The sequence below is a fragment of the Pseudomonas sp. LB3P31 genome, assembly GCF_054897945.1.
In genome coordinates this window covers 1,311,489-1,368,789 of record NZ_CM142710.1, presented here as the reverse complement: position 1 = coordinate 1,368,789, position 57,301 = coordinate 1,311,489, and the positions used below count along the sequence as shown (strand labels likewise).

51 protein-coding genes (1 of these 51 running past the window's edge) are annotated in these 57,301 nt (G+C 57.0%); 25 read left to right on the top strand and 26 right to left on the bottom strand.

All coding sequences use genetic code 11. The features are described from left to right. The first annotated feature begins 83 nt into the window (after positions 1-83). Positions 84-1,478, top strand: coding sequence for a Si-specific NAD(P)(+) transhydrogenase (sthA, locus tag ACYZTK_RS06180; RefSeq protein ID WP_431761164.1), 1,395 nt, complete (start codon positions 84-86; stop codon positions 1,476-1,478). A gap of 42 nt (positions 1,479-1,520) precedes the next feature. On the opposite strand, the gene ACYZTK_RS06175 is transcribed toward sthA, so the two are convergent. Continuing rightward, positions 1,521-2,243, bottom strand: coding sequence for a glycerophosphodiester phosphodiesterase (locus ACYZTK_RS06175; RefSeq protein WP_462013634.1), 723 nt, complete (start codon positions 2,241-2,243; stop codon positions 1,521-1,523). Positions 2,244-2,252: 9 nt separating this feature from the next. Then, complete coding sequence (locus tag ACYZTK_RS06170) at positions 2,253-2,840, bottom strand: PilZ domain-containing protein (RefSeq protein ID WP_462013633.1); 588 nt, start codon at positions 2,838-2,840, stop codon at positions 2,253-2,255. A 94-nt stretch (positions 2,841-2,934) separates the two neighbouring features. Here ACYZTK_RS06170 and ACYZTK_RS06165 point away from each other — a divergent pair, with 94 nt between their 5' ends. The 3 genes from ACYZTK_RS06165 (at position 2,935) to ACYZTK_RS06155 (ending at position 6,183) form a co-directional block, all read left to right on the top strand. Beyond that, positions 2,935-4,185: a lipoprotein-releasing ABC transporter permease subunit gene (locus ACYZTK_RS06165; RefSeq protein ID WP_462013632.1), complete on the top strand. Its 1,251-nt coding sequence runs from the start codon at positions 2,935-2,937 to the stop codon at positions 4,183-4,185. A 7-nt stretch (positions 4,186-4,192) separates the two neighbouring features. Then, on the top strand, positions 4,193-4,876 hold the full coding sequence (gene lolD / locus ACYZTK_RS06160) for a lipoprotein-releasing ABC transporter ATP-binding protein LolD (protein ID WP_462013631.1): 684 nt from the start codon (positions 4,193-4,195) through the stop codon (positions 4,874-4,876). 62 nt (positions 4,877-4,938) lie between these two features. Then, positions 4,939-6,183, top strand: coding sequence for a lipoprotein-releasing ABC transporter permease subunit (locus tag ACYZTK_RS06155; RefSeq protein WP_462013630.1), 1,245 nt, complete (start codon positions 4,939-4,941; stop codon positions 6,181-6,183). A gap of 127 nt (positions 6,184-6,310) precedes the next feature. Here ACYZTK_RS06155 and ACYZTK_RS06150 read toward each other — a convergent pair whose 3' ends face one another. Continuing rightward, on the bottom strand, positions 6,311-7,660 hold the full coding sequence (locus tag ACYZTK_RS06150) for a heavy metal sensor histidine kinase (protein WP_462013629.1): 1,350 nt from the start codon (positions 7,658-7,660) through the stop codon (positions 6,311-6,313). Continuing rightward, positions 7,660-8,340 carry a heavy metal response regulator transcription factor gene (locus ACYZTK_RS06145; RefSeq protein WP_462013628.1) on the bottom strand — a complete coding sequence of 227 codons (681 nt, stop codon included), beginning with the start codon at positions 8,338-8,340 and terminating at the stop codon, positions 7,660-7,662. Before ACYZTK_RS06145 ends, ACYZTK_RS06150 begins: the two co-directional genes overlap by 1 nt. Positions 8,341-8,496: 156 nt before the next feature. Between ACYZTK_RS06145 and copI the strand changes: the two genes are divergently transcribed. Then, entirely contained in the window at positions 8,497-9,012 is a 516-nt protein-coding gene (gene copI, locus ACYZTK_RS06140; protein WP_462013627.1) for a copper-resistant cuproprotein CopI, read from the top strand. A 155-nt stretch (positions 9,013-9,167) separates the two neighbouring features. Then, entirely contained in the window at positions 9,168-9,998 is an 831-nt protein-coding gene (gene queF / locus ACYZTK_RS06135; protein ID WP_462013626.1) for an NADPH-dependent 7-cyano-7-deazaguanine reductase QueF, read from the top strand. Positions 9,999-10,196: 198 nt separating this feature from the next. Here queF and ACYZTK_RS06130 read toward each other — a convergent pair whose 3' ends face one another. Then, the gene (locus tag ACYZTK_RS06130) at positions 10,197-10,460 is read right to left on the bottom strand and encodes a DUF4404 family protein (protein ID WP_150711610.1); all 264 of its coding nucleotides are present in this window, start codon (positions 10,458-10,460) and stop codon (positions 10,197-10,199) included. 125 nt (positions 10,461-10,585) lie between these two features. Beyond that, a complete protein-coding gene (locus ACYZTK_RS06125) occupies positions 10,586-11,206 on the bottom strand; it encodes an HAD family phosphatase (RefSeq protein ID WP_462013625.1) in 621 nt (206 codons plus the stop codon). A gap of 199 nt (positions 11,207-11,405) precedes the next feature. Here ACYZTK_RS06125 and ACYZTK_RS06120 point away from each other — a divergent pair, with 199 nt between their 5' ends. From ACYZTK_RS06120 to rssC, 3 genes are all read left to right on the top strand, one after another. Then, complete coding sequence (locus tag ACYZTK_RS06120; protein WP_462013624.1) at positions 11,406-12,095, top strand: MlaA family lipoprotein; 690 nt, start codon at positions 11,406-11,408, stop codon at positions 12,093-12,095. Between the two features lie 380 nt (positions 12,096-12,475). Continuing rightward, a complete protein-coding gene (rssB, locus tag ACYZTK_RS06115; RefSeq protein ID WP_462013623.1) occupies positions 12,476-13,660 on the top strand; it encodes a two-component system response regulator RssB in 1,185 nt (394 codons plus the stop codon). Beyond that, positions 13,657-14,139, top strand: a complete 483-nt coding sequence (rssC, locus tag ACYZTK_RS06110; protein ID WP_007935262.1) for an anti-sigma factor antagonist RssC — start codon at positions 13,657-13,659, stop codon at positions 14,137-14,139. The genes rssB and rssC overlap by 4 nt, the downstream gene beginning before the upstream one ends. 177 nt (positions 14,140-14,316) lie before the next feature. Here rssC and tal read toward each other — a convergent pair whose 3' ends face one another. The 7 genes from tal to ACYZTK_RS06075 form a co-directional block, all read right to left on the bottom strand. Beyond that, positions 14,317-15,243, bottom strand: a complete 927-nt coding sequence (gene tal / locus ACYZTK_RS06105) for a transaldolase (protein WP_462013622.1) — start codon at positions 15,241-15,243, stop codon at positions 14,317-14,319. 280 nt (positions 15,244-15,523) lie between these two features. Continuing rightward, positions 15,524-16,519 (bottom strand): tRNA dihydrouridine(20/20a) synthase DusA, encoded by a 996-nt coding sequence (dusA, locus tag ACYZTK_RS06100; protein WP_462013621.1) that lies wholly within the window; start codon positions 16,517-16,519, stop codon positions 15,524-15,526. Positions 16,520-16,652: 133 nt separating this feature from the next. Next, positions 16,653-16,943 carry a type II toxin-antitoxin system RelE/ParE family toxin gene (locus ACYZTK_RS06095; protein WP_462013620.1) on the bottom strand — a complete coding sequence of 97 codons (291 nt, stop codon included), beginning with the start codon at positions 16,941-16,943 and terminating at the stop codon, positions 16,653-16,655. Beyond that, positions 16,912-17,169, bottom strand: coding sequence for a CopG family ribbon-helix-helix protein (locus ACYZTK_RS06090; RefSeq protein WP_462013619.1), 258 nt, complete (start codon positions 17,167-17,169; stop codon positions 16,912-16,914). Before ACYZTK_RS06090 ends, ACYZTK_RS06095 begins: the two co-directional genes overlap by 32 nt. Positions 17,170-17,309: 140 nt before the next feature. Further along, a complete protein-coding gene (locus tag ACYZTK_RS06085) occupies positions 17,310-18,479 on the bottom strand; it encodes a PAS domain-containing sensor histidine kinase (RefSeq protein WP_462013618.1) in 1,170 nt (389 codons plus the stop codon). Continuing rightward, entirely contained in the window at positions 18,472-19,284 is an 813-nt protein-coding gene (locus tag ACYZTK_RS06080) for an alpha/beta fold hydrolase (protein ID WP_462013617.1), read from the bottom strand. The genes ACYZTK_RS06085 and ACYZTK_RS06080 overlap by 8 nt, the downstream gene beginning before the upstream one ends. An 80-nt stretch (positions 19,285-19,364) precedes the next feature. Next, positions 19,365-20,069, bottom strand: a complete 705-nt coding sequence (locus ACYZTK_RS06075) for a murein L,D-transpeptidase catalytic domain family protein (protein ID WP_462013616.1) — start codon at positions 20,067-20,069, stop codon at positions 19,365-19,367. Between the two features lie 81 nt (positions 20,070-20,150). Between ACYZTK_RS06075 and ACYZTK_RS06070 the strand changes: the two genes are divergently transcribed. Both ACYZTK_RS06070 and ACYZTK_RS06065 read left to right on the top strand, forming a co-directional pair. Further along, positions 20,151-21,896 carry a L,D-transpeptidase family protein gene (locus ACYZTK_RS06070; RefSeq protein ID WP_462013615.1) on the top strand — a complete coding sequence of 582 codons (1,746 nt, stop codon included), beginning with the start codon at positions 20,151-20,153 and terminating at the stop codon, positions 21,894-21,896. A 14-nt stretch (positions 21,897-21,910) separates the two neighbouring features. After that, complete coding sequence (locus ACYZTK_RS06065; protein ID WP_462013614.1) at positions 21,911-22,708, top strand: lipopolysaccharide biosynthesis protein; 798 nt, start codon at positions 21,911-21,913, stop codon at positions 22,706-22,708. Positions 22,709-22,753: 45 nt separating this feature from the next. On the opposite strand, the gene ACYZTK_RS06060 is transcribed toward ACYZTK_RS06065, so the two are convergent. Continuing rightward, entirely contained in the window at positions 22,754-23,089 is a 336-nt protein-coding gene (locus ACYZTK_RS06060; RefSeq protein ID WP_462013613.1) for a hypothetical protein, read from the bottom strand. 207 nt (positions 23,090-23,296) lie between these two features. Here ACYZTK_RS06060 and xth point away from each other — a divergent pair, with 207 nt between their 5' ends. Together xth and ACYZTK_RS06050 are read left to right on the top strand one after the other, a co-directional pair. Beyond that, positions 23,297-24,088, top strand: a complete 792-nt coding sequence (gene xth / locus ACYZTK_RS06055) for an exodeoxyribonuclease III (protein ID WP_462013612.1) — start codon at positions 23,297-23,299, stop codon at positions 24,086-24,088. A 110-nt stretch (positions 24,089-24,198) separates the two neighbouring features. Then, complete coding sequence (locus ACYZTK_RS06050) at positions 24,199-25,026, top strand: arylamine N-acetyltransferase family protein (protein ID WP_462013611.1); 828 nt, start codon at positions 24,199-24,201, stop codon at positions 25,024-25,026. 36 nt (positions 25,027-25,062) lie between these two features. On the opposite strand, the gene ACYZTK_RS06045 is transcribed toward ACYZTK_RS06050, so the two are convergent. Together ACYZTK_RS06045 and ACYZTK_RS06040 are read right to left on the bottom strand one after the other, a co-directional pair. Continuing rightward, positions 25,063-25,395: a BrnA antitoxin family protein gene (locus tag ACYZTK_RS06045; protein ID WP_462013610.1), complete on the bottom strand. Its 333-nt coding sequence runs from the start codon at positions 25,393-25,395 to the stop codon at positions 25,063-25,065. A gap of 3 nt (positions 25,396-25,398) precedes the next feature. Next, positions 25,399-25,680: a BrnT family toxin gene (locus ACYZTK_RS06040; protein WP_462013609.1), complete on the bottom strand. Its 282-nt coding sequence runs from the start codon at positions 25,678-25,680 to the stop codon at positions 25,399-25,401. A gap of 253 nt (positions 25,681-25,933) precedes the next feature. Here ACYZTK_RS06040 and ACYZTK_RS06035 point away from each other — a divergent pair, with 253 nt between their 5' ends. The 8 genes from ACYZTK_RS06035 (at position 25,934) to ACYZTK_RS06000 (ending at position 36,117) form a co-directional block, all read left to right on the top strand. Then, positions 25,934-27,451, top strand: coding sequence for a nucleobase:cation symporter-2 family protein (locus ACYZTK_RS06035; protein ID WP_462013608.1), 1,518 nt, complete (start codon positions 25,934-25,936; stop codon positions 27,449-27,451). A 297-nt stretch (positions 27,452-27,748) separates the two neighbouring features. After that, complete coding sequence (locus tag ACYZTK_RS06030; RefSeq protein WP_462013607.1) at positions 27,749-29,206, top strand: site-specific integrase; 1,458 nt, start codon at positions 27,749-27,751, stop codon at positions 29,204-29,206. Positions 29,207-30,278: 1,072 nt separating this feature from the next. Then, entirely contained in the window at positions 30,279-30,581 is a 303-nt protein-coding gene (locus ACYZTK_RS06025; RefSeq protein WP_462013606.1) for a hypothetical protein, read from the top strand. Positions 30,582-30,698: 117 nt separating this feature from the next. Next, positions 30,699-31,109 carry a hypothetical protein gene (locus tag ACYZTK_RS06020; protein ID WP_462013605.1) on the top strand — a complete coding sequence of 137 codons (411 nt, stop codon included), beginning with the start codon at positions 30,699-30,701 and terminating at the stop codon, positions 31,107-31,109. Positions 31,110-31,282: 173 nt separating this feature from the next. Then, complete coding sequence (locus tag ACYZTK_RS06015) at positions 31,283-31,468, top strand: helix-turn-helix transcriptional regulator (RefSeq protein ID WP_462013604.1); 186 nt, start codon at positions 31,283-31,285, stop codon at positions 31,466-31,468. Further along, the gene (locus ACYZTK_RS06010) at positions 31,453-31,971 is read left to right on the top strand and encodes a hypothetical protein (RefSeq protein ID WP_462013603.1); all 519 of its coding nucleotides are present in this window, start codon (positions 31,453-31,455) and stop codon (positions 31,969-31,971) included. Before ACYZTK_RS06015 ends, ACYZTK_RS06010 begins: the two co-directional genes overlap by 16 nt. Continuing rightward, positions 31,968-34,889 carry a toprim domain-containing protein gene (locus tag ACYZTK_RS06005; protein ID WP_462013602.1) on the top strand — a complete coding sequence of 974 codons (2,922 nt, stop codon included), beginning with the start codon at positions 31,968-31,970 and terminating at the stop codon, positions 34,887-34,889. Before ACYZTK_RS06010 ends, ACYZTK_RS06005 begins: the two co-directional genes overlap by 4 nt. 706 nt (positions 34,890-35,595) lie before the next feature. Further along, positions 35,596-36,117, top strand: coding sequence for a hypothetical protein (locus ACYZTK_RS06000; protein ID WP_462013601.1), 522 nt, complete (start codon positions 35,596-35,598; stop codon positions 36,115-36,117). A 223-nt stretch (positions 36,118-36,340) separates the two neighbouring features. On the opposite strand, the gene ACYZTK_RS05995 is transcribed toward ACYZTK_RS06000, so the two are convergent. Then, positions 36,341-37,417, bottom strand: a complete 1,077-nt coding sequence (locus ACYZTK_RS05995; RefSeq protein ID WP_462013600.1) for a helix-turn-helix transcriptional regulator — start codon at positions 37,415-37,417, stop codon at positions 36,341-36,343. Between the two features lie 98 nt (positions 37,418-37,515). Here ACYZTK_RS05995 and ACYZTK_RS05990 point away from each other — a divergent pair, with 98 nt between their 5' ends. Together ACYZTK_RS05990 and ACYZTK_RS05985 are read left to right on the top strand one after the other, a co-directional pair. Further along, on the top strand, positions 37,516-38,373 hold the full coding sequence (locus ACYZTK_RS05990; RefSeq protein ID WP_462013599.1) for a hypothetical protein: 858 nt from the start codon (positions 37,516-37,518) through the stop codon (positions 38,371-38,373). A gap of 65 nt (positions 38,374-38,438) precedes the next feature. Continuing rightward, entirely contained in the window at positions 38,439-38,804 is a 366-nt protein-coding gene (locus ACYZTK_RS05985) for a hypothetical protein (protein WP_462013598.1), read from the top strand. Between the two features lie 256 nt (positions 38,805-39,060). On the opposite strand, the gene ACYZTK_RS05980 is transcribed toward ACYZTK_RS05985, so the two are convergent. Together ACYZTK_RS05980 and ACYZTK_RS05975 are read right to left on the bottom strand one after the other, a co-directional pair. Further along, positions 39,061-39,864, bottom strand: coding sequence for an endonuclease NucS domain-containing protein (locus ACYZTK_RS05980; RefSeq protein WP_462013597.1), 804 nt, complete (start codon positions 39,862-39,864; stop codon positions 39,061-39,063). A 219-nt stretch (positions 39,865-40,083) separates the two neighbouring features. After that, complete coding sequence (locus ACYZTK_RS05975; RefSeq protein WP_462013596.1) at positions 40,084-40,818, bottom strand: HNH endonuclease; 735 nt, start codon at positions 40,816-40,818, stop codon at positions 40,084-40,086. 99 nt (positions 40,819-40,917) lie between these two features. Between ACYZTK_RS05975 and ACYZTK_RS05970 the strand changes: the two genes are divergently transcribed. Then, positions 40,918-41,406 carry a hypothetical protein gene (locus tag ACYZTK_RS05970; protein WP_462013595.1) on the top strand — a complete coding sequence of 163 codons (489 nt, stop codon included), beginning with the start codon at positions 40,918-40,920 and terminating at the stop codon, positions 41,404-41,406. 17 nt (positions 41,407-41,423) lie between these two features. Here ACYZTK_RS05970 and ACYZTK_RS05965 read toward each other — a convergent pair whose 3' ends face one another. Beyond that, entirely contained in the window at positions 41,424-42,407 is a 984-nt protein-coding gene (locus ACYZTK_RS05965; protein WP_462013594.1) for a hypothetical protein, read from the bottom strand. An 850-nt stretch (positions 42,408-43,257) separates the two neighbouring features. On the opposite strand from ACYZTK_RS05965, the gene ACYZTK_RS05960 reads away from it, so the two are divergent. Next, positions 43,258-43,827, top strand: coding sequence for a recombinase family protein (locus tag ACYZTK_RS05960; protein ID WP_462013593.1), 570 nt, complete (start codon positions 43,258-43,260; stop codon positions 43,825-43,827). 63 nt (positions 43,828-43,890) lie between these two features. Here ACYZTK_RS05960 and ACYZTK_RS05955 read toward each other — a convergent pair whose 3' ends face one another. From ACYZTK_RS05955 to ACYZTK_RS05930, 6 genes are all read right to left on the bottom strand, one after another. Continuing rightward, the gene (locus tag ACYZTK_RS05955; RefSeq protein ID WP_462013592.1) at positions 43,891-44,184 is read right to left on the bottom strand and encodes a hypothetical protein; all 294 of its coding nucleotides are present in this window, start codon (positions 44,182-44,184) and stop codon (positions 43,891-43,893) included. A gap of 503 nt (positions 44,185-44,687) precedes the next feature. After that, on the bottom strand, positions 44,688-46,727 hold the full coding sequence (gene brxL, locus ACYZTK_RS05950; protein ID WP_462013591.1) for a protease Lon-related BREX system protein BrxL: 2,040 nt from the start codon (positions 46,725-46,727) through the stop codon (positions 44,688-44,690). A gap of 14 nt (positions 46,728-46,741) precedes the next feature. Further along, a complete protein-coding gene (gene pglZ, locus ACYZTK_RS05945) occupies positions 46,742-49,366 on the bottom strand; it encodes a BREX-1 system phosphatase PglZ type A (protein WP_462013590.1) in 2,625 nt (874 codons plus the stop codon). Positions 49,367-49,460: 94 nt separating this feature from the next. Beyond that, positions 49,461-53,090: a BREX-1 system adenine-specific DNA-methyltransferase PglX gene (pglX, locus tag ACYZTK_RS05940; RefSeq protein WP_462013589.1), complete on the bottom strand. Its 3,630-nt coding sequence runs from the start codon at positions 53,088-53,090 to the stop codon at positions 49,461-49,463. Positions 53,091-53,176: 86 nt separating this feature from the next. Then, positions 53,177-56,848: a BREX system P-loop protein BrxC gene (gene brxC, locus ACYZTK_RS05935; protein ID WP_462013588.1), complete on the bottom strand. Its 3,672-nt coding sequence runs from the start codon at positions 56,846-56,848 to the stop codon at positions 53,177-53,179. Between the two features lie 18 nt (positions 56,849-56,866). After that, a protein-coding gene (locus tag ACYZTK_RS05930; protein ID WP_047303169.1) for a DUF1788 domain-containing protein crosses the window boundary here: on the bottom strand, positions 56,867-57,301 show its 3' portion. Its footprint extends 141 nt past the window's final position; only the last 435 of its 576 coding nucleotides appear in the window; its start codon lies off the right edge, out of view; it ends in the stop codon at positions 56,867-56,869.

The following is a 57,301-nucleotide window of genomic DNA, read 5'->3' as shown; positions in this document are numbered from 1 at the left end:
CCCAAATTGTTCCTTCACGCCGCAGATCGGCGTGATTTAGCCGCAGGTGCCGATGGCGCCGCGGCCTGTTCTGAGGAGTACGCATGGCTGTCTACAACTACGACGTGGTGGTGCTGGGTTCCGGCCCCGCAGGAGAAGGCGCGGCAATGAACGCCGCTAAAGCAGGGCGCAAGGTGGCGATGGTCGATAGCCGTCGCCAGGTCGGCGGCAACTGCACCCACCTGGGCACCATCCCGTCCAAGGCCTTGCGTCACTCGGTCCGGCAGATCATGCAGTTCAACACCAATCCGATGTTCCGGGCCATTGGTGAGCCGCGCTGGTTCTCGTTCCCGGACGTGCTGAAAAGCGCGGAAAAAGTCATTTCCAAGCAAGTCGCTTCGCGTACCGGCTACTACGCCCGGAACCGCGTCGACGTGTTCTTCGGCACCGGCAGCTTCGCCGACGAGCAAACCATCGAAGTGGTCTGCGCCAACGGCGTGGTCGAAAAACTGGTGGCCAAGCACATCATCATCGCCACCGGCTCGCGTCCGTATCGTCCGGCGGACATCGATTTCCACCACCCGCGTATTTACGATAGCGACACCATCCTCAGCCTCGGCCACACCCCGCGCAAACTCATCGTTTACGGCGCTGGCGTGATCGGTTGCGAATACGCCTCGATCTTCAGTGGCCTGGGGGTGCTGGTTGAGCTGGTCGATAACCGCGGTCAGTTGTTGAGCTTCCTGGACTCGGAAATTTCCCAGGCCCTGAGCTATCACTTCAGCAACAACAACATCACGGTTCGCCACAACGAAGACTACGATCGGGTTGAAGGCGTGGACAACGGTGTGATCCTGCACCTGAAGTCCGGCAAGAAGATCAAGGCCGACGCCTTGCTCTGGTGCAACGGTCGTACTGGTAACACCGACCAACTGGGTCTGGAAAATATCGGCGTCAAGGTCAATAGCCGTGGTCAGATCGAAGTCGACGAGAACTATCGCACCGGCATCCAGAACATCTATGGCGCCGGCGACGTGATCGGCTGGCCGAGCCTGGCCAGTGCTGCCCACGACCAGGGCCGCTCGGCCGCTGGCAGCATCGTCGATAACGGCAGCTGGCGTTTCGTCAATGACGTGCCGACCGGCATCTATACCATTCCGGAGATCAGCTCGATCGGCAAGAACGAGCAGGAGCTGACCCAGGCCAAGGTGCCGTACGAAGTTGGCAAGGCATTCTTCAAGGGCATGGCGCGTGCGCAGATTGCCGGCGAGCCGCAAGGCATGCTGAAGATCCTGTTCCACCGCGAAACCCTGGAAGTGCTGGGCGTGCACTGCTTCGGTTATCAGGCGTCGGAGATCGTGCACATCGGTCAGGCGATCATGAACCAGCCGGGTGAGCTGAACACGCTGAAGTACTTCGTCAACACCACGTTCAACTACCCGACCATGGCCGAAGCCTACCGGGTAGCGGCTTACGATGGCCTCAACCGGCTTTTTTGAGCGGCTCCGGCCGGTGGCCTGAGCCGGCCGGGGAGACCGATTTCAGCAATTCTCGAGAGTGGCGCTGGCCAAACCGGGAAAGTCTGTAATCAGGCTGTCAACGCCGAAGTCGGCGAGTCTGCGCATCAGCGCGGGCTCGTTGACCGTCCACACCGACACATGCAGCCCCTGGCGCTGCGCCTTCTCCAGGCGTTCCGGCGTACACAGGGTCCAGTTCAAGGCCAGATACTCGCAGCCGTAGCTTTGCGCGACCTTCAACGGGTCGAGCCAGGCGTACTCGGCCACCAGTCCGCGAGAAACATCCGGTACCAGATCCAGCGCGGCCTTCAGCACTTCCCGTGAACTCGACGTGATGGTGACCTTGTCGAGCATGCCGAAGCGTTGGGCCATTTCCCGAATCGCCAGCACGGTGGTGGCGGCGCGGGTGCGCGAAGCGCTTTTGACTTCCAGCTGCCAGTGCTCGAAATCACATTTCTCGAACAGTTCTTCCAGCGTCGGAATCGGGCAAGGCTTGATCCAGCCCGGGCCGCCCTTGCGCGCATCGTAGGTCACCAGTTCCGCCGCCAGATGCTCGACGACCTTGCCGCGCCGGTCGGTGGTGCGCTTGAGGGTCGGGTCGTGAATGACCATCAGCTCGTTGTCCTTGGACAGGTGCAAGTCCAGCTCGCAACGGCGCACGCCGTGCTTGAGGCAGTGCTGGAAGCTGGTGAGGGTGTTTTCCGGTGCTTCGCCTTTGGCGCCGCGATGGCCGTAGATGAGGGTCACGGTTCTTCCTTAATTTAAAATGCCGGAGTCGTTTTGTTCGCGGGCCAGGCGTCGTTCCTGGGCCTGCTTCTGCAAGATATAGCGGGCGAGCAATTGGCGCTGGGCATCGGTCGGGTGTTCAAATTCGGTCCCGATGTCGTAGCCGTCGCCCTTGGCATCACAATGGGTGACCCGGGCCCGCAGCAACAGGCCCAGGGCTTGTGGCATCAGCACCAGCTTGATCGACAGGCGCGCCTCGGCGGCGATTGGCGTGGGGTGCTGAAAGTCGATGCCGCCTTCGGAGATGATCACCGGTTGCGGTTCGCCGATCTGTCCCAGCACGGTAATCGCGATCACCTGGCTCAGCAGGTCGATGCGTTTGTTCTGGGATTTCAAGAATGCCGCAAGATTGCGGTCGCGCTCACTGATCTGGCGCAACAGGTGCTGCGATTCGAATTCGCTCAAGTGCAATTCGCTGAGCAGATTGAACAGTGGAGAAGCATCCTGCAACACTTCCTGGCCCGCGGCTTCGGCGGCGGACAGGGGCCGAATTTCCAGTGCGATCGTGTCATCGATACGGTAGTATTCGCGGCGATCTTCTTCATCTAATGTCGACATGGCGAACCCATGGTAGCGGCGGTGGTCTGAGTGTAAAGCTGGTTATCGACCCCCGCCACAAGGACGTTCCTTTTCCCTCCGAACAAGCCCCGACATGTTCAGACCTCTCTTCGTATTTATTGGCACGCGTTATACCCGTGCAAAGCGGCGCAATCATTTTGTGTCGTTCATTTCCCTGACCTCTATGATCGGACTCGCCCTGGGCGTGGTTGTGATGATCGTGGTGCTGTCGGTGATGAACGGCTTCGATCATGAGATGCGCACCCGCGTGCTGGGCATGGTGCCCCACGCGACCATCGAGTCCGGTGAGCCGATCAGCGACTGGCCAAGCCTCGCCGCCAAGGTCCAGCAGAACCCGCAGGTGACGGCGGTAGCGCCGTTTACCCAAATGCAGGGGCTGCTGACCAATAACGGCAAGGTGTCCAAGGTGCTGCTCAATGCCATCGACCCTGCGCTGGAACGGCAGGTCTCGATCATCGACAAGTTCATGCTGCAGGGCAAACTCGACGATCTGGCGCCGGGCAGTTTCGGCATCGTCATCGGCGACAAGGCTGCGGCCAAGCTCGGCGCCGCTATCGGCGACAAGCTGACGTTCGTCGCGCCGGAAGTCACCGTGACCCCGGCCGGGATGTTCCCGCGCATGAAACGCTTCACCGTAGTCGGCATCTTCCATGTCGGCGCCGGTGAGATCGACGGTTACCTGGGCGTCACCAACCTGCAGGACCTGGCCAGGCTGCACCGCTGGAAGCCGGATCAGGTGCAGGGCATCCGCCTCAAGTTCGATGATCTGTTCCAGGCACCGCGCACTGCATGGAACATCGCCCAACAACTGGGCGAAGACCATTACTACGCCCGTGACTGGACCCGCACCCACGGCAACCTGTATCAGGCGATCCGCATGGAAAAAGCCATGATCGGCCTGCTGTTGCTGCTGATCGTCGCCGTGGCGGCGTTCAACATCATTTCCACCCTGGTGATGGTGGTGAACGACAAGAAGGGCGATATCGCGATTTTGCGCACCCTTGGCGCCACCCCCGGCACGATCATGGCGATCTTCATGGTCCAGGGCACGGTGATCGGGGTGTTCGGCACGCTGATTGGCGCGGTGGTGGGGATTTTCGCCGCGCTGAACGTCAGCGCCGCGATCTCGGCCCTTGAAGGCGTGCTCGGCCACAAGTTCCTGAACGCCGATGTGTACTTCATCGATTATCTGCCGTCGCAAGTGCAGAGCCAGGACGTGGTCATGGTCTGTGCCGCCGCGTTGATCCTGAGTTTCCTCGCCACCCTGTATCCAGCCTGGCGTGCCGCGCGCACCCAGCCTGCGGAGGCGCTACGTTATGAGTGAATTGGGCATGAGTGAAAAAGCAATCCTGAGCTGCCGCAACCTGGGCAAATCCTACGAGGAAGGCCCGGAGTCGGTAGAGGTCCTGGCCGGTCTGCAACTGGAGTTGCACCCGGGTGAGCGCGTGGCGATTGTCGGCACCTCGGGTTCGGGCAAGAGTACCTTGCTCAACCTGTTGGGCGGCCTCGACACGCCAACCAAGGGCAGCGTGTGGCTCGACGGCGAAGAGTTGTCGGCCCTGAGTGAGAAAAATCGCGGCCTGTTGCGCAATCGGTCACTGGGTTTCGTCTACCAGTTCCACCACTTGCTGCCGGAATTCACCGCGCTGGAAAACGTCTGCATGCCGCTGCTGATCGGCAAGACCGCGATCCCCGAAGCGCGTCAGCGGGCGACTGCGTTGCTGGAGCGGGTAGGGCTGGGGCATCGCCTGGAGCACAAACCTTCGGAACTGTCCGGTGGCGAACGCCAGCGTGTGGCCATCGCCCGGGCCTTGGTGAACAAGCCGGGGCTGGTGATGCTCGACGAGCCGACCGGCAACCTCGACTCCCACACCGCCCAGGGCATTCAGGACTTGATGCTGGAACTCAGCACTTCGATGCGCACGGCGTTCCTGGTGGTGACTCACGACATGAACCTGGCCCGCCAGATGGACCGCGTCCTGCACCTGCAGGAAGGTCGCCTGACTCCCATCTGACTGGTCGAAACCCGAGGTCGGCAAAGACCTCGGGTCTTTAATTTTTATACGGGCCCCAGCGAATGTTCAGACCGTTATCGATCTTCATCGGCGCGCGCTACACCCGCGCCAAGCGTCGCAATCGCTTCGTGTCCTTCATCTCGATGACTTCGATGATCGGTCTCGCCCTGGGCGTGCTGGCGATGATCGTGGTGCTGTCAGTGATGAACGGCTTCCAGCGGGAAATGAGCTCGCGCATCCTCGGCATGGTGCCGCACGCGACCATCGTCGGCGTCAACCCGATCGATGACTGGCAGCCTGTGGCCGCCGCTGCGATGAAAAATCCCGAAGTGACCGCCGCCGTGCCGTTCACCGAGATGGAAGGCATGCTGTCCTACAAGGGCACGATGCAGCCGATCCAGGTCAGTGGCGTCGACCCGGCGCTCGAAGGCCAGGTGTCGATCGTTGCCAAGCATATCGTTCAGGGTCGCCTGGATGCATTGAAGCCTGGCGAGTTTGGCGTGGTGATCGGTGAAATCACCGCCCGGCGTTTCCGCTTGAACGTCGGCGACAAGATCACCCTGATCGTCCCGGAAGTCAGCACTGCACCGGGCGGGATTACCCCGCGCATGCAGCGCCTGAACGTGGTGGGCGTGTTCAAGGTTGGCGCCGAGCTGGACGGCTCGATGGCGCTGATCCACGTCGCCGATGCCGCGCAGATGCAGCATTGGCAGCCGAACCAGGTGCAGAGCGTGCGCCTGGCGGTGAAAGATTTGTATGCGGCACCGAAAGTTTCCAGCGATGTTGCTGCTGGACTGGGCAGTGCCTACCGGGCTGACGACTGGACCCACACCCAGGGCAGCCTGTTCAGCGCGATGAAGATGGAAAAGACCATGATCGGCCTGCTGTTGCTGATGATCGTCGCCGTCGCCGCGTTCAATATCATCGCGACTCTGATCATGGTGGTGAACGATAAGGGCGCGGACATCGCGATCCTCCGTACTATCGGCGCCACGCCACGGCAAATCATGGCGATCTTCATGGTCCAGGGCACCGTGATCGGCATTGTCGGCACCCTGATCGGCGGAGTGCTGGGGGTGATCGCGGCGCTGAACGTCAGCGAGTTGGTGGGCTGGGTGGAGCGGGTGAGTGGGCAGCACATCTTCAGTTCGGATGTGTATTTTGTCAGCAACCTGCCTTCGGAATTGCAGGGTGGGGATGTGCTGTTGATCTGCTCGGCCGGGTTTGTGTTGAGTTTCCTGGCGACGGTTTATCCGGCTTGGCGGGCAGCGAAGATCGAGCCGGCGCATGCTTTGAGATATTCGTAAGCTGATAGATCGCCTTCGCGAGCAAGCCCGCTCCCACATTTAGATCTACGTCGTACACATTGTCAGTGTCCATGAAGATCCAATGTGGGAGCGGGCTTGCTCGCGAAGAGGGCCGGCCCTGCCAGCCTCAATTCTCCTGTGGTAACTCAATCAAAAACCGCGTCCACCCATCCACTGATTCACACCGAATCTGCCCACCATGGGCGCGAATGATCGACCGGGTGATCGCCAGCCCCAACCCCGCATGCTCACTGCTCCCTTCCTGCCGAGCCGGGTCCGCCCGATAGAAACGATCAAACAACCGCGGCAACAGTTCGGCAGCAATCCCATCCCCAGTGTTTTCGATTACCACCACCAACCCCTTGGCCTGCTCGCTGATGCGCACGCGCACCTCGCCCTCAGCCGGGGTAAAGCGCAACGCATTGTCCAGCAGATTGGAAAGCGCGCGGCGCAGCATGTTGCGATCACCCTCCATGCGCGCAGTACCGTCACGGCTCAATGTGACCTGCGCGTCCTCGGCCAAGGGTGCGAAAAACTCCAGCAGCACATCCACTTCCTGCCCAAGGTCCAGCGGTTCGCGCCTGGGCATCAGCAGCCCATGATCCGCCTTGGCCAGGTAGAGCATGTCGTTGACCAGCTGCGCCATCCATTGCAGCTCTTCAAGGTTGCTGTGCAGCGCCTCGCGGTAATCCTCGAGAGCGCGCGGGCGGGTGAGGGTGACCTGGGTGTGGGTCAGCAGGTTCGATAACGGCGTACGCAGTTCATGGGCGATATCGGCAGAGAACGCCGAGAGCCGCTGGAACGAATCGTCCAGGCGTCCGAGCATGGCGTTGAAGTGATGAGCCATTTGCGCCAGCTCGGGCGGCATCTGTTCTTCCGGCAGCCGCGCGTTCAGCGATTGCGCGGACACCCCTCGCGCCACTTCGCTCATGCGCCGCAACGGCCGCAAACCGCTGCGTGCCGCCCAGGCGCCGAGCAGCGCGGTGGCCAGCGCCGAGAGGCCGACCGTCAGCCAGATCAGGTGCTGCATGCGCTGCAAAAAGTGCTGGTGATGGGTGATGTCCAGCAGCAGGGTCAGTTGCGGCGAGTCGGGTTTGTCGGGGGAGAGCGGGGCGTTCAGTACTCGATAGTCGGTGCCTTGGTCGCTGGTGGTCGACAAGCCGGCTGTGTGCGGAAGTTGCGCCGGAATACTCGCCGAGCTGTCGTACCAGCGTTGGCCATCGGCGCCGGTGATGCGCAGCGACAGGTCAGCCTGGCGGCTCAGTTCATCGGCCAGCCTGGCCTGGCTTTTGCTCGACTGAATGTCGTGCAGCGCCCGGCGCAGCCCAATCAATTTGCCATCGAGCAGCTGTTGATCCAGCTCGATGAAATGCGCCTCGCTGGCACGGCTGAACAGCACGCCGGCAAACAGTGAGACCACCGCCGTACAGGCGGCAAACAGCAGCGCCAGACGGCTGCTCAAGGACAGTCGGCGCATCAGTTGGCACGCTCTTCGAGGACATAACCCATGCCACGCACGGTGTGGATCAGCTTGTTGGGGAACTCATCGTCGATCTTCAGGCGCAACCGGCGGATCGCCACTTCGATGACGTTGGTGTCACTGTCGAAATTCATGTCCCAGACCTGGGAGGCGATCAGCGACTTGGGCAGCACTTCGCCCTGGCGCCGCAACAGCATCTCCAGAAGGGCGAACTCCTTGGCGGTCAGGTCGATGCGCTGTCCGCCGCGTTCGACCCGACGGCGGATCAGGTCCAGGCGCAGATCCGCCAGTTGCAGGCAGGTTTCCTGAGGCGTGGCACTGCCGCGCCGTAACAGGCTGCGCACCCGTGCCAGCAGCTCAGAGAAGGCGAACGGTTTGACCAGGTAGTCGTCGGCTCCCAGTTCCAGGCCATGCACCCGGTCATCCACGGCGTCACGGGCGGTAAGAAAAAGTACCGGAGTGTCCAGGCCGGCACCGCGCACGGCTTGCAGAATCTGCCAGCCATCGCGACCGGGCAGCATCACATCGAGTATCAATAAAGCGTAATCGCCACTCAGGGCCAGCTGCTGACCGGTGCTGCCGTCGGCCACCAATTCAGTGTTGAACCCGGCCTCGGTCAGGCCCTGGCGCAGATATTGGCCGGTTTTCAGTTGGTCTTCGACGATCAGCAGTTTCATTGGATAGCTCGTGGCGAGTGGAACGAACGCTTTATACCGTGGGCGGCGCGAGTGCAGGTCAACCTGACAAAGTTGTAATCTGCCTGTCAGGTTACGGGCAGTGGCGGCAGTTTAGAGTTTTCTGCAGGCTGAACCTTATCTTGTTGGAGTATGACTATGTTTTCGCGCAAACCCCTGCTGCTGGCCGCCTGCCTGCTGGCGCTGAACTCGCCGGTATGGGCATCGCCGGCGCATTCCTTCGACTTCGGTCAACCGGCCCCGGCAGCCAAAGCCACCCGCAGCGTTGAAGTGGTGATGGGTGACATGACATTCGATCCCAAAACCATCGACATTAAATCCGGGGAGACGGTGCGTTTTGTGCTGGTGAACAAAGGCCAGTTGCTGCACGAATTTAACCTTGGCGACGCCGCCATGCATGCCCGGCATCAACAGGAAATGTTGCAGATGCAGCAAAGCGGCATGCTCACGCCGACGGGCATGAAGCCTATGGACCACGGCACCATGGATCATGCAATGAAGCACGACGACCCCAACAGCATATTGGTCGAACCCGGCAAAACCGCCGAGCTGACCTGGACCTTCGGCAAACCCACCACCCTGGAATTCGCCTGCAACATCCCCGGCCATTACCAGGCCGGCATGGTCGGCAAACTAACCATCGCCACCCCGTAAGAGCCATGTAGGAGCCATGTAGGAGCTGTGTAGGAGCTGTCGAGTGAAACGAGGCTGCGATCTTTACCCCTAAACCCCCAATCCCATCCGATTCCACTCAAATCCCCCACAAAAACACTGATAGAATCAACTGATTCTCCAGTCAGGTTCCCCCCATGCATCCCGCAGCCGAACACTCGCCGCTGGGCAAATCCAGCGAATACATCGCCACCTACACGCCCTCCCTGCTGTTCCCCATCCCGCGCACCGCGAAATGGGCCGAGCTCGGCCTGACGGCGGACACCCTGCCCTACAAGGGCGTGGATTTCTGGAACTGCTTCGAACTGTCGTGGCTGCTGCCATCCGGCAAGCCGGTGGTGGCAATCGGCGAATTCAGCATCCCGGCAGACTCGCCAAACATTATCGAGTCGAAGTCTTTCAAGCTGTACCTCAACTCGCTGAACCAGACGCCGTTTGCCGACACGCCAAGCCTGGAAGCGACCCTGGTCAAGGACCTTTCTGCCGCCGCCGGCAAACCGGTGGGCGTGCGTATCCGCAGCCTGAAAGACGTGGAAGCAGAAGGCGTGGTGGCATTGCCCGGCACCTGCATCGACGACCTCGACATCAGCGTCAGCAATTACGAACATCCGCGTCCGGAACTGCTGCGGTGTGACGCCTCGCGCATCGTCGAGGAGAGCGTGCACAGCCATCTGCTCAAATCCAACTGCCCGGTGACCAGCCAGCCGGACTGGGGCAGCGTGGCGGTGGAGTATCGTGGCGCGGCGCTGGATCACGCGAGCTTGCTGGAATACATCGTCAGCTTCCGCCAGCATTCAGACTTTCACGAGCAGTGTGTGGAGCGGATTTTCCTCGACCTGCAGCGGCTGTTGAAGCCTGAGAAACTGACGGTGTACGCGCGGTATGTGCGCCGGGGTGGGCTGGATATCAATCCGTATCGCAGTACTGAAAGCTTGCAACTGCCGAATCACCGCCTGGTCCGTCAATAAAAGTTCACCGCGCCAGACTCATTGCGCAGAAACCAATGTAGGAGTGAGCCTGCTCGCGATGGCGTAGCGTCAGTCAACATCCATGGTGAATGTGCCGACCCAATCGCGAGCAGGCTCACTCCTACAGGGGTGAGTCGCGAATTCCTGATAATAAAAAGCCCCGCCATCGCTGGCAGGGCTTTTTCACATCCGGCGAAATCAGATACCCATATTACCCAGCGCCTGCACGATATTGCGCAGGGTGCCAGCAAGCGTAGGGTGCTCGATTTCGAAGCGTTCAACCGCCAGGTTCACGTTATCCGAAAGACTGGAATCCTGGGTCTTGGTCTCCAGCTCGAGTTCAAGTTCGATCTGTTGCATCAGCACGCGCAGGTCTTCGCGCTCCACTTCCGTCAGTGGTGGATTCTGTTCCAATTGCTCGCGCAGAGTATTGAGCTGTTGTTGCAGTTCGCGGGCAGGCATGACGTTCTTCCTTTTATCGATAGGCACTGGCATAGACCGCAGCGTCACGCCAAAGGTCTATGGCTTCCCCCTAGATTAATCCACTCGCGTGCCACCTGCATACGTTCATGGGCGTGAGACGGCGCTCAGGGCTTTTCGCCCTTGAGCCGGCGCAGGCTGATGTCCGCCAGGCATGTATCGAGCTCGCCCAGATGGTCGATCACCGAATGCACCCCAAGGCTGAACAGTTGCACCGTCGCCTTGCCGCGTTTGTGCTCGCGCTGCTGCGCGGTCAGCGCCTGCCATTCATTCGGCGCCAGCCCGCATAGCGAGCCGCAGGAAGCCAGGCCAATAGTCCACAAACCAGCGTTCAAGCCTGACTGCAGGAGTCGCGGCTCGCCACTGACCAGCACGCAGCCGTCCAGCTGACCGACTTGCAGGGCCATCAACGCTTCCCAGCAGGCGTGGGGAGCTGGCCAAGGATTGTTTGTTGCGAGGTGTTTCGAAGGTTTTATCCATTCCGGCAGTGCAAGGGCCAGGGAATGGCTGAGGGCAGGGGGCAATTCGTCGAGCCACGCACAGGGAATCTGTTGGCGTTGCAAGCTATGCAGGCTGTCCAGGGCGCCTGGGGTGACTTCGGCGTGCTCCACCTGCGGGCCGTGGTGTTGGCGGGTGCGCGCCCCGAAATCCACCAGGCAACCACTGAGACCAAACAATACGGCGGTCAGGCTGGGCGCAGCGAGGGGCAATACTTCGGCGTGCGGCATATCAACGTCCCTGAAATAGTACCGAGGCTATGCGACGCGGGTGACAGTTGAGTGACACTTCGATGAACCATCGGCTCCGGGCCGTAGTCCAGAGCATGGGATAACGGCGATGCTGCCTAAAACGGCCTTTCCGTCTTATACTAGCCAGCTTAACGCCAGGGCCATGAGCCTGCGTCAGTACAATCCAAGGAGTTTTTCTATGCGCTGGAGCAACCTTCTAGCTCAGCTGTGTGTGTGTTCCAGCGTGTCGCTGGTGCCGTTCTTTGCCCAGGCAGCCACGGAAGAAGACCCTTGGGAAAGCATCAACCGTCCGATCTACAAATTCAACGACGTACTCGATACTTATGCACTGAAGCCATTGGCTCAGGGTTACCAGTACGTGACGCCGCAGTTTGTTGAAGACGGCATCCACAACTTCTTCCGCAACATCGGTGACGTGCGCAACCTCGCCAACGATGTGCTGCAGGCCAAGCCCGCCGCAGCGGGCGTTGATACTGCGCGCCTGATCTTCAACACCACGTTTGGCCTGCTGGGCTTTATCGACGTCGGCACCCGCATGGGTCTTCAACGCAACGATGAAGATTTCGGCCAGACCCTCGGTTACTGGGGCGTCCCTAGCGGTCCATACGTGATGCTGCCGCTGCTCGGTCCTAGCACCTTGCGCGATGCGCCGGCCAAGTACCCTGACTCCTTCGTCGGCGCTTATCGCTACGTCGATGATGTGGCAGTGCGGAACTCGTTCATGGCCCTGGACATAGTCGACATGCGCGCCAGCCTGCTGTCCGCGGAAAAGCTGATCAATGGCGACAAGTACGTGTTCATTCGTAACGCCTATTTGCAGAACCGCGAATTCAAGGTCAAGGATGGTCAAGTCGAAGACGATTTTTGATTTCGGCTGGTAACAAGAAGAAGGCGGCCATCAGGTCGCCTTTTTTCGTTCCAGCAGGTAGCGCAAACGCCGGTTTAACCTGTGGGCACATGGGTTTAGCGCGCCAAGTGCAACCTAACTTTGAGTTACGGTTTTACCTGTTCTTATAACTACTGGTCATTTGCCAGGTAAAGTCCTCAAGCGACCATCGCCGCGAGCTTGAAACGCCCTGCGGATGGGAGTACCGTCTGCGCCTTAGAAGGGCACCTCTGGTGTGAGCTGTGCGTAAGGCAAAAGCCTGAAACCGGCGCGACAGAGAGGCTAGAAAGCGAATCCAGTAGTGAGAGCCGGGTCTAAACCGCGCCTGCTACGCCAACCTAATTCTGGCGCCGTTTGCCCACATGCCAAAAACCAGTGCCACGCTGCTGATAATCGATGATGACGAAGTAGTACGCGCGAGTCTCGCCGCCTACTTGGAAGACAGTGGTTTCAGCGTCCTGCAGGCCAGCAATGGCCAGCAAGGTCTTCAGGTATTCGAGCAAGACAAGCCCGACTTGGTCATCTGCGATCTGCGCATGCCGCAGATGGGCGGACTCGAACTTATCCGTCAGGTCACCGAGCTGTCGCCGCAAACCCCGGTGATCGTGGTTTCGGGTGCCGGCGTGATGAATGACGCGGTCGAAGCCTTGCGCCTGGGCGCGGCTGACTACCTGATCAAGCCTCTCGAAGATCTGGCGGTGCTCGAGCACTCCGTGCGCCGGGCCCTGGATCGTGCGCGCCTGCTGCTGGAAAACCAGCGCTACCGCGAGAAGCTGGAAAAGGCCAACCGTGAGCTGGAAGCCAGCCTGAACCTGCTCCAGGAAGACCAGAACGCCGGTCGCCAGGTGCAGATGAACATGCTGCCGGTCAGCCCGTGGACGGTCGATGAGTTCCAGTTCGCGCACCAGATCATCCCGTCGCTGTACCTGTCGGGTGATTTTGTCGATTATTTCCGGGTCGATGAGCGGCGGGTCGCCTTCTACCTGGCCGACGTATCCGGTCACGGCGCCTCTTCAGCCTTCGTCACCGTGCTGTTGAAGTTCATGACCACGCGCTTGCTGTTCGAGTCCAAGCGCAGCGGCACATTGCCGGAATTCAAGCCTTCAGAGGTCCTTGGTCATATCAACCGGGGCCTGATCAGTTGTAAGCTGGGTAAACACGTCACAATGGTCGGTGGAGTCATCGACGAGGAGACAGGTTTGTTGACCTATAGCATCGGCGGTCATTTGCCGTTGCCAGTGTTGTACACGCCGGACAGTGTTCGTTATCTGGAAGGGCGCGGTCTGCCGGTAGGCCTCTTCAATGAAGCCACCTACGAAGACCACGTACTGGAATTGCCACCGACCTTCAGCCTGACGCTGATGTCCGATGGCATCCTGGATCTTCTGCCAGAGCCTACACTCAAGGAAAAAGAAGCGGCCTTGCCCCAGCGGGTCAAGGCAGCGGGCGGCACTCTGGATGGGTTGCGCCAGGTTTTTGGATTGGCCACGCTAGGGGAGATGCCGGATGATATCGCCCTGTTGGTGTTGAGCAGGAATCTTCAATGAGTACCGGTAGAATCCAGTTCGCCGAGCAGGACGGCACCTTCGTCCTGAAGTTCGTCGGTGAAGTTCGCCTGACCCTTTGTTCGGCGTTGGATGCGACTATTGAGCGGATCTTCACCGCGTTGAACTTCAACGCGATCGTGATCGACCTGACCGAGACCCGCAGCATCGACAGCACCACCCTTGGCCTGTTGGCCAAATTGTCGATCCTGTCGCGGCAAAAAGTCGGCCTGCTGCCGACCGTCGTTACCACCCACGAAGACATCACCCGTCTGCTGCAGTCCATGGGCTTCGAGCAGGTGTTCAACATCGTTGACCGCCCGATCCCATGCCCTGAGTGCCTGACCGACCTGCCAGACCAGGATCAGTCGGAAGAAGTGGTGCGGATCAAGGTCCTCGAAGCCCACAAGATCCTCATGGGGCTCAACGACTCCAATCGTGAAGCGTTTCATGACCTGGTGAATGCTTTAGAGCGTCATTGAGCCGTCCGAAATGGTGTGGGCAGGCCTTGCCTCATCGCGAGCAGGCTCACTCCTACAGTAGATTCGAGCAGGACACAGATGTAGGAGTGAGCCTGCTCGCGATGGGGCCATGAAAAATACCCCAAAAAAAAGGGCGAACCCATCAGGTTCGCCCTTTTTGCTTAGTACGGAACTAGGTCACAGCTTGGCCTGCAACAGCGCCTCAAGCTTTTCCTGATCCCGGGCAAACTGACGAATCCCCTCAGCCAGCTTCTCGGTAGCCATCGCATCCTCGTTGGACAACCAACGGAACTGCGCTTCATTCAAGCTCAGGCGCGCCTCACCGGCCTGCCCAGGCGCCAGTTTACGCTCCAGCTTGCCAGTGTCCGCCGCCAGCTTGTCGATCAGCTCCGGGCTGATGGTCAGGCGATCACACCCGGCCAGTTGCTCGATCTGATTGAGATTACGGAAACTCGCACCCATGACCACAGTCTTGTAGTCATTGGCCTTGTAGTAATTGTAGATACGGGTAACCGACTGCACGCCCGGATCATCCGCGCCGGTGTAGTCGGTGCCATTGGCCTTCTTGTACCAGTCGTAGATGCGACCCACGAACGGCGAAATCAGGAACACTCCGGCATCGGCACAGGCCGCAGCCTGGGCGAAGGAGAACAGCAGGGTCAGGTTGGTCTGAATGCCTTCCTTCTCAAGAATCTCGGCGGCACGAATGCCTTCCCAAGTGGAAGCGATCTTGATCAGCACACGGTCACGGCCAACGCCGGCCTTGTCATACAGCTCGATCAGACGGTGCGCGCGCTTCAATACGGCGTCAGTGTCGAACGACAGGCGCGCATCCACTTCGGTGGAAATGCGTCCCGGTACCACCTTGAGAATTTCCTGCCCGACCGCCACGCCAAAACGATCACTGGCCAGGCCCACATCGCCCTTGCAGTCGTGCACGCAAGCATTCAACAGCTCGGCATAACCGGTGATGGCCGCAGCCTTCAGCAGCAGGGAAGGGTTGGTGGTAGCGTCTACCGGTTTGACACGAGCAATAGCTTCGAAGTCGCCAGTGTCAGCAACCACGGTCGTCATTTGTTTGAGTTGTTCCAGCTTGGAAGTCATGGGCGTGCTCTGTCCTTTGGATCTGATGACATTACCCGAGCGCTGACAGCCACTCAAGGGCGCATCTACCTATCGAAGGCCCCAGCGGCAACAACCTGAAAACGGCTGTTTGAAAGGTGGGGCGCGGTGTTGATAAATACGATGCCGAAATGGGGAACTGGTTCAACCAGTCTGACCGACAGCCATGGGAACCGCAGGAGCCGCAGGGCCGGAGCTGTGTAGGAGCTGTCGAGTAAAACGAGGCTGCGATCTTTTGATCCACCCAGCCTCAACAAATCCATCAACGCCCCTCCAGCAACTCCGCCGCCTGATCCAGCAACGCCAAAGGCTCCTTGGCTTTGTGAATATCCACCGACAACAACTGTCGAAACCGGCGCGCCCCAGGAAACCCCGTACCCAGCCCCAGCACATGCCGAGTGATATGGTGCATCGACCCACCCGCATCAATATGCGCCGCAATATAAGGCCGCAACTGCGCCAGCGCCTCAGCCCGGCTGATCACCGGCGCCGTACTGCCAAACAACTGTTGATCCACCTCAGCCATCACATAAGGATTGTGATACGCCTCACGCCCCAGCATCACGCCATCGAACGTCTGCAGATGCTCATGGCACGACTCCAGCGTCTTGATCCCGCCGTTAAGAATGATCTCCAGGTCCGGGAAATCAGTCTTCAACTGCGCCGCCACGTCATAGCGCAGTGGTGGAATATCCCGGTTCTCCTTCGGCGACAACCCCTCCAGAATCGCAATCCGCGCATGCACGGTAAAACTCGTGCACCCGGCATCCCGCACGGTGCCAACGAACTCGCACAACTGCTCGTAGCTGTCCCGGCCATTGATCCCGATCCGATGCTTCACCGTCACCGGAATTGACACCGCATCGCGCATCGCCTTCACACAATCCGCCACCAACTGCGGATGCCCCATCAGCACCGCACCAATCATATTGTTCTGCACCCGGTCACTCGGGCAGCCAACATTCAGGTTTACCTCGTCATACCCATGCTCCTGCGCCATGCGCGCGCACGCAGCGAGGTCCAGCGGCACACTGCCGCCGAGTTGCAGGGCAAGCGGGTGCTCGGCTTCGTTGTGACGCAGGAAACGCTCGTGATCGCCGTTGAGGAGGGCGCCGGTGGTGACCATTTCGGTATAGAGCAGGGCATGCTTGGAGAGCAGGCGCAGGAAGAAACGGCAGTGGCGGTCAGTCCAATCCATCATCGGCGCGACGGAAAAGCGGCGGGAGAGCGGGGCGGGCGTAGCAATGACTGAAAGCATTGAGGACATCTGGAATCGGCAGGGCTGGGAGACGGGAGTTTATCAGGGTTGCGCTGCCGAGACGTTGGGCGTGATGCCTTGGCTAGTGAAGGTGTCGCCCTACCTGCCGAACTCAACACCTCGGGCCCACATGTCACCAGTCTTCCGGACGTTCCGTACTCTGATGAAGTATCCGCAATATCTGCACTTGATCATGGGCTAAGCGGTAGGGGGCAATAAAGGGGAATTTCCCCAGTATCAACTCCCGAACATCCGGTGTTTGCGACGGGCGCCCGAGGCCGGTGAAGGTCTCAAGCTGCTCCAAAGCCTCAAAAATCTGGGCTATGACGACATGTGCCGATTTTGCTCCGAGGCGTGATTCGTAGTACTCGTGGATCGAGTCCAAATCACTCTCAGCTTTTTCCGTCATCGCAATTTTCGGCACGCTTAACCCACTTGGCTTTAATGGCACTGAGATCTTTCAATTTGCCTGCGTCGGCGTCTGCGATGCCTTCGGAAATCGCATTGATATGCCAGGACTCAGTTTCCACATAACGCGTCAGCGCGCGCTTGAGGTGGTACTGGCGATCACGGTCAGTGGCTTGCGACAGTTGATCAAGTTTTTCAACCAGTGTTTCCTCGACGCGAAATGACAGAACAGGCGAAGCCATAATGTCGTCCTCCAAGCTTTCTGTATACAACGTATACGAGTATCCAAAGAGTATACCCTTAAAGGTAGATCGGAAAGTGAGGTGTCGCTTTTCCTGACGGGGGGCACTGCTGCGCAGTCAAACGTAAGCTTCGCCAACTGCTACAAGGTTTGCGGGAAGTAAACACTGAACTCAGTCCCACCCTCCACACTGGATTTCACCGCAACATTCCCGCCATGCGCCTTGGCAATCTCCCTGACAATAAACAACCCCAGCCCGACACTGCGCACATCGCTGTCGCTCTCGGTACCGCGGGTCATGGGTTCGAACAGCACGTCGATCAAACTCTGCGGGATGGCCGGGCCTTCGTTGTGCACCGAGACGATGGCGGCGTGGTCTTCACGGCGCGAGGTGATGGTGATTGGCTGCTGCGGATCGCCATAGGCAACGGCGTTGGCGACCAGGTTGCCGATGATTTGCTGCACTCGGTCGGCGTCCAGCAGGGCAGTGCCGCTGCCGCTTTCCCGGTGGGTGAGGTTGGCGGCCGGAAAGGCGACGCGCAGTTCGTCGACGCTCAGGTGGGTAATGTGGTGCAGGTCTGCGGGCGCGATGCTGATGCCCAGACCCTGCCCGACGCGGGCGAGGGCGAAGTCCAGTAGGTCGGCGATCATCCGTTGGGCGCGCTCGGATGATTGGCTGATGTGGCCGAGCAGTTTGCTTTCCCTGGCGGTTCGCTCGCTGCGGGCGAGCATGTCTGCGGCCATTTTGATCGCGGTCAGTGGGTTTTTCAGGTCGTGGCTGACGATCGCGACCATTTGTTCGGCGAACTGCGCACGGCGCTGAGCCTTGTCGTAGGCGTCGCTCAGTTCGGCCTGAGCTTGCTTGAGCGCGGCTTCGGTGGCGGTTTTCTCATTGACCAAGGCTTCGGCGTGCTTGCGGGCGTGGAGCAGTTCGCGCTCGTATTTGTCGCGATCGGTGGTGCCGAACAGCGCCAGTTCGTAGAAAGGCCCGCTGGCATGCTCGCGGCGCACGCCGTTGAGCAGCATGGTGACGGTGTGTCGGTCGCGGTGCATCAGGTCGAGTTTTACTTCGGCCACCGAGCCCTGCATGCGCATCAGAGGGGCCCAGTGGGTTTGATGGAAGATGCGCCCACCCATGGTCAGCAACTCCTGGAAGCGCCGCCCGCACAGCTCGGCCTGGCTGAAGCCGACCCAGGTGCTGAATGTCTGGTTGGCGCGCAGGATGGTGCCATCTTCGCGAGTGACCACCAGGGCGCAGGGAGCGCCTTCGAACAGTGTCTCGGCAGTGGGTAGCGTCGACTCTTCAGACATCAGTACCGGCCCAGGGCTGCAGAAAGTTGTCCATGGCACTGGAGCAGGCACCGGGCGCGCTCATGTGCGGGCAGTGCCCCACGTTGTCAACCAGGCACAGCGTGCTGTTGGGCATAACGGCCTGCAGGTATTCACCCACGGCTATCGGTGCGATCAGGTCGTCGGTGGACTGCAGGATCAAGGTCGGCGTGGTCAGGCCGGCGACGTCCTGGCGGTTGTCGGACATGAACGTCGTGCGGGCAAACTGTTTGGCGATTTCCGGTTCGGTGCGGCAGAAGCTGTTGGTCAACTCTTCACTCAGGGCCGGTTGGCCCGGTGCGCCCATGATCACGGGGGCCATGGTGCTCGACCAGCCGAGGTAGTTGCTGTCGAGGGTGTCGAGCAGTGAGTGGATGTCTTCGAGCTTGAAGCCGCCGATGTAGTCATCGGAGTCGATGTAGCACGGCGACGGGCCGATCATCACGTGGGCGGCAATTCGATCCGGTATCTGACGATCGGCCAGGACGCCGATCATCGAGCTGACGGAATGCCCAACCAGGATCACCGGGCCGCAGGCGTACTGGTCGATGATCTCGTTGAGATCCCGGGCGTAACCCGCCAGCGAGTTGTACTTTTCCCGGTCGTAAGCACTGAGGTCTGACCGGCCGGCACCGACCAGGTCAAACATCACTACGCGAAAGCGCTCGGTGAAGTGCGGGTACAGGTAGTTCCACATACCCTGGTCGCAGCCGAATCCGTGGGACAGGATCAGCGTCGATGGACCGTCCCCCAGCACTTTTACGTTATTGCGATGCTGAAGGTCCATGCTCGATTCCAGGGCGGGCCAAAGTTAGTGGTGGCGCGCCCGGGAGTTTAGATAGTCAGGGCCGGAAGGTCACGTGTTAGCTACTTGCGAGTCGTGGACTTTGCTGCCGACGCAACGGTGGCACCGCTGCAGTTGATGTAGGGTGACGACTTCAGCCAGCGCTGGTCCGGATAGTACGAGAACAGCAACTGCCCATTTTTCATCGAATCAATCAACGGGCGGGCGACGGCGGGTCTGACTGCCGGGCAACCGAGGCTGCGACCGATGCGGCCATTGGCGCGGGCGAGCACCGGGCTGACGTATGGCGCACCATGGATGACGATCGCGCGGTCAAACGCGTTATCGTTAAAGCCCGGTTCCAGGCCTTCCATGCGCAGGGAATAACCGTTCTGCCCGACATAGCTGGCCTGGGTGCGATACAGGCCGATGCTGGTGGCAAAACTTTCGTTCTGGTTGGAAAAGTTGACCGCCATGTTCTCGCCGCTGTTGCGTCCATGGGCGACCAGTTCATGAAACAGCAATTTGCGCTTTTTTAGATCGAACACCCACAGGCGTTGTTCGGTCGAAGGCAGGGAGTAATCTATGACTGCCAGTCGTTGCGCCGGCGCTGCACCTTGGGCTTGGGTGCATTGTGAGGCGCGCACTGCCAGGTTTATAACGGTGGCGTTGGCATCAGGAGCCGCTTTGACGAGGGCGGCGGCAAGCGAATCGGCGTACGCTGCCGGTACTGAGAGGGATGTCAGCAGCAGGGCCGAGAAAAACAGACGAATGCGAGCTGGCGCCATAAAGATGTCTCATCGTGATAGGTTCGAGTCTAGCTGGTCGCGGGAAGCTAGCCGTTGAAATCGGGAGATTAAGGATTATCCATGGTGCAATTAACAAGGTTATTCGTCATAAGCCGCGTCTTTTTTATGGTCTTTCTGATCAGCGGTGCTGCTTACGCAGAAAGTTCGTCAATCGAGTCGACAATTGCACCCATCATCCAAAGGGATGCTGCAGCGGATGACAACGTCGGCCAGGCGATCCAGGCTAACCTGGCGCCGTTGAGTACTTCTTTTCCACCATTATTGACTGCGCGGCGCCACAAGCGCGTCGATGTCAGTCGCATGGTCCTGGATTTCTACTCCCATCGCGGCTATCGCGCGGCGTGGACTAATGAAGCCGATGCTGCCCAATTGTTCGCCAGCCTGCATGCCACTGAGGTCGATGGCTTGAACCCTGCAGACTTTCACATTGACGAGCTGGCACGTTCCCAGCCGTTGTTGCAGGGCCCGACCGCGACACCTGAACAGCGGGCGGCATTTGATATTGCCGCCACCCACACTTTCCTCACGGCGTTGCTGCAATTGCGCCGGGGCAAGGTCGACCCTTCGCGGCTGGATATCCACTGGAATTTCGACCCTTCGGATGTTGATCCCCGCGAAGACGTGAATAAGTTCTTCGTCGCCCTCAATACCCATGACGTGGCTGGCGCGTTTGCCCTGGCGCCGCCGCAAGAGTCGGTGTATCGGGGCTTGCGCGACGGTCTGGCGCAATTGCGCAAGGTCCGCGACGGCGGGGGCTGGCCAAAAGTTGCTGAAGGCCAGTCACTCAAGCCGGGCATGGATGAGCCAGCTGTCTCCCAACTGCGGGCGCGGTTGGTGGCCGGAGGGTTTCTCGAGCCGCGCCTGGTTCGTGGCACCAAGTACGACGGTGCTGTGAGTGCCGCAGTGAAAAAATTCCAGACTGAACAATATCTGGGCGCCGATGGCGTGGCCGGCGCGACTACCCTGGCGGCGCTGAATGTGCCTGTGGGTGCGCGCATCGATCAGGTGCGGGTAAACATGGAGCGGGCGCGCTGGCTGCTGTACAAGCTGCAAGGCACCTTTGTGATTGTCGATATCGCCGGCTATAAAGTGGCGATGTACCGCGATGGTAAGCCGATCTGGCGCTCCCGGGTGCAGGTGGGCAAACCGTTTCGCAATACGCCGGTGTTCCAGTCGGAAATCACCTACGTTACGTTCAACCCGACCTGGACTGTACCGCCAACGATTCTCAAGGAAGATGTGATCCCCAAGATCCAGCGCAATCCAGGTTACCTCGCCGCCAATCATATCCGCGTGATCGACCGCGAAGGCGCAGTGCTGGATCCGTCGAGCGTTGACTGGAGCAATCCGCGCGGCATCAATCTGCGTCAGGATGCCGGCCCCGACAGCTCGCTGGGGCAGGTAGTGATTCGGTTTCCCAACGATTACGCAATTTATCTGCACGACACGCCCCATCGCGAGTTGTTCTCCAAGAGCATGCGCGCCACCAGCTCGGGCTGCATCCGGGTAGAGAATCCGTTGCAGTTGGTTGAGCTTCTGTTCAACGACCCGGTGCGCTGGGACAGCGCCGGCATCCAGAAACAGCTGGCCAAGGGCAAGACCGAAAACATTCGGCTGCCGGTGAAAGTGCCGGTGCTATTGGCTTACTGGACGGTGGACTTGAGTAACGACGGTCGAGTGACGTTCAAACCCGATGTGTACGGCTATGATTCTGCCGTGCTGCGGGGGCTGAACCTGTCCTCGAAGTTACCCATTCTGGACTTGCTGCGGGCAGGAGCTCCCGCCATGGTGAACAACCCGAAATAAAGGGGGGCTGAAATATGGATGTTGCGCAGAAAACCACGGAGCTGGTCAAAGGTCCGCTACAAGTGCATGACTTGGATGAGTGTCGCAATATAAATAGCGGGGCGGTGTTTATCATCGCTTCGGGTGCGTCAGCGAAAGACTTTCCGTTGGAAAAATACGCGGATGTGCCGATGATCACCATGAACGGTGCCATCTCAATGTTCATCGGGACGGGCATCAAGCCACACTTTTTCATGTGTTCGGATGACGCTTTCTACAGGGAGCAGCCCCGACTGTTTTCCGAAGCCATGCGCATCAGCCAGCGAGTCGCGGTGCCGCAAAGTCATACTCATTATCAAGGACTGAACCCCAGGGGTGATCTGTATCTACTGACCCGTGCACCCAAACTGGCGTGGTTCGATCTGTTGGGGCCGCGCGACAAGGAGTTGATCAGGAGCCGAAAGCTGGGAGCGGGGCGCAATCGCAGCCTGGGGTTCAGCAAGAATCTCAAACGCGGGTTTTTTGATGCGCGGACGGTGGCTTATGTGGCGTTGCAGATCGCTTACCACCTGGGGTTCAACAAGGTATTTCTGGTGGGCGTGGATCTTGATCAGTCGGTAAAGCGCTTTTATGAAACTCCAGGCGGCTTTGTGTCGCCCTGCACGCTGGACGACCATTTACAGACGCGCATTCTGCCTTCGTTCAGGATCATGTCGAAGTACGTGATGAACAAGGACTTTCAGGTCTACAACCTTTCCGAAACATCGAGGATTCCTGCCGCGCTGGTTCCTCGGGTCACCTACGGCGAAGTCGACCGTATCATTCGCGGCTGAACTAACCAGCGCAAGCAGCCGAAATCATCGGCTGCCTTTACGCGTTCAGCTGCCCGTGCCGCCGCCTGCGCCACCGGTTCCGCCGCCAGGTGCGCCGGTGCCACCGCCTGCACCGGAACCGCTGGTGCCGCCATTGGTGCCGGTGCCGGTGCCGCCGCCAGTGCTGCCACTACCGGTTGCTGGGGTCGAACTGCTGTTGCTGCCTCCAGAGGTGCCGGATGGCGCGCCAGGGTTGTTATTGGGTGCCATGGTCGAGCCGCCAGTCGAGCCCGATTTGGTCCCGGTTGCATCAGCGCCGTCGCCGGACGCTGCATAAGCGCCGAGCGAAGCCGCCGACAGCAAGCCAGCCAGAACCAGTGAAGTGATCTTCAGATTGTTCATGGTACGTCTCCAGTAAATGAGTCGTTACCTGATGTTGGGGTGAAGGGCAGGGCAGTTGGTGCCGACTGGATGACGAGTGGTCATCTCAGGCGAATGCAGCGCGAACCAGGCTCATGGCCGAATTAGCCGCACCAGCCGATCTCGACGCAACCCCGCACACACGCGGCTGTCACACCCAAGACATCTCGGCATCAGGAGCGCCGGCCCATGAAAAAAATGCGAATCGCCACTTTCAACGTTAATGGCATGCGCGCCCGGCTGCCAAACCTGCTGGCGTGGCTGGAACGCGAACAACCAGACATCGTCTGCCTGCAGGAGCTCAAGTCGGTGGACAGCGCGTTCCCTGCAGCCGAACTTGAAGCTGCCGGATATGGTGCGATCTGGCAGGGCCAGTCTTCGTGGAACGGGGTGGCGATCCTGGCGCGGGATGCCCAGCCGCTGGAAAGTCGGCGCGGGCTGCCCGGCGACGACAGCGATACCCACAGCCGCTACATCGAGGCCGCCGTGCATGGGGTGCTGGTGGGTTGTCTGTATCTACCCAATGGCAACCCGCAACCGGGGCCGAAGTTCGACTACAAGCTGGCGTGGTTCGAGCGACTGATCGCCTACGCCAAAGACCTCCAGGCCAGTGACCATCCGGTGGTGCTGGCCGGTGACTACAACGTCGTGCCTACCGACATGGATATCTACAACACGCGCTCCTGGCTCAAGGACGCCTTGCTGCAGCCGGAAAGTCGCGAGTGCTATCAGCGGATGCTCGACCAGGGCTGGACCGACTCCCTGCGTCACCTTTACCCGCAGGACCGGCTCTACACGTTCTGGGATTATTTCCGCCAGCACTGGCAGAAGAACTCGGGGCTGCGCATCGACCACCTGTTGCTCAACCCGGCGTTGAGTCCATACCTGCAGGAAGCCGGGGTGGATGCCTGGGTGCGCAATGAGCCGCATGCCAGCGACCATGCCCCGACGTGGATTCGCCTCGGCTCGCGCAAGCGTTGAGTTCTTTTGCAGGCCGATTGGCGAAATCAATTGTCGGTCCAGGGGCCTTTTCGCCTATACCTGTCGCCCATCGGCGGAGCGATCCGCGGCATTGGGATAAGGACTGAGCAATGAGCGAGCCCCGCCTGACAAATCTTGCGCACTATCTGCAACGCCTGGGTTTCGACGCGCCCCCTGCGCCGACCCTAGAAACCCTGCGTCAGCTGCAGCTGCGGCACACCGGGGTGTTCCCCTTCGAAAACCTGGCCACGCTGGCCGGCGAACCGGTGCTGATCGACCTGCCGTCCATCGAACACAAACTGCTGCAGGAAAATCGCGGCGGCTACTGCTACGAACTCAACCATATTTTTCTGGCGCTGCTTCAGGAACTGGGCTTCGATGCGCGCGGCATCACTGGCCGAGTGGTGATGGGCCAGCCCGAGGGCGCGTGGACCGCTCGCACGCACCGCTTGAGCGTGGTGCATCTTGACGGAGTGCGATACATCACTGACGTCGGCTTCGGTGGCATGGTGCCCACTGCGCCGCTTCTCCTCGACTCCCCGGCTGAACAGCCCACCCCGCATGAACCCTATCGGATCGAGCAGCACGCGGATGGCTTCACTTTACGTGCCAAGGTCGCCGGCGAATGGCGGCCGATGTACATATTTGACCTGCAGCGCCAGGAAGACGTCGATTACGCAGTCGGCAACTGGTACGTCTCGACTCACCCCGAATCGTCTTTTGCCAAACAACTGATGGTCGCGCGTACCGGTGACGGGTGGCGGCGTACCCTCAACAACGGAAGCTTTGCGATCCACCGGATTGGGCAGCACAGCGAGCGGCGTGACGTGGCGGACGTGCAAGAGCTGGTCAGCTTGTTGCAGCACGAATTCGGTATTCAGGTGCCAGTGCATGTGGGGCTGAGGCAGGCACTCGCCCGCTTGATCGGGGGCGAGTAGCGAAGGCTCCTTCAGCACCCGGTCTCGGCAGCGGGCTCAAGGTTTCAGCACGCGATGAAGCTCGCTCAGCGCCTCTGCCAGCTTTTTCTCCACGTTCTGCAGTTCAGAGGCCGTGAGCCCTTCCTTGAAATGCCCGGCATTGACGATGGCGCTGTGCGGGTCAGGCTCGGCGACGTTGACTTTTACACTGAGCAACGCCTGGCGCAAAGTGTTGTTGATCACCGTTTGATAACCATAGCCCTCGCTTTCGGCCAGGGCTCGAGCCGCCGCGATGACGACATCGTCGAGCATGATGGTGATCCGGGTTTTCCCCTTGGTAGAAGCAATCGCTCCGCGCTTGGCATTGCTGAAGTCGTACTCGTTTTTCATGGCTCAGGTTTCCATATATTTGCCGCGCTCAGTTTTGGTAGCCAGTCGCGCAGAGATGATTCGAACGAAATTCGGATCGCGGTAGGTGTAGGCGACCACCAGCAAGCGGCCCTTTGCATCCATGCCCATGATGACCCACCGGTTTTCGTCATGGTCCCGGTCCTGCACCGTCAGCGCTCGTTCGTCGTAAAACACGACCTCCGTTTCGGCGAGGCTGATGCCCCGATGCTTTAATTTGTTGGCCGCGTTTTTTGCCTTGTCGTACTGAATTTCGAATAAGTCCATTATGCATACTTTATATGTATTGGCTAGAGGCGTCCGTGCCGATGGTCGCGTGGAATGCAAAAGACTAGCGGGGCAAGGGAAATGAGCCGGGCAAGATTTGTTTGCGGATTTTGCCGGCAAAGGCAACGCAGGCGGGGGTGGCGTGGACGGGTGTCCATTATCTGACTGGTGAGTTGTATACAACTCTATAGACATTTGTCCTGAGTCTTGCATACAGTGTGCGCATAACAAAAAACCAGGGAACCCCCCAATCATGAAAACGCCCCATGTTTCACACCAACGTCCCGAAGATGAAAATCTTGGGGTCGGCGCGAATATGGCTTATGGCCTGCAACACGTTCTGACCATGTACGGTGGCATCGTCGCAGTGCCGTTGATCATCGGCCAGGCGGCCGGGCTCTCGCCGGCGGACATTGGTTTGTTGATTGCCGCTTCATTGTTTGCAGGGGGCCTGGCAACGCTGTTGCAGACCCTTGGTCTACCGTTTTTTGGCTGTCAGTTGCCGCTGGTCCAGGGCGTGTCGTTCTCCGGCGTCGCGACCATGGTGGCGATCGTCAGCAGTGGCGGGGAGGGCGGGTTCCAGTCGATCCTGGGGGCGGTGATGGCCGCGTCGCTGATTGGCTTACTGATAACCCCGGTGTTCTCGCGTATTACCAAGTTCTTCCCGCCGCTGGTCACCGGCATTGTGATCACAACGATTGGCCTGACGCTGATGCCAGTGGCAGCGCGCTGGGCCATGGGTGGCAACAGCCATGCACCGGATTTCGGCAGCATGGCGAACATCGGTCTGGCGGCGTTGACGCTGATGCTGGTACTGCTGCTGAGCAAGATTGGCAGCGCGACCATCTCGCGCCTGTCGATCCTGCTGGCCATGGTCATCGGCACGTTAATCGCGGTGTTCCTCGGTATGGCCGACTTCTCGTCCGTGGCCCAGGGCCCGATGTTCGGCTTCCCGACGCCGTTCCACTTCGGCATGCCGACCTTCCACTTCGCCGCGATCCTGTCGATGTGCATCGTGGTCATGGTGACCTTGGTGGAAACTTCCGCCGATATCCTTGCCGTGGGTGAGATCATCGAAACCAAGGTCGACTCCAAGCGGCTGGGCAACGGCCTGCGTGCCGACATGCTGTCGAGCATGATCGCGCCGATCTTTGGCTCTTTCACCCAGAGCGCATTCGCCCAGAACGTCGGGTTGGTGGCGGTGACCGGAATCAAGAGCCGCTTTGTGGTGGCGACGGGTGGACTGTTCCTGGTGGTCCTTGGCCTGTTGCCCTTCATGGGACGGGTGATTGCCGCAGTCCCGACCTCGGTGCTCGGCGGTGCCGGTATTGTGCTGTTCGGCACTGTGGCGGCCAGTGGCATCCGTACGCTGTCCAAGGTTGACTATCGCAACAACGTCAACCTGATCATTGTCGCGACATCGATCGGTTTCGGCATGATCCCGATCGCTGCGCCGAACTTTTACGATCATTTCCCAAGCTGGTTTGCGACCATCTTCCACTCGGGCATCAGCTCCTCGGCGATCATGGCGATCGTGCTCAACCTGGCCTTCAACCACCTGACCGCAGGCAACTCGGATCAGCAGTCGGTGTTTGCTGCGGGTACCGAGCGGGTGCTGCGTTATCAGGATCTGGCGGCGTTGCGTGAAGGGGATTACTTCAGCGATGGCAAGCTGCATGACTGCGACGGCAAGGAGATCCCGGTGGTTGAGGTTGACCATGGGCATGGGGAGCCGCGGGCGGTGCCTGTCAAGACGGGTGAGCATGTTTAGCAGATAAAGGCTGTAGATCAAAAGATCGCAGCCTTCGGCAGCTCCTACAGGGTGCACGTCAATCCGTGTAGGAGCTGCCGAAGGCTGCGATCTTTTGACATTAAGACGTAAGCAACACCCACAAAAAAGCCCCTGAACCTTTCGATTCAGGGGCTTTCCGGTTTTTGCTGTCTGGCTCCACGACCTGGACTCGAACCAGGGACCCAGTGATTAACAGAGACTTGTTCTGATATTTCATGAGCTTTCAGGGTATTTCAATATCCCTGTTTCTAAAGGGTTTAATGGGTTTGCAAGCTCTTGAAATATCAAAATGTCCGCTGGACTTTCATTCATTCGTTGAGCAAAGTGTTGAGCAGTTATCAGCTGCTCAACACTGGATGGTGCTTTATGGGTTACAGCGATACAGCTCTGCGCGGCTGGCGTAAGACGGGCGTGATCAGGAAGCAGGGTCAGGAAGTCGTAGCGAAAACACTTTCTGAGCCAGCTGGACCTAAAGGTGCAGGAAGCCTGCTGTTGGAGCGTAGGAGCGCGGAAGCGGTCGAGGTCTACTTGGCAATGCGGGTTGGGGGCACTCAGCGGCGAATCAAGCTTGGAGGCCTTTTCGATATTGGGGCCGGCGGGCGAGATTTAGGCATTGCGTACTGGCGGGAGGAAGTCGCGAGAGTATCGGGTGAGGTCCGCCAGCATGGTGATATTGACCACTACGAGGAGCACCTTCGCCAGAGCAAAATAACAGCACAAAAGCGCATCGATACCGAGGCGGCTCGAGCCTCACTAGCGGATCTTTTTGCAGATTACATTGAGGATCGCCGCGATAAAGTATCTGCAGATCAGTTGGCGAAGTTCGAGCGATTTTTGGAGGTCGATCTGCAGGAGCGTAGCGCCTCAATATCCGGACTGAAAGCGCGTGATGTTCTTCCCGGGCATGTGCTGGAAATCTTGAGAAAGGCTTGGGATCGTGGTGCAAAGGGGCTTGCAGACAAGCAGCGTGCTTGGCTTCATGCGGCATTTGCCTTCGGTCTGAAAGCGGAGCATTCGCTCGCTCGCGCAAGCGCCAAAACTTTCGGACTGACATCGAATCCGGTTGCTCTCCTACCCAAGGAGTACGTACCCACACCAGGTACTCGTACGCTGACAGATCAGGAGTTGCAACATTTCTGGGGAACCATCACCGAGATATCGACAGTTGGGCCGGTCATGGCTCGACTCTTCCAGTTCATCATCGCGCTGGGCGGGCAGCGCGTCGATCAAGTGACGCGAGAACCGTGGGAGAGCTACGACTTCGAGGCTCGAACCCTTCGATTAATCGACGCAAAAGGTAGGGGAGGGGTACGGCGCGTGCACCTGGTGCCGTTGACCGAGCGAGCTCTCGCTATTTTAGCCGAGGTTAAAGAAATAACTGGCAAGCACAAATGGCCCTGGACGACCACTGGCCGGTCTCCAATCAATGTGAGTAGCCCAGTCCACGCCGTTTCAACTTGGTTAGATACTGAGCACGGCAAGCTGGATGGCAAGCAAGTTGAGAGATTTGGACCACGCGATTTACGCCGAACCTGTAGTCAAATGATGCAGCGGAATGGTGTTGAGGATCGGCTAAGCGATCTGCTTCAGTCGCATGGTGTGAGCGGGGTGGTAGCGGCACATTATAGAAATAACCCAGAAGCTTACCTACCTGAGAAACGTCGAGCAGTTGAACAATTTGAGCGTGCACTTTCTAAAATTCTGGTCACAGGCAAGGCTCCTGAAAAAAAATAACTACCGTTCCTACGAAGTCCGCTTGATCAAATATGATCAAGCGGATTTTTTTATGGGTCGACTGCTGTGATCGGGAATTCTCTAATGATTTGGTCATAAACTAGCCTCCATGAAGCGGCTAGGCATGCTCAAAAAATTCATGTCCGAACTACTAGGTATGCCTACAGCCCGCATACATATTGATCTGGCAGTTTTTAAGTCGTGTGAAAGTTGGCTTTTCAGATTTTTGTTGGGTCCGGCTTTGGGGTGAGCCTTTTTAGATTTTTCGATTGATCATATTTGATCAATCGAAAAAGTCATGTCTGTTTTCATTGATAAAGTGTGCAGTTCGAAGTGGCGTTTAGTCTCCGTTAGTGCACTTGCCATTCTCTTAGATTGTCTTCAGAATTGGTTCCAGAAGAAAACTCTAGAGCTTTCTCTAACTTCAATTTTCGTCTTGCGCTGGATGTCCGGTCGCTCAGAGGGCTGTTATGAAAACACAATTAATTGAGGAGTGGCGTCCCGCTGCTTTTTTTCATGGTCGGTATCAAGTCAGCGCTACCACTTGGTGGCGCTTGAGCAAGGTCGAAGCCTTTCCCGCACCGATCCGCATTGGTCGGCGGGTGCGTTGGAGCGTTTCTGAGTGCGATGCTTTCGTCCTAACTAACCGCGGATAGTTGAGGCTTAGCTTGCAAGCTCTGATGGCTAATCTTTGTCCATCAGTGACGCCATTGATCATATTTGATCATCCGGTCTAATAATGTTGATGCTGGTTAATCATATTTGATCAATCGATCTAATAGTTAAGATACTCGTTGCTCATATTTGAGTAAGCGGACAATGTTTTCTGCCTGGGACAATCGAAGTATGGCTAAAGGAGCGAGCATGCTCTGTTCAAAAAACTATTAAACAAAAAAGCCTGGCAGCACTACCTGGCAGGAACTTTTACTAACTTCAGCACCTGATGAGGGATTCAGATGAGCACATCAAATTTGATCAATCTACATCGTGATAATGTCACCACCACCCTGGATGCACAAACGATCTTGACTCCGCAGGTCGTTCTAAAATTGGTGCTGTACGGGAGTGACAAATGAGCGACGACAAACTCCAACAGATCGTGGATGCGGGAGCTCGTGGAGACTGGGACGAGTACGACCGCCTGCTGACCGAACAGGAAAATGCAGACTGGGCGCCTGAGCTTCTGAATCGGGCTGTGGACGTAGCTACACAATATGGCTGCATGCTGGAGCGATCGGTCGATGGTCTTGGCACTGGGCCAAATAACATGGGCGGGATCCGGATCACCGAGCGCGAGACAGGCCGTATCGTCGCTGGCCGGCAATACGAACTGCAACCTGCTGGCGTTCTTGCGCATTTCAGGATCGAACTGTGAATGCCTTGGCGGCCCAGCCGGGTTCCTGTGTCCCCGGTTGACCAAGCAGCGTACGGCTCGCCGCCTTTATTGCTTGGTCGCAACAGCGTTAGCCCTAACAGACAAATGGTGACTATCATGCAAACCGCTCAAATCATTCCATTCTGCTTTGAATCCCGCGAAGTCGGTCCCTCGCACTCCGCAATCTTTCGCAGCCGCATCATCGTCATCAGCAGCCGCACGCTGGGCGAAATGCTGGACTGCCACAACGAAACCTACACCTTCCTGCGCGCTACCGGGGCTGTCGAGCACCGCGCGGGGGATGGTGTGCTGCTTGCTATCAGCATCAACAGTAAACACTACATGGATCGTCTGATCGATCCGGTGCCCGTTCGACCTGGTGCTGTCAGTACATCGCGACGCAGGGTCGAAGCCCTCCCGCGCACGATCCGCCATAAGGAGGGCACAAAAAAAACGCTTTTAAGGCGTCGTGCGCCGATGTCTATCCGGGCGACCAAACCCGATCAGCGAATTTGCGGTGACGAGTGAACAGTAACCACCGAACGATAAGGCGCCAACCTCGAGCACGAACAAATGGATTTTCCGAATGCTCGGCGTTATTCCCAGGGTGGTTCCTTGCCTAAATTGCAACATCGCTGACTGTCGTGACGGACAAAATGCGACAGCTGATGAATCGAATCGAGCCCGTATAAGGATCCGCAATGAACCAATTTATTCGCACCGAGGAGGTCGCCACGATGCTTGGCGTATCTCGAAGAACGCTAGAGCGCCTGGTCGCCGCCGGTAGCTTCATGAAACCGATCAAGCTGACAGCTCGCACATTGGGCTGGGAAAAGGAAACGCTGGAAAAATATCTGAAGGAACGCTCGAAATGCGCCCAACAATAATTCCAGGCAAAAAAAACCCGGCTGGCCGGCCGGGTTCTTTACCATCCACCTCGAAGACATTCGATGTGAAAAAACTGCAAAAACAAGGCACATATAGTGACAATACTGACGCACATGCGCAAGCCATTTTAGCCTCACCCGTCAGCACCATTGATCAATTTTGCACTGCTCAACACCTTGAGCAGGTGCGCCGTGATCCCGAAGAATTCGACTGCACCCACAGTGAGTTCCTACGCGATGTAATCGAGTCTTGCGGCGGCCACAAGCTGGCACTTTGCGAAGTCCGCGGTTCGGAGGGACATCACTTTCAAGTCGCCGGGCCATCACACGGCCTGACAAAGGCGCTCCGGGACAAGCGCTCCGATGGCTTGGACACCGGTCTGCCGGTAGTGTGGATCTGCTTGGTAACAGGACGCGCATTTCCGATCAGCACGCTCATGCACCTTTTGGATGTGGTCGGCCGATATGCCCGTCGCTGCACTCGCAAGGGCACGTCCATATGAGTATTAATGCTGTCACTGCTATCGACGATCTAATGACCGCCATGCGCGAACAGGGTATCGAACCTTCCGACCCCCTGAAAATGGATGGCACGCTTGAGCGTTTCCACGTCATGGGCGATCGCAAGGGTTCCACCAACGGATGGGCCAAGATTCACCTGGACGCCAAACCAGCCGGCAACTTCGGTTGCATGAAGCGCTGGGGCGACCACAAATTCTCCTGGAAGGCCAAGCGCGACACGAAACCGATGTCAGCCGCCGACCTGAAAGCGCAGCGCGAAGACTGGGCCCGCCGCAAGGCTGAACAAGCCGCCGCAACTGCCAAGCGCCACGCTGATGCAGCTGCGCGCGCCCAAGCCCTTTGGAACGCAGCACAGCCAGCCCCAGACAATCACCCGTACCTGGTCCGCAAAGGCGTCAAAGCCCACGGCCTGCGCATGGGCGTATGGGAAATGATCAACAAGGAAACCGGCGAAGTCTGGTCGCTGACCAGCAAGGCGCTGTATGTGCCGCTGTGCGACAAGACCCGCGCAGTGCACAGTCTGCAGGGCATTTTCCCGGGCAAGATCCTGGGCAAAGGCGATGGCGCCCGCGACAAGGACTACCTCAAGGATGGCGCCAAGCGCGGCCTGTTCCACGCGATCGGCAAGCCGCAGCAGTTCTACGGCCGTCCAGTGTTCATTATCTGCGAAGGCTATGCGACTGGCGCGACCATCCATGAGGAAACCGATCACCTGGTGTTGGTGGCCTTCGACACCAGCAACCTGCTGCCCGTGGCCGAGGCGATCCGCGAGAGCAAGCCTGACGCAATCATCATTGTTGCCGCTGACAACGATCAGTGGACCCTGAAACCAGTGGAAAACCCGGGCCTGTGCCACGCACGCGCGGCGGCCAAGGCCGTTAGTGGCCTGCTGGCTATCCCGCCGTTCCAACAAACTGACGGCAAGCAGGATGCCGATGGCAAGTGGTATCGTCCGACCGACTTCAACGACCTACGCGCATTTGATGGCGTAGGTGTGGTCCGCGCCTTATTCAAGGTCGTGCTCACTGCCAACCAGGTCATTCAGGACGTGCCAGCCTCAGTCACCGAGGCGAGCGAGCCGGTGATTGATGATGCGCTGCTGACCTGGGAGAGTGTCGAGAGCGCGCAGTCCGAGCTGCTGGCTGGCTCAATCGACCTCGATCCTCCGCTAGAGCGCGTACCGGAAACGATCGTGCTGCATGCTGTCGGGGGTGATGCGTGTGATCATGGGGCCGGCTTCCACGTTCTCGGCCACGACCACGACCGCTACTTCGTGTACGTCCACGGAAAAAACCAAGTCATGGAGTACACGGCGGCCAAATTATCGACGGCATCGAGCCTGATCGAGCTGGACAACCTTCAGTACTGGGAGCTGGAGTACCCGAAGAAAGGCGGCGGCATCAATGCCTTGGCTGCCGCAAACGACATCATCCAGCTCGCTCAGCGCCGTGGCATCTACACTCCCGATCGCATCCGTGGCCGTGGCGTGTGGCTCGACAACGGTCGGCTGGTGTTCCACCTCGGCAATCGCCTCAGCGTAGACGGCGAGGCCACCCGGCTCTCTAGCATCCAAGGCTCCCGCTTCGTGTACGAGGCTGGCGGCGAGATGCGTGCACCTGCCGAAGTGGCGTTGAGAGACGAGGAAGGCGCATGGCTTGTCGAAACAGCGGAGCTGTACAACTGGGAACAACGGGGCGCCGGCATCCTGATGGCGGGCTGGGCATTTCTGGCGCCGATCTGTGGTGCTTTGGACTGGCGGCCTCACGTCTGGATCAGTGGTGAGGCTGGTACCGGTAAAAGTTCGCTGCAGAAGCAGTATCTGCTGAGCCTGATTGATAAGGGCTGGGCTCTCAATGCCCAGGGCGACAGCACCGAGGCAGGCATTCGTCAGTCCCTGGGCCTAGACGCTCGTCCGGTATTAGTCGATGAGGCGGAAACTGGGGCAGAGACTAAATCCCGAATGCAGGGAGTACTGACCCTGATCCGCCAAAGCTCGTCCGAGGGCGGGGCACAGACGTTTAGGGGCACCGTTAGCGGCCGGGCCATGGCCTACCAGGTGCGCTCGATGTTTTGTCTGGTCGCCGTGGCGCCGAACCTGACTCGTGCGACCGACATCGACCGCCTGACTCGCCTGGAGATGGTCAAGGGCGACACCTGGAAAACCAACGGCCTTTCTGACCGCCTGGCTAAGATGGATGCCGACGAGACACTGAGTCAGCGGGTTTTCGCACGAGCCATGAAAATGCTGCCAGTAGTGCGCGAATCGGCCAAGGTTTTCGCCCGTGTGGCGGGTCAGCACTTCGGCCGCCAGCGTGATGGCGACCAGTTCGGTACGCTGATGGCGGGCGCCTGGTGCATGCAGAAGAGCTACGTGCCTTCCGAGTGGGAGGCCATGGTGATGATCAGAGGCTGCGACTGGGCCGCTCTGGGTGCTGGCGTATCGGTCGACGGTAACGATGCTAGGGTCGCGCTGAACGCCATCCTCAGCTCGCACATCAAGGTCGACAACCGTCCCTACAGCGTGGGCCAGTTGCTGGAGATCATCTTCGCCAGCCCACCTACGAACCACTCAGGCGGCCTGCCCAGCTACGAGATGGCGACCCATGCCCTCACCCTGCACGGGATCCGCCTCTCCGATGGAGAATCCCCGCGCCGGCTTCTGTTCTCGATGAATTGCCGCGAGCTGTTGGTACTGGTCGAAGGAACCGATTTCGAAACCGACCTGATCGGCCGTCTGGCCCGCCTGCCAAGAGCGTGGAAATCGAAGGTCAAGAAGAAGGGCGAGCCAGGGCCAGTCGAGAAGGTCAGGTTTGCAGGTGCTCCGACGCGCTACGTGTCGGTGGCTTTGGATGTGGTCCTCGGCACCGATGAGCCAGAGGACAATGGCAAACCATTCTGATCAACCAGCTGCAGAATTGAGCCTGCCTCGTGCGGGCTTTTTTGCGCCTGGCGATCAGCCGTCACCAGGGCAGCGTCGGTGCCACCGAGTAAATCCATGTTACCGGTGGACAAACAGCTCGCCAGTTGAACGCATGGCCCTTTGGCAGGGGGCAATCATCAGATGCGGTGCAAAGTCGTAGCAATTCTCATTTATGAGGTTTAGGGGGCGTTTCTGTTCCCACTTTGAGACTTGTTCCCACGCCTGTTCCCAACCCATGGGAACGCTGGAGACCTCGTATTACAAGGGATGCGGCGATTTGTTCCCATGTTCCCATCAATCCTGAGGACAGACCTATATAAAATAGAAATGTGCCATCCTAGCCAGAAATATAGATAGCAGGCTAGCGGTTTGACTCTCTTATACTTCTATCTATTTTTTTATTTGGGAACATGGGAACAGGAGGGTGAGAAGCCCGTGTTCATTGGGCTTTGTCTGTTCCCATCTCCAAAAGCTGGATGGGAACAGGGTGGGAACATGGGAACAAGCCTTGGGGCCGCGATTGAAAGCCCTGCCACACCTGGCGAATGGGATTTCGCGCTGATGCGAGCCATATGGACACCAGCGGCCCTCTCCACAGAAGTTTTTCGGGTGACAAGGTGCCAGCGCTCGCTGGCGTGACAATACGATCGTGGGACACCCACCATAGGCCCGCGAGGCCTTAGCCATGACCGCCGAAATGCCTGACTCAACCCAATCAATCCAGATCCGCCGCGAGGCTGCACGGACCCTGTACGTGACCACCCCAATGACTCTGGCGGAGATAGCTGCCCAGGTCGATTGCAGTGAACGCACGATGAAGCGCTGGAGCGCTGCTGATGGCGGTTGGAAGAAGGTTGGGGGACCGAAGTTGACCGAGCGAGCCCATGGGGTCGCCGACCGCATGGCAAAGGCTGCAGCGGAGTTGGAGGCCGCCCAGGTGCCGGCAGAGGATCGCCCAGCTGCCATGGCAGAGGTACGGGAGGATATAGCTGCCGATGATCGTGCTCAGTTGCTCGTGGCGCACCGAAATCAGCTTAAAGTCGTGGACGGCCTACTGAGCGAGGCGGTTCGATCCAGGAGCGATAACGGAGCTCGGCTGGCCTGGCGGGTGGCCCAGACGCTGGCCATCAAACAACGAGCCGAGCGCCTGGCTTGGGGCCTGGATAATGGCGAGCAGGACCACACCATTGTAATCGAGCGCAGCTGACATTCGTCATCAGCACCTATGTGCCCAAACCGATTCCTTCTGGAGCCAAGGTTGACGGGCATTTCAATAACGATGACTTCATCTATGACTTAGCAAAAAACGAATACATTTCCCCGGCAGCAGAATCATGCCGGTACTTGCAAGCAGCACAACACGTGCAATGCTAACGCAGTCTCCCTGAGACAGTCCGCGAAATGTCGGTTCAGGTGAATGCCGAGGGAGGTTAAATCTGGCCGACCTTGTACATACCAACTGCCCGCTCTAGGACGCCCTTAACGTGATTTCTTAATTCGATGGGCGATAGGACTTCGATGTCGGCGGCATTGCTGAGCAAAAAAAGGCGCAGCCCCTGAGTGTCGAGCATCCGGCAGTTCAATATCCAGCTCCCGGCCTCGGCGACCAGGATCTGGTCCTGCGAGAGCGGATTTTCAGAAAGCCGGTTATGCAAGTTGTCACTCAGGCGCAAGCTGACATTGACGGGTGCCGGTGAGTGGATAGTCATCAGGTGTTGCTGCGCATCGATCGAATTGATGTCGTAGCCTTCAGGATCGGCGATTTCGCGTTTACCAGGTTCCACTTTTAAGATTCGATGAAGCATCAGCGCACATAACTTGTTTGGGCCATTGCTGCTGTACTTCCCACGGTGTGCGTCCGGCTCTGGAGTGTGACCAAGAGGCCACTCCTCTTCCTGCACGAGCGCAGACAAATAGGTGTTTGAATCTTGGTGAGATAGACCCAACGGTTTGAGTTGATACACACACTGGATGTCACCCACATCCCGGGGCTGGTACGTCACTTCCAGCGGCTGGTTTCCGAATATGGCCTCCTGGATTTTGGTCAGATGGGTTAAGTCGTACTCCCCGGGGATCAGGACCGTAAACCGAGTCCCGGTGGTTATTCGCTTTTCCCAATCCAGCTGTCGTTTTGAGTAGTCATTCATGACACGAAGTGCATGACGTCGCAGCGGCGAAAGCTTTTTGGTGTGTGTCTTGAGACCAAACCGATCCGCATGATCGAAAATGGTCGACAGTGTCATCGCCTCCGTTGGTGAGAGCGTCAAATTAAAATTGGCTCCTGTCGACGACCAATAGAGTAAGTGCTTGGCAGCACCTCGGCGTTGGCATTTTATGTAGCCATCAGCCTCGAGCTTTAGAAGGTCGCGCTGTGTTGTTTTAAATGGATGATCAACGTTGCCTAAGCAGGCACACATCGCTTCATGAACTTGAGACGTCGGTAAAGCGGTGCCATGCCGCTGCAAGATGTCACGCAGATAATCTCGACGCTCGTAAAAAGAGACCATGGATACGTCCAGGACAAAAAGTGTCCTAAGTGTGTGGAATGATGCTCGGGCTGGCAAGGAAAACACGAACTTAAACGTCAGCCCACAGGAGCATGTCCATGAAGCGTTCAACCTATCTTGCCGATTTCCATGTCGCTGGTTTCGTCCATTGGATGGCCACGGAGCTGGATACTTCCCTTTTTCAGCATGCCTATATTGATCGCCGTAGCGGGAAAGAATGGAACTGCACAAGCTTGTTCAACGCTTTCGAAAAGTATCAGTGGAACCACCCGGGCAACCAACGTTTGGCCTTCAACTCAGGATCGACGTTCTTAAGTAACGCAAAGGCATTGGCTGCATTGAAGGCGGACTTGGCCGCCGCCGGCACCGACGATTCGAAAGTAGTGGAAGCAGCGTCGGGTGTCATGGCATGGGGCGGAGTGACTGCTCGAAACAATGAATGGTTAAAGCTAAACCAGGCCGGGTTGGCGCGATCGCTACAAGCAGTTCAGGCCGCCATCAATGCCGGCGATCCGGAAGCCCCTGCACTGCGTTGCGACCAGCTGCGTTTTAACTCCGGAATGACCAAGGTTTACTCTCTGCTGTGCGATGACTTCGTGATCTACGACAGCCGCGTGGCGGCAAGCTTGGGATGGCTCATCGTCAAATACTGCGATGCGAAAAGTCTGGCTAGCGTTCCAAGTTCTCTCTGTTTCCCATGGGCGGCCGCGAAGGAGGCTCAATCAGCTGTGTCGCCAAAGCGTCGGGACCCAGGTGCAGGTCCTTACAAGTTCAAACGCTTGCGCTCGGGTTCACACCATGCCCTTTGGAACATGCGCGCCAGTTGGACGCTTGCCGCGGTCCTGGCGCATCCCAAGGCATCAGGCTGCGGTTTCCACGGGATGGTCGAACCTAAAGATTCTCTCCGTGCACTGGAAGCTGCGTTGTTCATGATTGGCTACGATTTGGGGCAGTGACCTAACGGATGTCGCCTGACTGGTCCTCGGGAGCGCCGGGGACCCCCTTCGGATTAGGAAATCGAATGATGGAATCATTGAGTAACGTGCAAGTCTTGATCATGAGTCTCGCAAGTCATGGGGTTTGCGTTAGAGCCCTTCAGGCTGAGGTGGCGCAACGTCTCCCAGAAATGACGGACGAACAGTTCCAGACTGCCCTCTTCGCTCTGCAGGAAAGAAACCACATAATCGGTCAGGAGGTGAAGGACCAGTGGGTGGTATCGACCGTCGATCATGCAACTCCCGCTTACCAGTCGGAATACAGTCCTGAATTTGCTGAAATGATCATTGCTGCGTCGTGCGGTGAAATGACTGAAATTGACCCTGATGAAATGATCGCGCAACTCGAGGTGATGATTAAAAACGCCCGGGTCAAAAAATCTCAGTCTTGAGTCTTATGCCGTATCAGCAAGAATCGACCCAAAACAGCCCTTGAAGCATTTTATAAGACAGGTGTTTTGGGTTTTAAGAGATCCATAAACTGTTCCGAAAAAATACCTCAAGGCCTATAGCTCTCTAGGAACTGCCCCTCGCTAGTGGCAGCTATCGCCCATCAAGAGATAGTGATTCTGCCACGCTAACGGTTCATTGCTGGAGCATTATCGGGCTGTCAAGGCGCGGACTGAATCGAACTGTGATGACGCCGTATCAACCATGCAAGGCCACCGCACGAAGCGTCACGGCAAGGTCGTACTCCATCAATCGGACATTCGGCACCTGCGTTGCCGCGTACCGCAGTTTCTGGTTGATATCCGACGCGACAATGATTCCATACACGTCGTTATCGCCCGCAAGGTGCTCTTTCACCCAGCCCATATAGCGAAGGATTTGTCCCAGTGCCGCGTCCGGCCCACGGCCGACTTTCAGTTCGAGCACGTAGAAATCGCCATTTCCGGTAGCCAGAATGTCGATCGGGCCGACGTCGGTCTGAAACTCTACTCCGTCGCGATCATCCGTGCGGTATAGCATGAGTGGCGCATCAAGGCCTGGTAACTTGGGAAGCTTTTTGGCGAGGTAGTCGCGCAGATGTGCTTCCAAAGCAAACATGCTATATGCCTCATCGGAGGCCTCGACAGCTTTGATGATCGACGACGGATTCTCGCCCACACCGTCAGCGAGGCGGACGACCAGGGCGCCATCGGCAGATTGTGCGATCTCCCAAACACCGTGTTTCTCGGGTTGGTACCAAACGACTTTGCCGCGTCCAATATTGAACAGGTAGTCGTAAGCCGTGTCCGTGAGCCGTGGCTTCTTGTTCTCGTTGTAGTGAATACGCGATGAGTGATTCACTGCCCCCGAGATAATGCTGCACGTCATCGAGCTGTCATTTACATCGTCGCCAAACATCGACCTCACTTTTGTTTTAATCATTGAATAAGTACATTCCCCATTCAGTTGCTGGGCCGCATCTCGAACCATTTGCCATACCGGCGGGCGGTTGCCGTAGCTCACTGTTTCTACTCCTCGTTTGTGTTCTGTTTTCTCGTAATGGACCACGCCGTGAGCGTATAGAATTCACTCAGTCGTGGCAGCGCTTCGATGTCTCGTGCGGCAAAGCGCTTCGGACAAGCCGCCTTTCAAGAGAGGGTGCAATCGGTCAGTTGCGCGTTTCAGTCCATTGCGTTGCGTGCGGCCTGATTCCCGGCGTCTTTGATATCGGGTGGTATGACGCTACACGAAGCCGAACGCTTCCCTATGGGCAGCTAGGTAGGGCAAATGCTTCGGATTGAGCTTGCGTAGCTTCATGGAACTCGACAGACCAAACGCTGGAGGCAGCTTTTGGGCAACGCTGGACAGCAGAATTGAGCCATCGTCTTTGAATGAGATCAGGCCTTGGTCAAACAGCCGATCATAGTGTGGCGCCAGTAACAGGCCGTTAAATGGATCGAGCTTGGCATCTGCTTCTGACTGGCTCCAGGGAACAATGTGCGATGCGACCAGCAGCTTGGGCTCCTTCACTCCAGAGAGTGCGCAAGCATCACCCCAAAACCCCATCAATTGCTTCCTGAATTTCCGCTGGCCAACGCGGGCCATGATTGTCGTTGCCCGAGAGGTAATCAGATTGGCCAAGTCTCTTGTACTACCGACTTGGCCATCTTCCTGTTCAACGGCATCGAGCACGGTAACGATGAAGCTGGATTCGGGATTTTCCAGCACGATGGCGCTGATCATATCCACTAGCGCCTTTGGAAACTTGATCTCACGCCCGCTGGTGATTTGAAAGTGATCGACAATATCCAGCTCGAATCGTGGCTCGAATGAGATTTGTAGGAGGCGGCGTGTGCCGTCTACGAAATTGCAGTTTTCACGAACCTCTGTATGGGAACCCCAAAGAATGTGTTCCTTTTTGCGGTCACGGAATGGTTGCTGCCAGGATGTATCCGATAGTTTGATGAGCTTGGCCATGCCAATCCCTTTTCGATGGCGGTAGAGGCAAGAGGCTATCTGTTTGCCGGCGAATCGTCTATGTGGTGGGACAGGATAGAAACCGTTCGACGGGTGCGTATGTTGAATCGCCCCCAGCTTTTGAACTTCTCCACCGTCCGACTCAGGTTGATTGCAGCCGTTCGCGACAGGCAAAAATCGACCCATAGCAGACAGTCTGCGATAGAAAATTCGGTGCTGGTAAAGCTCGTGTATTTCAATCCGAGCTCAATCCCTACGGTCATCCAGAGCTTGGCAGTGTATGAGGTGCCCCAACCTGTTTGGTTGCTAGCACACAGATTTGTTGTCGCCCGAAAATCGAGAGTTGAGAAGGCCAAATGGTGGCCTGCTGGAGATAGGAACGAAAAAACCACCAAGCTATTTGCGGACAATTTCCAGTATCTGATCGTGAATGATTCCAGGGTCATATTCGTGAAACTGCCTGGCATGATCAATCGCCTGGACCATGCCTTTGAGCTGAAGACCAATCAGGGGTTCTTGGTGACGATCTATTCGCTGGACATCATAGATCGAGGATTTTCCTTCGATTCAAAGCGACGCTTTAGCTGAGTGGTGATGATTCGGGCTTAGCGACCCAAGAGCTTCAGGCGGTCTGCGGTTTTCTTATCTACAGGCACTGCTTCAACGAGGCCGTGATCTACCGTAGGGCTTATCATGAGCGCGTTTCTCTTCGCTCGATCCCGACCTTCCTGTAATTGTTCCGGCGTACAAATAAATACTGGCAGCACCCCCGACCAGCAACCTACTCCTTCAAGCTCCGCATCCACATGAATAGACAGATATTGCTCGGTAAGCTCAAAGCTCGGAGTGCTAACGCTATTAACGCGGTTGACCCAGGCAAGCGGTGCCACTTTCTTGTTGGCAACTCTGGAGTTTCGGGGGACAAACGAGAGGCGGATGATCTCCGTCATAATGAGCCTGCTAAGCCACGGGGAGTCTGCATACCTTTCGTGGTAATCAGAGATAAAGCTGCCGCTCTGGAGGTCTGTAAACCACGTGCCGTGAGCCAAGCTCAGCACGTTGCCAAATAGCGACTCCATCGCTTCCATGCCATCGAGCATCCTGGCGGTCTCTCCGCACATGGTTTTGGTTGTCATCGCATCGCGACGGTCTGTGGCCGCTTGGATTTGGACGGTGACCTCATGCCCAAACTCAGTTCGCTCAATTGCAGGCGGTTGGGAAAGCAGCCCGCCATAGCCCAGTTCATTTGAAAGGACGTATCGGTCCTCATCTGGCCATTTGCTGAAATCCACGCTCAGTGCCCACAGCTCCCGGATGTTTCCTTCCAAGAAGTGAGAAATTCGGAATCGGCATCCGTCCGGACCGAATCGTAGTACCGCCCCTAGCGCTATCAGACTCGGGCCGATAGCGATGATGTCGTCGCGATTCACTTCACCTTGTCCCAGAAGGCGCCTTGATGCCTCGTGGCTGAGCTTCAGCTCATGAAGGTATTGAGCTGAGAATCGGGCTTCGTCCCTGTCGATGGCAACGCTACAGCTGGCGCACAGCCAAATCCCATTATCGATTGATCCACGTTGCTCAGGGGTCATTGAGTGGTCGTAACGGCGCGCGCCAGGACCAGGCGCAGCTGCTGCAATGTGAGCAGCAACGCCAATCATGGTCACAGCGTTTGAGGCTTCGTCGCTGGGCCCTACTGTCGACGCCTTGCACAAGGAGCATTGATAGCTTGCCCGTAGGGCGAGGTCGCTCTTAGTCCTTTTTGAAAAATCGTCACGTGTGGAAGTCATCTGTGGAATTCAAACCTGGTAGGGCGCATCAGGAGCAAAGTGATTGCAGAAATCGTTTGGAGAAGATGGTGTTGGGCATCAGGCCGTATTACTTGAAGGCCATCCGCAGATTATTCCAAATATTCTGCCAAGCGTTCCTGATCAATGCTTGTAAAGGCCTAGCTTGGTCGAAATCCTTGGGTTAGATCAAGAGTGCTCTAGAATCGAGACTGACAACTCCACGTAGCTGAAGCACTGAGCGTTGACCTGACTGGAACACTCTGCCATCCAGCTTACCTTGAGGACGACGAGAGCACCCCACACTGGTCCCTTCCGCGAAACGGGGTTGGTTGGAAAAGCGCTGCTGCCAGACCAGAGCGAGGGTCGCTTGTGCCGCATAGACGATCCCGCCCAGCGAGAAAAATTATCGTTTGAGTGACTGCTCCTGGCCGTTCTCTGCCGGTCACGGCCAGCGTTGTGGTCAAATTTGATGCACATGGCTGGTCAGGTCGAATGCAATGGAATGGACGAGTCTGGGCAATTATCTAGTTCAAAAGGTACACCCTGAGACCCATATACAAAGCGATGGGATCAAGCTGGCTCAAAGGTGTTGCTAAAATCTGAGCCATGCCACATATAATGACCCACACATTGCGAGCTAGGTCGGGACAACATGGCAGTCATTGGGTACATCAGGGTCAGCACAGGCGAGCAGAGCGTCGAGTCTCAGCGTCACAACATAGAGCAATTGCACAAGGTCGAGGAGTGGTTTGCAGACGAGGGCGTGTCCGGTGCGGTACGGGCTGCTGACCGGCCAGGGTTTACCAAGCTGCTCGGCTACGTGCGCAAGGGCGATACCCTGATCGTCGGCGCCGTCGACCGCCTTGGGCGCGATACGCTGGACGTGCTGGCCACCGTCGAAGCGCTACAGAAGAAGGGCGTGGCGATCATAAGTCAGCGAGAGGGCTTCGACCTATCCACGCCAATCGGTAAGGCCATGCTGACAATGCTGGCGGCTGTTGCCGAGCTGGAGCGCTCCAACATCAAAGCCCGGCAGATGGCGGGCATTCAGCGCGCGAAGGCAGAAGGCAAGGCTTTAGGCCGGGTAAAGACCATCAACGACAACCAGGTTGTCGCCTGGAGGAAGGATAACGGGGCCAGCATCGCCGCCACGGCTGCGCAGTTCGGGATATCTGTCGCGAGCGTGAAGCGAGCATGTCGGCCGGGCGACGTTACCCTGTAGCGTGCTTGGCTTCGTGAAACGTCCTAGGCGCGTCAGCAAGGGCGGTAGCAGTGTCGGTAGGGATTACGCATCGGTTGAGCATGCAGCCAGCATTCTGGCTGCTAGGCCCAGCGCTCCGGACTGAACAGCATCGAGCACCAAACTGCCGTGTGGGTGGGTGTGCCTTTCGCAGCGCCACAGCGCGTGTACATACCGACGCACCTCAGCCAGAGGCATCTGGCCCAGCCGCTCGGCTGGCCGCGAGTGAATGCCAGCCATGTCGAACCCGTCCGCCGACAGATCACTGTGCACCAGCTGCAGTGCGTAGGTTTCGTTTAGCGCCGCGTCGTACTCCGTCAGGGAAAACCACGCATCCATCGAAATTGCGTGCCCAGCTACGCGACATGTCGCCTCAAGCTGGCGGATCGTTTCCGCATAACAGTTCAATACCTCGCTGCCTGGCAATGGCGGAAGCTTGTCTATTTCCCTCATATTCAAACCTTTGCAGATAGTCGTAGGGGCACGCTTCAAGTGCGGATGGAAAACGGTAAAAAAATCATTCCTCCAGAAAGCAAATTCAGAATGTCCCTAGGAGCTATTAATGTCGATGCCCCCCCTCAAGAATAAATGGGCGCAGCACACGCTGCAGTCGATATTGCTCTCGAGATCGGGTGGTTTCCCCGCGCGGATCGTGGAACTATTAACTGCTTGGAGCGCGAGTTGGCTAGCACTCATCCAAGGGGAATTGCTGCATAACGGTCATCTAACACTTTCTTGAGGCTAGGTATGTCACACATACCGCAGGGGCTCAGATGGCTCCCAGTGGTAAGGTTCAAAGTAGCCCGACTCAAAGTCGAAGCGGGCTAAAAAATGGACCTGTTTCAATCCACGCCCATTGCCTTAAATACAGCCTCTACTGGTTCGCCATAAAAGCTGGTCTGAAACTTGGTGAACAGTTCGGCTGGGATGCTGGGAATGTCCTTGGCACTGCTCATTGGAAGCGCAACGCGCTTGCCTCCCGCGTCGAAAGCCACTTGCAGGCACTCGGCGATGCTTTCAACTGGCGTGATGCTGCCGCCCAAGCTCATATCGCCGAGCACGACCATTTGAGCTTGCGCAGGCCTGCCCATTAGGCCGGAAGCAAAAGCTACTAGGCTGGGTAGGGCCATATGAGTCAGAGGGCCGGTGTTTTGCAACTCAACCACGTGCAGGTGGAAGTCATGATCGAGCACCTTGGCCGAAGCGCTGATGCGCGCGGCGTTGGCCTTGAAGTAGTCAAAGGCAATTTTCACCTGTTCTTTGGCGGAGCTGGAATTCCATAGACCCGAGGTAGCCAGCTTGCCAGTACCCTTGGTCACTTGCAGTTCGATCCGATATAGCCCAGGCATGCCTTTTCCGCTCAAGCCTATAGTGTGGATAAAACCGGGCTTTCCTGGTCCTTCAGGGATAAGACCTCCACCGCCTTGTTCTTTCACGGTGACGAAGTGTTCTTCAAGGGTTTCGTTGTCGATATAGCTGAAGTGAACATCGTAGAACTCCATTCCACCGATCTTCTTTAGCTGTTCTTTCACGCGTCGGCGGACCTGAAGTGCGTATTCGAGGCACTGGCGCACGTCTTCTTTGGTGAACACATCGTGCGGGTAGAGTAGCTTGAGCAGACCGGATACTGTTTTGCGTACTGCGATCACATCGCGCTGGTTAAGGTTATTACCCAGTTTGAAATGTTTGTCGATGGCGTCGGCAAAGCTGCGTTTTCGCATTTCGCGGAAAAATTCAGCCAGGTAATCGACGATTAGTCCGTACCTGTTAGTGAAAAATTCCGGGCGCATTTTCGGGATTTCCCAGCCAGGAATGTAGGCGTGGAATCTGTCAAAAAAGGCTGCGTCGATCATCTGCTCAGGGAACGGGGCCAGCAGATGACTGGTTTTTACCAGCGATTCAACGCTCTGGTTGATGTTGCCGACGAAAACCATAGAGGCTGAGGCTTCCATTTGCTCGCGACCGCGACCGAAAGAACCGGAGGCCATGAAATCTTTCATGATCTGAACACCGTCCTTGTCCTTGAAGTTGATGCCGGCCACCTCATCGAAGGCCACCACATCCCAAAGACCGACCAGACCTATGCGGCGACTGCTCATGTTGTAGAACAGGTTAGCAACGGTGGTTTGCCCGCCGGAGACCAGCATGCTGTTCGGAGAACACTCCTTATAGATATGGCTCTTGCCGGTACCGCGTGGGCCGAGCTCGCAGACGTTGTAGTTGTTCTCCACGAAGGGAACCATGCGGGCCAGCAAATGCCACTGCACTGACTCATCCAGGGTCGAGGGCTCCATGCCTATGGAGCGGATCAAGGCCTCGCGCCATTGCGATGTATTCAGCGCAGCGCGCCCGGTGAACAGCTCCTGCATGTTCATGTTCGGCATCTGGATCGGCTTGAGGAGCGTGACGCCAAAAGGAGATCCCGATTGGCCTTCCTCGTGGTAATAGCTCAGCGTTGCGATCACCCAGATGCCGCCTACAAGGAGCTTTTCGTATTCTTTGACGATGCCAGCAGAGATCTCAGCGTCCTTGATGCCGAGGTTGCTGAAAGAGGCTTCGTAGCGGTCTTTTTTTTCATTCAGTCGCACGGTGACTCGGTCGATCACCTTGTACGTGCCGCGCTCGCGAACTAGAGACTTGACCTTCTCGGCTTCATCCGGTCGAACATAGTTCTCCGCTAAAATTTTCTTGACGTTCTTCAGGCCCTGTTCGATCACCTCTGAGTCATCGGACGCACAGTACATACCCAGCAAGTACTCCAGCACGTAAACCGGTACGTTCGCGCCTTCCTTTATCAGCTTGGTCAGATCCTTGCGCACCACGCGACCGGCAAAGTGCTCGTTGAGCAACTGATCGAGATCTTTATCCACTTGGGTTTCCATCTAGTGTCGTACTCTCAAAAAAAGTCGTCGGTGAAGGCCAGGTCAATCGTCACACGGTAGCGCTCAAGCTCAGTGTTCAGATCTTTATCGCGGATCACCAGGAAGTAATCTTTCTGCCGGTCGAAGTCGCTGCCGGATAGTGACAGGCGTACCTGTTTAAGGCGCTCGCTCATGGAATCCGTCGCGCAGTCGAACGTCACAACCTCCTCACTGGAGACCGGCTGCTCCCCTTCGTAGATCGCCACTGCAACCGTAACCGACAGCACCTGTTCGCTGATCGACTCGGTCTGGATCAGGTCAAAGCGCTGGATATTGGTGACCATCTTCAGGACTGACTTCGGCGAGATCACCCCGACTTTGCGTTTGGTGCGTTTCTCCGCTTTCTCACCGCGTAACTGGTTGACCGTCAGCACAGGCACAACGATTTCCTGAGGCATAGCCCCGCCATGGACGAAGCGTGCACCGCCGACAAAGTGGAATCGATTCGCGCCTTTGGGTATCCAGAACTGAGTGTCCGATGTTGTGCCCGCGGTCTGCTTGGTCGATCCCTGCCAGACATCCTTGGCAGCAGGCAGAGTATGGCCAATGACGTAGCGCTTCTTGCTCTTGATCGCACTATCCGGCTTCTCTGCGAGTGAGGTGCGATCCGCCGCCTCAAGCTTGCTCTGCTGGAAGAGGAACCCATGATCGGCCGTGATCAACACCGTGCTGGTGTTGAAGTGCATGAGGATTTTGCGGGTCAGCTCGGTCAGCTCCTCAATGGCGAACTCGACGTGGTGGAAGGTATCCACCTCGGAGCCGCCGCCTTTGTCACTGCGGTCATCGATCACGTTGTGATAGACGTAAACCAGCTGCTGATCCTTCAGCGCTTCGCGCCCAGCGTCACGGGACCACTCTTTGACCTGTAGTGCGGTCACGGCCATACCGCCATGCCGGGCAAGAGCTTTGTCGCGAGTGATGGTGTTGCCAGTATTGAGTCCGTTTACAAAAACACCATCACTACCCTCGCGATACTCCAGCGTCTGGTGTGGCAGCAGGGACGCCATGCCCAACGTGGTGTAACTCGGCAATACGCCCAACTGGCTATTCAGGCTGGCCTTGCTGTAACGCTTTTCATTGATGCGCTGGCACAGCTCGACGGCGGCTTCATAGCGGAAGGCATCGCTGATGATCACTACAACGCGCTTGCTACGATGCCCCTCCAACAAGGGCGCTACCCAACGCTCATAGAAATTATGCTGGTTAGGAACGCCAGGTATTTTCCAGTGCTCCAAGCGCTGTTCGGCCTCAACTCGGTCGCCCCAGGAGCGTCCGAGCTGATCGAGATACCAATACGCATAGCACTGCTCGACGGCCTCATCGAGCTTTTTCAGCAGCTCGACGTGGGCGCGCTGAGAGGCGGCGAAATAATGGCGGTAAGCCGTGTCAAAACGGTACAACTCGCTCTCATAGGCTTTGTACAACGCCTCTGTACTAGTGAAGTGGAAGCCTGCAGCGTGCTGGTGGCGCAGCGTAAACAGGTCGATTGCAGCCGACAGCGCCGTGTATAGCAGCCGGTACTTGCGGCGTGTCTCGTCGTCCTTATGGCGAGTCGCCCAGTAGTTATCCAATCGTTCGGAGATGATCTTCGAAAACAGACCGAGGTCGCGTGGATCTGCCTCCGGAATAGCCTTGGTCAGATCGACAATGATCTGCCGCTCGACGGCTTCGAAGGTTGCAACATTGGCCAAGCTCTCTAACGAGATTTCACCAATCTTCTGGGTGATATGCAGGGCCTCACCGACCCAGCCGGCAATCTCATCATAGGCTTGGTAAAACCGTGAGCTGTCACGCCAGCGGGAAAGCAGTGCACGTGAAGTAGCGCGTGCGCTGGCTGAGGGGATAGCAATCGCTGAGGCCCAGTTGGGTATATCGCCGATACTTTCGCAGAACCCGGTTGCCAGCAGTCGAATTAGGAAATGCCCAAAGCTGAAGGGTTTATCGCCACTGATTTCCTCGATGGAGGCTGGATAGCCTACCTCGTCACGCAGGGCCTGCAGCAACGCAGGCATCAGGTCGAGCTTGTACAGTTCATCGATGATCGCAGGATTCTGCTCAAGACCCAAATCGTCACGTACGGCACCATCGGCCAAAGTGCAAAGCAGCGTCATGACGTCACTGCCACTTGCACCCAGCACAACGGCAATCATCGCCAGATCCAACTCATGCTCAGTGTCAGTTGGTTGGATCAAACGCTTCAGGCTCGCTATACGAGCCTTGCTGCCAAGGAAGCGCTCACGCTTGGCTAGATGTTCACGGAGTACCTGCTGGTGTAAGCCCAGGTCGTTGAATATCAGTGACACTTTGTCAGCGTAGAAACTGCGCGAGTACAGCTTGATGTCCAGCAGCCAGTCATCATTCGCATCTGGTTCGGCGCAAGGGAAATAGAGCAGGTACTTACTTTCAGTGTCCTCAAGCTCCAGCTTCAGCTTGGTACCGAAGGTGGAATGCCCCTGCATGTTCAGCACCTGAACGCCGGGCAGATCAAGCTGGCCGAGTTCATCCGCGAAGCCCTGCTCAGGGTCGTACCAGAAAACGATGCGGTGGTTTTCTGTGAAGAATGCCTGATTCAGGCCTTGGGTCAGTTGTTGGGTGTTCATGCACTATCCGCCTAAGCCTGAAACAGGAAACGAAAGGTCAGCGTGGGAAATGTCATCCTAAGACAACAATGCATCCCTGACGGCCCCGAACTCATCAAGAATCGCTCGACTTATCGCCCGTAATCACCTTCATGTCAGCCAGCAAGTCGCCGAACTTGCCATAGTTCACTTTCACGCCTACATCAAGATCCAGACTGATACGCTGGTCGGCGTAGTGGCGAAGTTTTTCGTCGAAGGTGGCGAGCTCGGCTTGTTGGTTGTGCAGCGTGTCGAGTTGTTTTTCTAGTGCCTTTTTCTCGGCGGTGCTAGTACTGGCGTCGACTTCCTTTTCTAGCGTTTCTGCATGTTTCGCAAGCTTCGCCATGAGTTTGCTCACGTACTCGGTACGTAAACGCGCCAGAGTGCCCTCGTTATAGCGGTGCAGGTAGACCAGGCACTCGAAGGCTTTGTACTTGCCGGAGCTGAACAGCCAATAGATGGGCCGCTTCTTGTAGGCCTTGAGGTGGTCTTTGTAGAACTGGGTGCTCAAATAACGGCGGATGGTGTCCAGCGCCGATTCGCCGCCTGATTTACCCTTTAGCGGCTTGATGGCATAAAGGCAAAGGCTCTCGGCGACGAAGTCGAGGTTTTCCTGTAGGTGATCGTCGCCCCAGACAGTGCGGACAAACTCACGAAAACGGTTGGTGGCGTCGTCTGCAAACCACTCCTGATCAGTCAAGGGCAGAATGCCATCAATGTCGGCGGGGAATGATTTGTAAGCGCCTTCAGCCACCAGATTGGCAAAGCCTTGATTGCCCGTGTGGGCGTAGACAAGTCCTTCGTGATCGAGAGAGTATCGACCCATAACGTTGCCGATGACATAAGAAACAAGTCGCTCGATTAACAAGCAGTCATTAACATCCCCAACAACAGACTTGGGTAGCCTTACTTGACTCTCTTCTTGAATTTCATATGCTTCGTATGAGTATTTAGCTACTTGCTGTTCTAGAAATTTATTTCTAGCCTTAAGGGTATTTGTTTCCTCTTTAATAGAGGTGCAAGCGCTAGATATTTTGCTTGATCGCCCCTGCGCCAAAATTTCAGATTTTTTGAAATTCCAAGAGGTTTCCCGGGAGTCCCAATCATTTTTTGCGATCTCGACAAGTTCTGTCGACGCGTCAATCAGTATTTCCGAGACGTGACCAGATGGGTAAGGCAATACATTGTAGTATCCGACATCAAAGTGCAGAGATTGACTAAGGGCACCTATAAAATATTCTACTGCTGGAGAATTTAGTAGGCCCAATATTGCATACGGGTTCGCCCCTGGCTCGCAGAATGCAGAATGCGCAGAGTTCGCAAAAATAAATCCAGAGTCTTGAAGGCGAAAAGCGCTATCAATGGTAATGTCTGACCACGTAATAGAAGGAAGGAAATATTTCTTTTCATTTCTTATCACGGATTTTGGTGCAAGACTTTTTATTTCCTCGCCATTATTTTTCCAATCAACTATGAACTCGTTATTTCCATACCATCGCCTTACCAGTCCACCTTTATTGTATGGTGCCCAGCGTTCTGGGTAGGTGGACTTATTATCGAGACATACTTTGTCATATTTGATGTTTTTTACAGAAACCTCAAACCAGAACCGAACAAATTTTTCGTTGTCGGAAGTTGATAACCCCTGCTTGGCAGGCGCAACCTCCTCAAAAGTTTTACACTTCCTAAATGCTTCGCGCGCCGTCTCGCTAGCCCAGTAGGCTATCGGGCTGCCTGGTAGGTCTGAGAAATCAATGCTGGATCTCATGTATAGATTGTTGCTTTCCAGTAGATCTACAAAAACCTTTTGTTTGTCAGCTGATGCAGCAGCATCGTTGCAGTTGAAGTATTTTGCAATGAATTGGCTCGACGGGTTTTTTAGAACTACAAATGCAGCTGCAAGCGCTACTTTGCTGTTCATCGACGGAAAGCTGTTAAAGCCAATTTGAATTAGGCTCTGAATGCTATTTAACTTAAGTAGATCAAGCCTCACCTCGCTATACGAGCTATTGAACATCCAGTTCTGCAAAGTAACTAGCGAGCAGATACCACCTTTTTGCGTCAGTTCTAAACATCGCTTAATAAAACATGCAAATAAGTCTGAGTTTTCTTTTGGGTACTGTTTTTTAACGAAGCCCTGCAAGGCAGAGCACATTCCTTTACTTCCCATATAGGGTGGGTTAGCAATAACTGCCTCATAGCGCTGCGCCAGAATCCACGCCTGTTGAACATAAGGAATTAACTGTACAGCTGCTGGCTTCTGCATTACATCGCCCTCACGGGCCAGATCCTGTAAATGCTCCAGAAACTCAGCTAGAGGCTCGGCATCCTCAGAAGGCACTTCTATCAAAGAACCAAAGGTCTTGGCCTGGATAAAGCGGGCCAAAGTGTGTTGTAGCAGTTGATAGCGATTATCGGCACTATTGCTGCTTAAGTCAGCTTGTTCACTTTCGAATAGACCTTGGGACTGGCCATGCTGCCAGCCACTGGACAGGTTAAGGGCCTTCCATAGGCCGCTGAAGTCGATATGGCTGCTTTCCTGCAAGGACAGGACATTGAGTTTGACTTCTCGGCTGAAGATACGGCGGTCGTCTTCACGTGCCAGCATCATCAGGGCGAAGCCAGCCAACTGGCCAGCGCGGTCGTCAATATCCAGGCCGAACAGGTTGTGCTCCAGGATCAGCTGCGGAATGTCACGGCTGCGATGCCCACGCTCTTCGTAGATGGTCTTGAGCGCCTTGTAGGCCTCAACCAGGATGTGGCCAGAGCCGCATGCGGGGTCGAGTACCTTGATGCGAAGCGGATCAATGCTGTCCGGGGTGAGCAGGGCCAGTTGGGCTTGGACCTCTGGAGTCTGCTCGGCGGGCTCGATGTAGTACGGCATATTCGCCCTGATCGGCGAATCCGGATAGGTCTGCAGCCATTGCCGGCCCACAGAGTTCTGCACTAGGTACTGGACGATCCAGTTGGGGGTGAACAACTGGGTGGCGGCGGGAATGTCCTCGCTCTTGACCACCTTACCCATGACCTCGCCTTTCTTATCTGAAATGTAGAACTGATACAGCCAACCGATAATCTCGACGTCCTGCCAGTCCTCTTCGGGGATAGCACTGACCAGCTCGCGAATCAGCGAGTCGGTTTTGGTCAGGTTGTCCGGCAGTAGTAGCTCTGTGGCGTCGTCTACCGCTTCGAAGAGGAACGGCATAGCCTTGTGCAGTGCATGGCACTGTGCAAGCAGCAGCTCGCGGTACAGATCTTCATCCTTGGTGCCATCGAGCTTCAGCTCGGCTATGCGATGGAGGTCTAAGCATTCCAGTTCGATATCCAGGCAGTCGTCAAGGATCTGGAAGCTGCCTGGCAGATCCGGGTGACTGAGCACGCGACGACCGTGATCGAGGTAGCCCTTGAGCTCCATATAACGGATGGCACACAGACGGTTGAACCAGCTATAGGCTGCTTGCTCCATTGCCTGGGCGAAGCCCATTTGCTCGACTTTTTTCACCAAGGCCGCACGCGGGCGGATGATACTGGCCGGGAAAGGCCGGTCGCCAATCAGGGCCAAATCACCCTTCAGCTCCAGTGGTTGGATGCCCATGCTGGGTATGCTGGACTCGCGGATGCCAAACAGCGCCGCGCGCTTGGTCATGGCGACAATAAAGGCAGTGCGTGCCTTGGGGGCGTAACGCTTGATGTTGCTGGTGTTCATATGGGCTTTCCCTAATTCTCTTGAGCTGGTATTGACGCTTTGCTGCGGCCTAGAGGTGGCCTCACCCTTCTACAGGCCGCGCTGCGTCAGCGAATACGAATGCGCTTGTCTTGCTTAATGGCGCTTTCCAGCTCGGTCTTGAGGGCGTCGATAAATCCGTCGACATCGCGCTGGCTTTCTAGATACAAGCCGTTCCCTAGTTTGTTGAACACACTGGTCGCTGCCACCTCGACCACCGGTTTGGGCGGCGCTACGGGTTTGGGGGTTTGCACCAGGGTAGGCGCTCGGTCTTCCTTGATGCCGTTAGCTGTGTTGGTTGCCTGTGCGGCTTTGGCCTGCTCTTCCTGAAGCTTCTGCAGGCGTTCAACCTCGGCCTGAATGGCGCGCTCCAGATCGAACACGCCGTCGTGCAGGCGCTCGTCGGCAGTCTGTGTTTGCAACATATAGATGTTGGCGATGCTGGTTTCGGTCTCCAGATCCGCCTTGACCAGCTGCAGCGGACGCAGCAGGCGGTTGCTCAGTTCAGCTGTTTCGATACCGCTCTTGGCAATCTCGGCCTGCAATTGAGTGATTTTCTCCTCGACACGAACCAGGGCATGTTGACGTTTTTCAGTCAGGATGCCGGCGTTAATGGCTTCTACCATTTCAACCAGAGTCGTGACATGGTGCAGCTGACCGTAGGGCGTGGTGTTCTGCTCAATGGCTTTCAGCTCGGCCAGCGCTTTGCGGGCTTTCTCATCTTTATCCAGCGCTGTTTTATTTTTGTCGAAACGACGCAGCGCCTGCTGCAGTTGCTGCCAGGTATGCAGCTGGTTGGTGAAGAACTCATGTAAGTCACGGTAGTCCTCTTCCAGATCTAGGAAGTCATCCTTGTTGTCGACCACTACCTTGAAAAAATCGACGCTGTCAGTATTGCTGAGTAGGCGCTGCAGGATGAGCAGGGCCTTTTCGACGGCTTCTTTGCCAGGAAAGCGTCCGGCGCTAACAGTTGCTTTGTATTTTTCTAGGTTGGTGCGCCAACTGCCGAAGTGCACACAGTAGTACTCGAACAACTCCTTCTCGCCTGCTGGGCCAAGGGCGTTGAAGAGCTCCTGGGTCAGATTACGTGCCTGTTTGAGCAGTCCTTCGTCGGTCTGACGCTTCTTCTGCACCGAGATTTCACGACGCTTACGGCTGTTGGTGAGGTATTCGAAGGCGTCCGGCAGGGGCATGCTGGGGCCTGCGGCGTGGAACGAAATACGGCTGGAAGCGGCCAGGCGACCGAGGACCAGTAGGATCTCTCCATCCGGCCAGCCATAGGGGCGCTTACTGAAACGCTCGATGATGTCTGCGACCAGCAAACGTTCGTTGCCGGAAGCACGCAGTGAAATAAACTGTTCAACTTCCTTGATGGCCTGTGGATTACCTTCGTCACCATCGAGGGTCAGGCCGAGTTGGCCGATGTCGTTAGTGTGCAGAATGGCGTGTAGTTCACGCTCGGGTTCCTGCTGTAGTACTCGCAGGTAGCCCAATTTGGTGAAGGTGTTTTCAAGGAGGTACTGGCACGCCTCGTCGAACTTGCTGACGATGTTGTTACTGTTGAGCTTCAGGTGCTGCCCCTGCGCATAGACTTCTGCGCGCTCTGCCAGCTCTTCCAGCAGCAAGCGCAGGCGCTTTTTACGCTCCTGGTTCTCGCGGCCCCGCTCGGCGAGGATCTTGCTCAACTCAGGCTGGCTGCCGTCGTCGTTGAGGCGGATGAACTTGTTGGTCTTCAGCCAGGTGCGCAGCTCAGTGAAGAAATCCTTGCTGTCAGGTAATTTGAACAGAGCCATGCCGGCAGGAGCTTCGTTGCTTTTATTGATGCAGCCGGCTTCGCCATAGAGGGCGTAGTCGAGATCCAGTGGCGAGATCACTTCGACACGGAGGTCGTGCTCGTAACGGCCTTCCAGGCTGTGGCCGTCTAGGTAACGACCGATGCTGTAGTCGGTCTTGTTGACGCTGTAGCGGAACTTGTTCTTGTCCTTGAGCAGGTCTTTGTAGATCAGGTCCGACAGTGCCTTGTTCTCTTCTGAACCGGCGATCTCTGTGGCCTTGATCTTGCGGGTGATGTCGCGTTCCTCGTTGGTGAGGAAGACAAACTCGTCACCGTTGCGGGTGATCAGGCTTTCCTTTTCAAGGCGTTGGAGGGTTTCTTCTATGTTGCGACGTAGAGCCAGTTTGTCTTCGTCGACCTGCTCAATGGAGAGGGTGACGAGGTTGTCGAGGGTGCCCTTGATCAGGTCGACATAGCGGATCATGAACAGGGTGCGCAGGATCTGTACGTCGAAGACGTCGAGGACGCTACTCTCGCCCGCCTGGTCGATGGTGCGCTTGACGGCTGTATCGAGAAAGCCTTCGACGGCGCGGTAGAAGCTGTACATGGGAATCAGCGCGCCGAGCGGCTTATCCGCAATGGCCATGGCTGCCATCTGGAAGGCATCGAGCATGGAGCGCTCGCCGTAGGCCAGGTGCGCCCCAGTGGCACCGACCTTGCGGATTTCCTCGAAGACCTTTTGCACCAGCTGGAAGTGGTACGGCGCAAAGGGGTAGTTGCTGATGAAGCTTTCCGGACCATCGAAGTTCTTCAGGGTCGGGCCGGAGCGGTCGAAGGTGATCTGGTTGCGCAGGATGTCGCCTTTATGTTCCCAGAGGGCGCGAAGTTCGGCTTCAGCTTCCGGTGTTTTACGCAGTAGACGCTTCTGGATGACTTCGTCAGTGTTGGAGCTGGACAGTGAAAGTCGGGTTTTGAAGCGCCCGGCAATTTTCGAGAAGTCGTTGGCCTTGGAGGCGGACAGCTCACCAAGTACGGCATCCATATCGGCCTGAGAAGTGACAATGATCCAGGCGCGGCCTTTGCAGATGGTGCCGAGGTTTTCGGTGATGGTCTGCAGGGTTAGCATCAGTTTGGTGTCGCTGCCGATGAACTGGCCGACTTCGTCCACCAGGAATAGGACGCGGTGTTTGGCTGGCTGGGTGTCAAGGTATTCGCGTACCCAGTTGCAGAAGTTTTCGACCGAGACGCTGAACGTTTGCTCGGAGTCTTCGAACCATTTGTGCGCGGCTTCAGCAGATAGGTCGAGGGCAGCGGCTACCGCTTGCTCAATGTCATCCTGGTAGAACTGATAGCCATCACGCTCCTCAGTCCAGTCCATCCCGGTGGAATCATTAAAGGCTCGCTTGAATCGCTCATAGACGCCGCGCTGGGCCAGGTGACGCTCCATGTGGGCGATGTGGGGATGGTCGCCACTAAAACCTTGATGTTCGTTGAACACCCGTAGGAAGACATTGAGGATCGGGTTTCCAGCATCGTTGGAACTGGCTTTGCTGTCGATGTTGAACAAGATGACATCGGCACTGTTGGCAACGGCCTTGTCGATGTCGGCACGGATGGTGGCATCACGCAGTTTGCTCGCATCAAAGAAGGAAACAGCCTTGCGAGCGTTGCCCTGGTCGTCGCGCGCTTCGATGTTGGCCAGCAGGTATGACAAGGTCTTGAGGAAGTGCGACTTACCCGAGCCGAAGAAACCGCTGATCCATACGCCCACGCGGTTGGCGATGGAGGGATCGTTCAAGTCAGTACTGTAGGACTCGAAGAAGCTGCGGAAGTGTTTTTCCAGCTCGTTGGTGACAACGTACTCATCCAGCTCTTGGTGCACGGTTGCGTCGTCGGACTGATCCGCCTTAACCACGCCGTTGATCGGGCGATCGAGTTCCTTGAAGAAAATATCTTTAATGCTCACGGCAATCGTCCTTATTTATCAGGGAACCAGCTTGAAGGCGCGGTAGTAGTTGTTGCTGGGAATGCGGTCGAACAAGGCGAGTGACTGCCCTGAGTAATGACCGGGGTAAAAAAGAACCAGAGGCTTGTGGCCTAGCAGCGCGTGTAGCTTGTTGAGAAGGTTGTGGGCGCGAAGAACCGGCCAAACTGAGCCAACGCCACTGATTAGCACCACGTCGTGTTGATCGGCGTCGCTGTGTTCCATTAGGAAGGGCGCGAATTTGTCCATATGCAGCGGTCCGGACAGAGCCTTGAGCAGCGCGAGGTCACCTTTGGTTTGCTGCATCTGAATGGCTTTTTCAGTGAAGCTGCGTTGATCCAGATATTCCCGCATAGCCTGCAGCAAATTGATATGAGCCACTTTGAGCTGGCTATGTTTCTTGGCGAGGAACCCCTGTAGAAAACTGAGGTATTC

What these genes read in the sequence shown, in the direction of transcription:
- pglX (WP_462013589.1), bottom strand. Translation starts at nt 53,090, where the DNA reads ATGAACACCAGCAACATCAAGCGTTACGCCCCCAAGGCACGCACTGCC.
- ACYZTK_RS05990 (WP_462013599.1), top strand. Translation starts at nt 37,516, where the DNA reads ATGAAGCGTTCAACCTATCTTGCCGATTTCCATGTCGCTGGTTTCGTC.
- ACYZTK_RS06150 (WP_462013629.1), bottom strand. Translation starts at nt 7,660, where the DNA reads ATGCGCCGACTGTCCTTGAGCAGCCGTCTGGCGCTGCTGTTTGCCGCC.
- brxL (WP_462013591.1), bottom strand. Translation starts at nt 46,727, where the DNA reads ATGGAAACCCAAGTGGATAAAGATCTCGATCAGTTGCTCAACGAGCAC.
- tal (WP_462013622.1), bottom strand. Translation starts at nt 15,243, where the DNA reads ATGACTTCCAAGCTGGAACAACTCAAACAAATGACGACCGTGGTTGCT.
- dusA (WP_462013621.1), bottom strand. Translation starts at nt 16,519, where the DNA reads ATGCTTTCAGTCATTGCTACGCCCGCCCCGCTCTCCCGCCGCTTTTCC.
- ACYZTK_RS06065 (WP_462013614.1), top strand. Translation starts at nt 21,911, where the DNA reads ATGGATGTTGCGCAGAAAACCACGGAGCTGGTCAAAGGTCCGCTACAA.
- ACYZTK_RS06145 (WP_462013628.1), bottom strand. Translation starts at nt 8,340, where the DNA reads ATGAAACTGCTGATCGTCGAAGACCAACTGAAAACCGGCCAATATCTG.
- ACYZTK_RS05985 (WP_462013598.1), top strand. Translation starts at nt 38,439, where the DNA reads ATGATGGAATCATTGAGTAACGTGCAAGTCTTGATCATGAGTCTCGCA.
- ACYZTK_RS06015 (WP_462013604.1), top strand. Translation starts at nt 31,283, where the DNA reads ATGAACCAATTTATTCGCACCGAGGAGGTCGCCACGATGCTTGGCGTA.
- ACYZTK_RS06050 (WP_462013611.1), top strand. Translation starts at nt 24,199, where the DNA reads ATGAGCGAGCCCCGCCTGACAAATCTTGCGCACTATCTGCAACGCCTG.
- ACYZTK_RS06025 (WP_462013606.1), top strand. Translation starts at nt 30,279, where the DNA reads ATGAGCGACGACAAACTCCAACAGATCGTGGATGCGGGAGCTCGTGGA.
- xth (WP_462013612.1), top strand. Translation starts at nt 23,297, where the DNA reads ATGAAAAAAATGCGAATCGCCACTTTCAACGTTAATGGCATGCGCGCC.
- rssC (WP_007935262.1), top strand. Translation starts at nt 13,657, where the DNA reads ATGAGTACCGGTAGAATCCAGTTCGCCGAGCAGGACGGCACCTTCGTC.
- ACYZTK_RS06020 (WP_462013605.1), top strand. Translation starts at nt 30,699, where the DNA reads ATGCAAACCGCTCAAATCATTCCATTCTGCTTTGAATCCCGCGAAGTC.
- ACYZTK_RS06120 (WP_462013624.1), top strand. Translation starts at nt 11,406, where the DNA reads ATGCGCTGGAGCAACCTTCTAGCTCAGCTGTGTGTGTGTTCCAGCGTG.
- ACYZTK_RS05970 (WP_462013595.1), top strand. Translation starts at nt 40,918, where the DNA reads ATGTTGAATCGCCCCCAGCTTTTGAACTTCTCCACCGTCCGACTCAGG.
- lolD (WP_462013631.1), top strand. Translation starts at nt 4,193, where the DNA reads ATGAGTGAAAAAGCAATCCTGAGCTGCCGCAACCTGGGCAAATCCTAC.
- ACYZTK_RS06090 (WP_462013619.1), bottom strand. Translation starts at nt 17,169, where the DNA reads ATGGCTTCGCCTGTTCTGTCATTTCGCGTCGAGGAAACACTGGTTGAA.
- ACYZTK_RS06040 (WP_462013609.1), bottom strand. Translation starts at nt 25,680, where the DNA reads ATGGACTTATTCGAAATTCAGTACGACAAGGCAAAAAACGCGGCCAAC.
- ACYZTK_RS06070 (WP_462013615.1), top strand. Translation starts at nt 20,151, where the DNA reads ATGGTGCAATTAACAAGGTTATTCGTCATAAGCCGCGTCTTTTTTATG.
- ACYZTK_RS06170 (WP_462013633.1), bottom strand. Translation starts at nt 2,840, where the DNA reads ATGTCGACATTAGATGAAGAAGATCGCCGCGAATACTACCGTATCGAT.
- ACYZTK_RS06060 (WP_462013613.1), bottom strand. Translation starts at nt 23,089, where the DNA reads ATGAACAATCTGAAGATCACTTCACTGGTTCTGGCTGGCTTGCTGTCG.
- ACYZTK_RS05960 (WP_462013593.1), top strand. Translation starts at nt 43,258, where the DNA reads ATGGCAGTCATTGGGTACATCAGGGTCAGCACAGGCGAGCAGAGCGTC.
- pglZ (WP_462013590.1), bottom strand. Translation starts at nt 49,366, where the DNA reads ATGAACACCCAACAACTGACCCAAGGCCTGAATCAGGCATTCTTCACA.
- ACYZTK_RS06075 (WP_462013616.1), bottom strand. Translation starts at nt 20,069, where the DNA reads ATGGCGCCAGCTCGCATTCGTCTGTTTTTCTCGGCCCTGCTGCTGACA.
- ACYZTK_RS06005 (WP_462013602.1), top strand. Translation starts at nt 31,968, where the DNA reads ATGAGTATTAATGCTGTCACTGCTATCGACGATCTAATGACCGCCATG.
- ACYZTK_RS06080 (WP_462013617.1), bottom strand. Translation starts at nt 19,284, where the DNA reads ATGGACCTTCAGCATCGCAATAACGTAAAAGTGCTGGGGGACGGTCCA.
- ACYZTK_RS05975 (WP_462013596.1), bottom strand. Translation starts at nt 40,818, where the DNA reads ATGGCCAAGCTCATCAAACTATCGGATACATCCTGGCAGCAACCATTC.
- ACYZTK_RS06000 (WP_462013601.1), top strand. Translation starts at nt 35,596, where the DNA reads ATGACCGCCGAAATGCCTGACTCAACCCAATCAATCCAGATCCGCCGC.
- ACYZTK_RS06035 (WP_462013608.1), top strand. Translation starts at nt 25,934, where the DNA reads ATGAAAACGCCCCATGTTTCACACCAACGTCCCGAAGATGAAAATCTT.
- ACYZTK_RS06125 (WP_462013625.1), bottom strand. Translation starts at nt 11,206, where the DNA reads ATGCCGCACGCCGAAGTATTGCCCCTCGCTGCGCCCAGCCTGACCGCC.
- ACYZTK_RS06165 (WP_462013632.1), top strand. Translation starts at nt 2,935, where the DNA reads ATGTTCAGACCTCTCTTCGTATTTATTGGCACGCGTTATACCCGTGCA.
- queF (WP_462013626.1), top strand. Translation starts at nt 9,168, where the DNA reads ATGCATCCCGCAGCCGAACACTCGCCGCTGGGCAAATCCAGCGAATAC.
- ACYZTK_RS06130 (WP_150711610.1), bottom strand. Translation starts at nt 10,460, where the DNA reads ATGCCTGCCCGCGAACTGCAACAACAGCTCAATACTCTGCGCGAGCAA.
- ACYZTK_RS06010 (WP_462013603.1), top strand. Translation starts at nt 31,453, where the DNA reads ATGCGCCCAACAATAATTCCAGGCAAAAAAAACCCGGCTGGCCGGCCG.
- ACYZTK_RS06045 (WP_462013610.1), bottom strand. Translation starts at nt 25,395, where the DNA reads ATGAAAAACGAGTACGACTTCAGCAATGCCAAGCGCGGAGCGATTGCT.
- ACYZTK_RS06085 (WP_462013618.1), bottom strand. Translation starts at nt 18,479, where the DNA reads ATGTCTGAAGAGTCGACGCTACCCACTGCCGAGACACTGTTCGAAGGC.
- ACYZTK_RS05965 (WP_462013594.1), bottom strand. Translation starts at nt 42,407, where the DNA reads ATGACCCCTGAGCAACGTGGATCAATCGATAATGGGATTTGGCTGTGC.
- sthA (WP_431761164.1), top strand. Translation starts at nt 84, where the DNA reads ATGGCTGTCTACAACTACGACGTGGTGGTGCTGGGTTCCGGCCCCGCA.
- ACYZTK_RS06155 (WP_462013630.1), top strand. Translation starts at nt 4,939, where the DNA reads ATGTTCAGACCGTTATCGATCTTCATCGGCGCGCGCTACACCCGCGCC.
- ACYZTK_RS05995 (WP_462013600.1), bottom strand. Translation starts at nt 37,417, where the DNA reads ATGGTCTCTTTTTACGAGCGTCGAGATTATCTGCGTGACATCTTGCAG.
- copI (WP_462013627.1), top strand. Translation starts at nt 8,497, where the DNA reads ATGTTTTCGCGCAAACCCCTGCTGCTGGCCGCCTGCCTGCTGGCGCTG.
- rssB (WP_462013623.1), top strand. Translation starts at nt 12,476, where the DNA reads ATGCCAAAAACCAGTGCCACGCTGCTGATAATCGATGATGACGAAGTA.
- ACYZTK_RS05955 (WP_462013592.1), bottom strand. Translation starts at nt 44,184, where the DNA reads ATGGATGCGTGGTTTTCCCTGACGGAGTACGACGCGGCGCTAAACGAA.